The 57,671-nt window shown below is 60.1% G+C and carries 50 protein-coding genes, 1 tRNA gene and 1 pseudogene (1 of these 52 cut by a window edge); 27 read left to right on the top strand and 25 right to left on the bottom strand.

From position 1 onward, the window contains the following. Nucleotides 1–118: 118 nt before the first annotated feature. From HU752_RS21280 to HU752_RS21250, 7 genes are all read right to left on the bottom strand, one after another. Nucleotides 119–1,036: a LysR family transcriptional regulator gene (locus tag HU752_RS21280; protein WP_186675653.1), complete on the bottom strand. Its 918-nt coding sequence runs from the start codon at nt 1,034–1,036 to the stop codon at nt 119–121. A 64-nt stretch (nt 1,037–1,100) separates the two neighbouring features. After that, nucleotides 1,101–1,883 carry an ATP-grasp domain-containing protein gene (locus HU752_RS21275; RefSeq protein WP_186675656.1) on the bottom strand — a complete coding sequence of 261 codons (783 nt, stop codon included), beginning with the start codon at nt 1,881–1,883 and terminating at the stop codon, nt 1,101–1,103. A gap of 280 nt (nt 1,884–2,163) precedes the next feature. Beyond that, on the bottom strand, nt 2,164–3,516 hold the full coding sequence (locus tag HU752_RS21270; RefSeq protein ID WP_225920049.1) for an OprD family outer membrane porin: 1,353 nt from the start codon (nt 3,514–3,516) through the stop codon (nt 2,164–2,166). Between the two features lie 203 nt (nt 3,517–3,719). Continuing rightward, nucleotides 3,720–5,093 (bottom strand): nucleobase:cation symporter-2 family protein, encoded by a 1,374-nt coding sequence (locus HU752_RS21265; RefSeq protein ID WP_186675670.1) that lies wholly within the window; start codon nt 5,091–5,093, stop codon nt 3,720–3,722. Between the two features lie 324 nt (nt 5,094–5,417). Next, nucleotides 5,418–6,518 carry a DNA alkylation repair protein gene (locus HU752_RS21260; protein WP_186675672.1) on the bottom strand — a complete coding sequence of 367 codons (1,101 nt, stop codon included), beginning with the start codon at nt 6,516–6,518 and terminating at the stop codon, nt 5,418–5,420. Nucleotides 6,519–6,530: 12 nt separating this feature from the next. Continuing rightward, nucleotides 6,531–7,127 (bottom strand): cupin domain-containing protein, encoded by a 597-nt coding sequence (locus HU752_RS21255; protein WP_186675674.1) that lies wholly within the window; start codon nt 7,125–7,127, stop codon nt 6,531–6,533. A 449-nt stretch (nt 7,128–7,576) separates the two neighbouring features. Further along, the gene (locus HU752_RS21250) at nt 7,577–9,538 is read right to left on the bottom strand and encodes an oxidoreductase (RefSeq protein WP_186675676.1); all 1,962 of its coding nucleotides are present in this window, start codon (nt 9,536–9,538) and stop codon (nt 7,577–7,579) included. 207 nt (nt 9,539–9,745) lie between these two features. On the opposite strand from HU752_RS21250, the gene HU752_RS21245 reads away from it, so the two are divergent. Next, nucleotides 9,746–10,801, top strand: a complete 1,056-nt coding sequence (locus HU752_RS21245; RefSeq protein WP_186675679.1) for an ABC transporter substrate-binding protein — start codon at nt 9,746–9,748, stop codon at nt 10,799–10,801. 89 nt (nt 10,802–10,890) lie between these two features. After that, the gene (locus HU752_RS21240) at nt 10,891–11,676 is read left to right on the top strand and encodes a class II aldolase/adducin family protein (protein WP_186675682.1); all 786 of its coding nucleotides are present in this window, start codon (nt 10,891–10,893) and stop codon (nt 11,674–11,676) included. Between the two features lie 141 nt (nt 11,677–11,817). Here HU752_RS21240 and lpdA read toward each other — a convergent pair whose 3' ends face one another. The 4 genes from lpdA to HU752_RS21220 are packed head-to-tail and all read right to left on the bottom strand — an operon-like array spanning nt 11,818 to nt 16,787. Continuing rightward, entirely contained in the window at nt 11,818–13,206 is a 1,389-nt protein-coding gene (gene lpdA, locus HU752_RS21235) for a dihydrolipoyl dehydrogenase (protein WP_186675685.1), read from the bottom strand. A 2-nt stretch (nt 13,207–13,208) separates the two neighbouring features. Next, nucleotides 13,209–14,492 (bottom strand): dihydrolipoamide acetyltransferase family protein, encoded by a 1,284-nt coding sequence (locus HU752_RS21230; protein ID WP_186675688.1) that lies wholly within the window; start codon nt 14,490–14,492, stop codon nt 13,209–13,211. After that, nucleotides 14,493–15,548, bottom strand: coding sequence for an alpha-ketoacid dehydrogenase subunit beta (locus HU752_RS21225; protein ID WP_017904065.1), 1,056 nt, complete (start codon nt 15,546–15,548; stop codon nt 14,493–14,495). Nucleotides 15,549–15,551: 3 nt separating this feature from the next. Further along, nucleotides 15,552–16,787: a 3-methyl-2-oxobutanoate dehydrogenase (2-methylpropanoyl-transferring) subunit alpha gene (locus HU752_RS21220; RefSeq protein WP_186675691.1), complete on the bottom strand. Its 1,236-nt coding sequence runs from the start codon at nt 16,785–16,787 to the stop codon at nt 15,552–15,554. A 195-nt stretch (nt 16,788–16,982) separates the two neighbouring features. Here HU752_RS21220 and bkdR point away from each other — a divergent pair, with 195 nt between their 5' ends. After that, nucleotides 16,983–17,471 carry a Bkd operon transcriptional regulator BkdR gene (gene bkdR, locus HU752_RS21215; protein ID WP_010443703.1) on the top strand — a complete coding sequence of 163 codons (489 nt, stop codon included), beginning with the start codon at nt 16,983–16,985 and terminating at the stop codon, nt 17,469–17,471. A 70-nt stretch (nt 17,472–17,541) separates the two neighbouring features. Here bkdR and csrA read toward each other — a convergent pair whose 3' ends face one another. Further along, nucleotides 17,542–17,736, bottom strand: a complete 195-nt coding sequence (csrA, locus tag HU752_RS21210) for a carbon storage regulator CsrA (protein ID WP_186675693.1) — start codon at nt 17,734–17,736, stop codon at nt 17,542–17,544. A gap of 255 nt (nt 17,737–17,991) precedes the next feature. Between csrA and HU752_RS21205 the strand changes: the two genes are divergently transcribed. After that, nucleotides 17,992–18,330 carry an SPOR domain-containing protein gene (locus HU752_RS21205; RefSeq protein WP_225920048.1) on the top strand — a complete coding sequence of 113 codons (339 nt, stop codon included), beginning with the start codon at nt 17,992–17,994 and terminating at the stop codon, nt 18,328–18,330. Between the two features lie 154 nt (nt 18,331–18,484). On the opposite strand, the gene HU752_RS21200 is transcribed toward HU752_RS21205, so the two are convergent. Then, entirely contained in the window at nt 18,485–19,174 is a 690-nt protein-coding gene (locus HU752_RS21200) for an endonuclease (RefSeq protein WP_186675703.1), read from the bottom strand. Between the two features lie 3 nt (nt 19,175–19,177). Beyond that, complete coding sequence (locus HU752_RS21195; protein WP_186676113.1) at nt 19,178–19,378, bottom strand: DUF1654 domain-containing protein; 201 nt, start codon at nt 19,376–19,378, stop codon at nt 19,178–19,180. Between the two features lie 373 nt (nt 19,379–19,751). Here HU752_RS21195 and HU752_RS21190 point away from each other — a divergent pair, with 373 nt between their 5' ends. The 10 genes from HU752_RS21190 to HU752_RS21145 all read left to right on the top strand — a co-directional run bounded on the left by HU752_RS21190 (nt 19,752) and on the right by HU752_RS21145 (nt 28,346). Next, on the top strand, nt 19,752–20,219 hold the full coding sequence (locus HU752_RS21190; RefSeq protein WP_225920047.1) for a hypothetical protein: 468 nt from the start codon (nt 19,752–19,754) through the stop codon (nt 20,217–20,219). Between the two features lie 243 nt (nt 20,220–20,462). Continuing rightward, complete coding sequence (locus tag HU752_RS21185) at nt 20,463–21,407, top strand: sugar ABC transporter substrate-binding protein (RefSeq protein WP_186675705.1); 945 nt, start codon at nt 20,463–20,465, stop codon at nt 21,405–21,407. 68 nt (nt 21,408–21,475) lie between these two features. Further along, nucleotides 21,476–23,029, top strand: a complete 1,554-nt coding sequence (locus tag HU752_RS21180; RefSeq protein ID WP_186675707.1) for a sugar ABC transporter ATP-binding protein — start codon at nt 21,476–21,478, stop codon at nt 23,027–23,029. Continuing rightward, on the top strand, nt 23,026–24,003 hold the full coding sequence (locus HU752_RS21175; protein WP_186675709.1) for an ABC transporter permease: 978 nt from the start codon (nt 23,026–23,028) through the stop codon (nt 24,001–24,003). Before HU752_RS21180 ends, HU752_RS21175 begins: the two co-directional genes overlap by 4 nt. 3 nt (nt 24,004–24,006) lie before the next feature. Beyond that, nucleotides 24,007–25,017, top strand: coding sequence for a LacI family DNA-binding transcriptional regulator (locus tag HU752_RS21170; protein WP_186675711.1), 1,011 nt, complete (start codon nt 24,007–24,009; stop codon nt 25,015–25,017). A 55-nt stretch (nt 25,018–25,072) separates the two neighbouring features. Continuing rightward, nucleotides 25,073–25,993 carry a ribokinase gene (gene rbsK, locus HU752_RS21165; RefSeq protein WP_186675713.1) on the top strand — a complete coding sequence of 307 codons (921 nt, stop codon included), beginning with the start codon at nt 25,073–25,075 and terminating at the stop codon, nt 25,991–25,993. Then, on the top strand, nt 25,990–26,394 hold the full coding sequence (gene rbsD, locus HU752_RS21160) for a D-ribose pyranase (RefSeq protein ID WP_186675725.1): 405 nt from the start codon (nt 25,990–25,992) through the stop codon (nt 26,392–26,394). Before rbsK ends, rbsD begins: the two co-directional genes overlap by 4 nt. Nucleotides 26,395–26,422: 28 nt before the next feature. After that, nucleotides 26,423–27,451 (top strand): nucleoside hydrolase, encoded by a 1,029-nt coding sequence (locus HU752_RS21155; RefSeq protein WP_186675727.1) that lies wholly within the window; start codon nt 26,423–26,425, stop codon nt 27,449–27,451. A 94-nt stretch (nt 27,452–27,545) separates the two neighbouring features. Further along, a complete protein-coding gene (locus HU752_RS21150) occupies nt 27,546–27,851 on the top strand; it encodes a hypothetical protein (RefSeq protein ID WP_186675729.1) in 306 nt (101 codons plus the stop codon). 171 nt (nt 27,852–28,022) lie between these two features. Then, entirely contained in the window at nt 28,023–28,346 is a 324-nt protein-coding gene (locus HU752_RS21145; RefSeq protein WP_186675731.1) for an I78 family peptidase inhibitor, read from the top strand. 87 nt (nt 28,347–28,433) lie between these two features. On the opposite strand, the gene HU752_RS21140 is transcribed toward HU752_RS21145, so the two are convergent. Next, nucleotides 28,434–28,646, bottom strand: a complete 213-nt coding sequence (locus HU752_RS21140; RefSeq protein ID WP_017904083.1) for a cold-shock protein — start codon at nt 28,644–28,646, stop codon at nt 28,434–28,436. Nucleotides 28,647–28,929: 283 nt separating this feature from the next. Then, the gene (locus tag HU752_RS21135) at nt 28,930–29,238 is read right to left on the bottom strand and encodes a hypothetical protein (protein ID WP_186675735.1); all 309 of its coding nucleotides are present in this window, start codon (nt 29,236–29,238) and stop codon (nt 28,930–28,932) included. 384 nt (nt 29,239–29,622) lie between these two features. On the opposite strand from HU752_RS21135, the gene thrS reads away from it, so the two are divergent. From thrS to HU752_RS21075, 12 genes are all read left to right on the top strand, one after another. Further along, nucleotides 29,623–31,545 (top strand): threonine--tRNA ligase, encoded by a 1,923-nt coding sequence (gene thrS / locus HU752_RS21130; protein WP_186675737.1) that lies wholly within the window; start codon nt 29,623–29,625, stop codon nt 31,543–31,545. Continuing rightward, nucleotides 31,545–32,096: a translation initiation factor IF-3 gene (infC, locus tag HU752_RS21125; RefSeq protein WP_186676118.1), complete on the top strand. Its 552-nt coding sequence runs from the start codon at nt 31,545–31,547 to the stop codon at nt 32,094–32,096. Before thrS ends, infC begins: the two co-directional genes overlap by 1 nt. Nucleotides 32,097–32,156: 60 nt before the next feature. Then, entirely contained in the window at nt 32,157–32,351 is a 195-nt protein-coding gene (rpmI, locus tag HU752_RS21120; protein WP_002553160.1) for a 50S ribosomal protein L35, read from the top strand. Nucleotides 32,352–32,379: 28 nt separating this feature from the next. Next, on the top strand, nt 32,380–32,736 hold the full coding sequence (rplT, locus tag HU752_RS21115; protein WP_010443727.1) for a 50S ribosomal protein L20: 357 nt from the start codon (nt 32,380–32,382) through the stop codon (nt 32,734–32,736). Between the two features lie 109 nt (nt 32,737–32,845). Next, complete coding sequence (gene pheS / locus HU752_RS21110) at nt 32,846–33,862, top strand: phenylalanine--tRNA ligase subunit alpha (protein ID WP_186675739.1); 1,017 nt, start codon at nt 32,846–32,848, stop codon at nt 33,860–33,862. A gap of 27 nt (nt 33,863–33,889) precedes the next feature. Beyond that, nucleotides 33,890–36,271, top strand: coding sequence for a phenylalanine--tRNA ligase subunit beta (pheT, locus tag HU752_RS21105; protein WP_186675741.1), 2,382 nt, complete (start codon nt 33,890–33,892; stop codon nt 36,269–36,271). Between the two features lie 3 nt (nt 36,272–36,274). Then, a complete protein-coding gene (gene ihfA / locus HU752_RS21100) occupies nt 36,275–36,577 on the top strand; it encodes an integration host factor subunit alpha (RefSeq protein ID WP_002553164.1) in 303 nt (100 codons plus the stop codon). Further along, nucleotides 36,558–36,914 carry a MerR family transcriptional regulator gene (locus tag HU752_RS21095; RefSeq protein WP_010443730.1) on the top strand — a complete coding sequence of 119 codons (357 nt, stop codon included), beginning with the start codon at nt 36,558–36,560 and terminating at the stop codon, nt 36,912–36,914. The genes ihfA and HU752_RS21095 overlap by 20 nt, the downstream gene beginning before the upstream one ends. Before the next feature lie 89 nt (nt 36,915–37,003). Beyond that, nucleotides 37,004–37,080 (top strand) — tRNA-Pro (locus HU752_RS21090). A gap of 139 nt (nt 37,081–37,219) precedes the next feature. Further along, nucleotides 37,220–38,389, top strand: coding sequence for an AAA family ATPase (locus HU752_RS21085; RefSeq protein WP_186675743.1), 1,170 nt, complete (start codon nt 37,220–37,222; stop codon nt 38,387–38,389). Next, nucleotides 38,386–39,027, top strand: a complete 642-nt coding sequence (locus HU752_RS21080) for a DUF4276 family protein (protein ID WP_186675745.1) — start codon at nt 38,386–38,388, stop codon at nt 39,025–39,027. The genes HU752_RS21085 and HU752_RS21080 overlap by 4 nt, the downstream gene beginning before the upstream one ends. A gap of 439 nt (nt 39,028–39,466) precedes the next feature. Beyond that, the gene (locus tag HU752_RS21075; protein ID WP_186675747.1) at nt 39,467–39,946 is read left to right on the top strand and encodes a hypothetical protein; all 480 of its coding nucleotides are present in this window, start codon (nt 39,467–39,469) and stop codon (nt 39,944–39,946) included. A gap of 256 nt (nt 39,947–40,202) precedes the next feature. On the opposite strand, the pseudogene HU752_RS21070 reads toward HU752_RS21075, so the two are convergent. The 9 genes and pseudogenes from HU752_RS21070 to traD form a co-directional block, all read right to left on the bottom strand. Continuing rightward, nucleotides 40,203–41,057: pseudogene (locus HU752_RS21070) on the bottom strand (IS5 family transposase). A gap of 292 nt (nt 41,058–41,349) precedes the next feature. Continuing rightward, on the bottom strand, nt 41,350–41,832 hold the full coding sequence (locus tag HU752_RS21065) for a hypothetical protein (RefSeq protein WP_186675749.1): 483 nt from the start codon (nt 41,830–41,832) through the stop codon (nt 41,350–41,352). Between the two features lie 144 nt (nt 41,833–41,976). After that, the gene (locus HU752_RS21060; RefSeq protein WP_186675751.1) at nt 41,977–42,408 is read right to left on the bottom strand and encodes a very short patch repair endonuclease; all 432 of its coding nucleotides are present in this window, start codon (nt 42,406–42,408) and stop codon (nt 41,977–41,979) included. Nucleotides 42,409–42,458: 50 nt separating this feature from the next. Then, the gene (locus HU752_RS21055) at nt 42,459–47,957 is read right to left on the bottom strand and encodes a putative type IV secretion/conjugal transfer ATPase (RefSeq protein WP_186675753.1); all 5,499 of its coding nucleotides are present in this window, start codon (nt 47,955–47,957) and stop codon (nt 42,459–42,461) included. Next, nucleotides 47,950–49,491 carry a hypothetical protein gene (locus tag HU752_RS21050; RefSeq protein WP_186675756.1) on the bottom strand — a complete coding sequence of 514 codons (1,542 nt, stop codon included), beginning with the start codon at nt 49,489–49,491 and terminating at the stop codon, nt 47,950–47,952. The genes HU752_RS21055 and HU752_RS21050 overlap by 8 nt, the downstream gene beginning before the upstream one ends. Continuing rightward, nucleotides 49,488–51,635, bottom strand: coding sequence for a hypothetical protein (locus tag HU752_RS21045; RefSeq protein ID WP_186675759.1), 2,148 nt, complete (start codon nt 51,633–51,635; stop codon nt 49,488–49,490). The genes HU752_RS21050 and HU752_RS21045 overlap by 4 nt, the downstream gene beginning before the upstream one ends. Before the next feature lie 29 nt (nt 51,636–51,664). After that, nucleotides 51,665–53,026: a DNA cytosine methyltransferase gene (locus HU752_RS21040; protein ID WP_186675762.1), complete on the bottom strand. Its 1,362-nt coding sequence runs from the start codon at nt 53,024–53,026 to the stop codon at nt 51,665–51,667. Between the two features lie 539 nt (nt 53,027–53,565). Next, on the bottom strand, nt 53,566–54,693 hold the full coding sequence (locus HU752_RS21035; protein ID WP_186675765.1) for an HNH endonuclease: 1,128 nt from the start codon (nt 54,691–54,693) through the stop codon (nt 53,566–53,568). 344 nt (nt 54,694–55,037) lie between these two features. Beyond that, on the bottom strand, nt 55,038–57,140 hold the full coding sequence (gene traD / locus HU752_RS21030) for a type IV conjugative transfer system coupling protein TraD (RefSeq protein ID WP_186675768.1): 2,103 nt from the start codon (nt 57,138–57,140) through the stop codon (nt 55,038–55,040). 303 nt (nt 57,141–57,443) lie between these two features. On the opposite strand from traD, the gene HU752_RS21025 reads away from it, so the two are divergent. Then, nucleotides 57,444–57,671: the 5' portion of a PFL_4669 family integrating conjugative element protein gene (locus HU752_RS21025; protein WP_186675771.1), read on the top strand. Its footprint extends 549 nt past the window's final position; only the first 228 of its 777 coding nucleotides appear in the window; the start codon lies at nt 57,444–57,446; its stop codon lies off the right edge, out of view.

Here is a 57,671-nt window from a genome sequence, read left to right as displayed (position 1 = left end):
CGCACCGGGCCTGGGTGCGCATTTTTAGCATCGGGCTGTGGGAATAAAAAATATCAGTTTGCGGGGTATCCATTCATTTCTGATATGGGTGGTTGGCCCCGCTTGTTCATGAGATCTGCTACGGGATCTCGGCCAGTTGGGCTTCGAGTGCCTGGCAGCATTCGCGCAGGGCCTCGACGAACTGGTCGACCAGCACGGAATGGGGGCGATGCAGCGGGCGCACCACGCGGATGGAATAGGGGATCGACAGGGCGAAGCGGCGAATGGTCAGCCCGAGGTTGACGTAGGAGAGTGCTGTCAGCGGGTTGATGGTGGACACGCCGACACCGTGGGCGACGGTGCTGCACACTGCGGCCGCGCTATGGGTTTCCACCTGCAGCCGGCGGTTGACGCCATGTTCCTGGAATAGTGCATCGATCTTCTTGCGGTAGGGGTCGTTGGCGGCCAGCGAAATGAACGGCTCGCCTTCGAAGTCCTCGGGCGCAAGCACCGATTTGGCCGTCAGGGGGTGGTCCGGCGGCAGGACGCAGACCATGTCCGAGGTGAACACGCAGTCGCTTTCGGTGCCGATCGGGATGTTGGCGTCTTCGATCAAGCCCAGGTCGTAGCGCTGGGAGGACAGCCATTCATTGAGCAGGGGCGGTTCCTGCGGGGTGATGCTGAGGGCGACCTCCGGAAACTGTTCCAGAAAGCGTTTGCAGACCATCGGCAGCACGGCCTGGGAGAACGCCGGCAAGGTCACCAGGGCGATCTGGCCGTTCTTGTGCTGACGGATGGCCTCGGCGGTGCGCTCGATCCGCTCCATGCCGAAATAGGCGCGCTCGACTTCCTCGAACAGCCGCAGTGCCTGCTCGGTGGGAATCAGCTTGGCATTGGCCCGCTTGAACAGCACCAGTTGGGTGATGGACTCCAGGCGGCTCAGTTCGCGGCTCACGGTGGGCTGCGAGGTGTGCAGCAGTTCGGCTGCGGCCGTGGCGCTGCCGGTGGTCATCACGGCCCAGAAGATTTCCATGTGCCTGAAGTTGAGTTTGGCCACGTTCCTTGAGTTCTCGATGTTGCGCGGGGCGCGGGTTATCTCGGGGCAGGGCAGGGCCTGTCCGTTAAGGTTGTGCCTTGAGCAGCTTGGCGAAGGTCATGGCAGGCCATGTCTTGCGGTCGGAAACCTGGCCGTCGCCGAGTTCGACGATACGCAGCACGCCGTCGGCCCTGAGCACGACATCCACTGAAAAGAACGGGCTCTGAATGAGTCGAGCACAATCCTCGACGATGCTGGGCACGGCGCCGTTCTCAGCGTGGGCCTTGCCCAGGAAGACGAAGTAACGCTGTTCCGTCTCCTCGCGATAGTCCTCGCGTTTGCGCACGCAGATACCGCCCTCGATCTGTCCACGGTACTGCTGCATCAGGTCGACGACGGCCTGGATCTGCTCCGGTGTTTCGACCAGCGATCCGCCGGCGGTATTCAGGGACTTCACGTAGTCCTTGATGAAGTAGCCGGGCCAGTCCAGGTCGCCAAGGGCGTCGACGAAGTCGGCATCCGGCTCCAGTACCCGGGTTTCGCTGGTGTGTTCGGTCAGCAGGGGATACCACTGGGGCAGATGGTGGCAGTGCCGATATTGCTCGACGCTGGTAAAGGCCTGCAGATCACGCTGCTGCCAGCAGTCGACCAGCCTGGCATAGTTTTCCGGGGTCAACATCCAGCCCCGGTAGAGCACGGTCGCGCCAGTTGGTATCGCAGGGCGGGCCTTGAAGGTGCCAGCCTCGAAATCGTCAAAGGAAAACAGGGATGCGCTCAGACCCTCGGCCAAGGCGGCGGTGTACTCGTCGCGATAGGTTTCGTCCGGCTGTTGCGGGTCGAAAGGATCACTGGGGTAGAGAAGGTGCATGGTCGGCGCTTCGCTGGGTTGACGATAGCGCGCAGGGTTGCAAAGTCCGAGGGGGTTGTCACGTCTTTGCGCCTGGATTGAAGGCCTATTCGCGGATAAATCCTGCTCCCACAGGTGGGGCCTGGCGCCGTTCCGATTGTCGGGCTTCTGATCGTTCCCACGCTCTGCGTGGGCATGCAGCCCGTGACGCTCTGCGTCACAACAACAGACGCCGAGCGTCCGGGGAGGCATTCCCACGCGGAGCGTGGGAACGATCGGAGAACCGGGAGCAGGGCGGGGATTACCAGAGCGGGATGACGTAGCTTACATAGAAGCGGTTTTCATCCTGAATGGTCTGGCCAGTGATTTCCGGGGCAGCGTGGGCGTTCTGCCATTTCACCCCGAGGCCCTTCAGTTGGCCGGTCTGTACTTCATAGGTCAGCGCCAGGTCGCGCTCCCATTCGCTGGCGTCGCTGTTGGCGGCGGTACGGACCTGATCACCGTGGGCGTAGGTGGCGGCGAACTTCAGGCCGTCGATACCCAACTGGGCGAAGTCATACTTGTACTGCGCCATCCAGGTACGCTCGCCAGCGTGCTGGAACTTGTTCAGTTGCAGGTTGGTCAGCGCCGGGGTGTCGGCACCCGAGCCCGGGCCCTGGCGGTTGTCGCCGCTGTTGAGGCCCGAGTCCAGGTACGGGAAGTCGCTGTCGCCACTGTTCTTCTGGATACCCAGGCCGACGGTGTGGCCAGCCAGGCTGTAGCTTTCCATCAGGCTGATGGTCGACTGGTTGATCCGGCCCTTGCTGATACCGTTGCCGTAGTAGCCGGCTGCCGCGTATTCGCTGTCACCGTCGCCGTTACCACCGATGCCGAGGCTGCGGTAGGCACGGAAGTCGGTGTCGAGGGCACCGACAGGCAGGGCGTCATGGCGCTTGGCGCCGAGGAAGGCCTGTTGGTAGTAGTCCTGCAGGCTCGAGTACCAGGCGCTCAGGGTGGTGCCCGGAATGCCCGCGTAGTCCGCACCGCCGTAGAGGAAGCGATCGCTCTTCTTGGTGCCGCCGGCGGTGATCATGCCGGTGTCGCCGGTTTCGTTGCGGATCTTGGTCTGGTTGATGTCGCCGACGGTGAAGGTGAAGTTGTCCAGGTCCTTGGACACCAGTTGCGCGCCGGTGTTGGTCTGGCGGTACAGGCGGCCGTCGGTGTTGGCCAGCATCGGGTTGTTCTGGTACAGGGTGCCGATGCGCAGTTCGTCCTTGAGGAAGCGCGCCTTGAAGGTCGGGCTGAGCACGCCGAACTGGTCGGCGGACTTGCCGTCATCCAGCGGGAACATGCTGCCGGGGTAGCGGCCCTGGTGGTTCTTGTCGTTGAGGTCGCCGCCCGAATCGAGCTTCAGGCCGTAGAAAGCCTGCAGGTCCAGGCCCAGGCCGATGGTGCCTTCGGTGTAGCCGGACTTGAAGTCGAACTGGAAACCCTGGCCCCAGTCACGAATGCTGTGGGCCTTGGCACTGCTGCCGCTGATGTCGCGCCCCTGCTGGTTCAGGTAGCGGTTGAGAAGGGTCACGTCGGCATGGCTGTCATCGATGAAATCCGCGTGGGCAGACATCATGACACTCGCCAGGGCGGCACCCATCATGGGACTAAACAGCTTGTTCATTGGTTCGGATCCTGGACACTAAATTGAAATAAGAGCTGAAAACTCTTGAAACAATTAAGCGGTGGCCATGTGACAGTTCCGAGTCAAAGGCGGGGGCGGGCGGATGAAATTAAATTTAGGAAATGAACTTTTGGTGGCGGGGTTTACTGGGGTTTCAGGCAGCCAGGGTGACGGCGCGGCGGGCCGTCACCCTGGTTAAATCCTCAGTTCTTTGGCGAAGGCGGCAGGAACCAGTTCAGCACCAGCGCGCAGATACCGCCGGTGGCCACGCCGGATTCGAGCACGTTGCGCAGCGCCGCCGGCATGTGCGCGAGGAACTCCGGCACCTGCGACACACCCAGGCCCAGGGCCAGCGAGACGGCGATGATCAGCAGCGCGCGGCGATCGAGGGTGATGCTCGCCAGGATGTTGATGCCCGAGGCCGCCACGGCGCCGAACATGACCATGGCCGCGCCGCCGAGTACCGGCTCCGGCACGGCCTGGATCGCGCCGGCCACCGCCGGGAACAGGCCCAGCAGGACCAGCATCAGGGCGATCCACTTGCCGATGTGGCGGCTGGCGATGCCGGTGAGCTGAATCACGCCGTTGTTCTGGGCGAAGATCGAGCTGGGGAAGGTGTTGAACACCCCGGCCAGCAGCGAGTTGGCGCCGTTGACCAGCACGCCGCCCTTGATCCGTTGCATCCACAGCGGGCCTTCGACCGGCTGGCGCGAGACCTTGCTGGTGGCGGTGACGTCACCGATGGCTTCCAGCGAGGTCACCAGGTAGATCACCAGCATCGGAATGAACAGCGACCAGGAGAAGCCCAGGCCGAAGTGCAGCGGGGTTGGCACCTGGAACAGCGGCGCTTCGTGCATGCCGGTGAAGTTCAGGCGGCCCAGGTAGCCGGCCAGGGCATAGCCGGCGGCCAGGGCGATGACGATGGCGCAACTGCGCATCCACACCAGCGGGATGCGGTTGAGCACCACGATGATCGCCAGCACCACGCCGGACAGCAGCAGGTTCTCGCCGTTGGCGAAGGTGCCGTTGCTCATCGCGCTGAAGCCGCCGCCCATGCTGATCAGGCCGACCTTGATCAGGGTCAGGCCGATCATCAGCACAACGATACCGGTCACCAGCGGGGTGATCATGCGCTTGACGAAGGGCAGGATGCGCGAGATGCCCATCTCGACGAACGAACCGGCGATGACCACGCCGAAGATCGCCGCCATCACCGCTTCCACCGGCGTGCCTTGCTTGACCATCAGCGCGCCGCCGGCGATCAGCGGGCCGACGAAGTTGAAGCTGGTGCCCTGGACGATCAACAGCCCCGCCCCGAACGGCCCGAAGCGACGGCACTGGACGAAGGTGGCGATCCCGGAGATCACCAGCGACATCGAGACGATCAGGTTGGTGTCGCGGGCCGACACGCCCAGCGCCTGGCAGATCAGCAGGCCGGGGGTGACGATCGGCACGATGATCGCCAGCAGGTGTTGCAGTGCGGCGAGCAGGCCGATCAGCAGGCGGGGCCGGTCCTCCAGGCCGAGGATCAGTTCGTTGGCCTGGGGCGCGGTGGGCGGGGTCTGGTGAGAGGTCATGGCGAGTGCCCTGGAAAAAAAGAGCGGCGATTCTACTGCAATGGCCTGGGGCGTGAAGCACTATCTGTAGGGTTTATGGTCCAAGCGCAGGCCCGGTGGTTTGGCCCGCCTCGGTGAAGACGAGCGCCGCTGGGTGTGGGAACCGGCTTGCTGGCGATAGCGGCGGGCCGTGCGCCGCTGATTTCATTGGCTGGCCGCCTCTGGCGGATCGCCAGCAAGCCGGCTCCCACAAGGGCCGCGAAACCCGTAGGAGCGCGGCTTGCCCGCGAATAGGCCCGTGAGCCTTGCCCAGTACCAGGGGACTTTCTACAGGTGCCAGGTGAGTCAGTCGAGAATGTCGAAGCCGCTGCTGCCCAGGCGCTCGCCGTTGATCAGCAGGTGCACGGCGTGGTGGCCGCTGTAGTGGCGACGGGTGGTGAGTTCGCGGATGTGCTGGCGGCGGCTCAGGGTTTCGTTGGCGTCAGGGGCCAGGTGCAGGGTCTTGAGCTTGAAGACCTTGGTCGAGGTGCCGCCCGAGGCTTTCACGTAGTCGATACCGTAGTCGATCACCAGCTTCTGGCTGCTCGGTGCGGTGGACACCAGGGTGAAGGACAGGGTGACGCTCTCGCCCAGGCGAATCTGCGCCGGCTCGACCCTGAAGTCGTGGACTTCGACCTGGGCCCTGGCTCCGGCGCCCATCAGCGCCAGCGCGCGCGGGTGGCCCTGCTTGATCAGGCTGCGCAGCGCATGGCGGACGATCCAGGCGGTACGCGGGTCGTCCAGCGACCAGCCCTCGAGCAGGTCCAGCACCCAGTCGGGATGTTCCTTGGTGATGTCGTTGAGGTGGTTGGCGACCGATTTGCGTACGTACAGGCTGTCGTCGCACTTGAGCTGGTCAAGAATCTCCGCCGCCAGGTTCGGGTCGGCCTGGATCCGCGCCAGCCGGAACGACCACGGCAGGCGCGGCCGCGAGCCTTCGCTGGCAAGCCGGCGGACGTGTTCGTTGGCGTCCCGCGACCAGGCCTTCATCACCGCCAGGGTCCGCTCGAAATCGCTGAGCAGGAAATGCCGCACGGCGAATTCGGAGGAGCCGAAGGCGGTGAAGTACTTCAGCGCCTCCATCGACAGCTCGAAATCATCAGCGCCGTAGCGGGCGACGTAGTGCGGCAGGCTGATACTGACGAAGCTGCTGTTCAGGCGCGGGGCGAGTTGGCGCAGCACCTCGATCGACTGCCGATAGTCCAGCGGCAGCACCGCGTGCAGGCTTTCACTGACCCTAGCCAGGCGCTGCATGATCGACAGTTCTGCCAGGCCGTCGTGGGTGAGACGTAGAAACTGGGCGCTGTCGAACGCGGGGTACACCGCCTGCATCTCGCTGGCGATGTGGTGCAGGCGTTCGCTGTTGAAGATTTCCTTCAGGGCGGGGGCGGCTTGTTCGGTGCTCATGGAGGGGGCTGCCTAGAAGGTGGGTGGGGTGATGACCCAGATGATCACCGCGTCGACGTCGCCGGGGTTGCCGTAGCGGTGCGGCTCCTGGCTGGAATAGCTGAAACTGTCGCCTTCGGACAACTGGAAATGGCGCTCGCCGACCCACAGCTCAAAGCGGCCGGAGAGCAGGTAGCCGGCTTCTTCACCGTCGTGGCTGTAGCTCTGCTGGCTGTAGGTGCCTGGTGGGAAGCGCGAGTGGAGGATTTCCAGCTGGCGGTTGGGCTGCGGGGTCAGCAACTGGTCGACGATGCCGTCCTCGTAGTGCACGCTCAGGCGGCTGTTCTTGCGCACCACGTAGCCGCTGTCTTCGGGGGCGGTGGTGGTCTCGCTGGCGAAGAACCACTGGATGGTCACGCCCAGGCTGCGGGCGATGTTGAACAGGGCCGGGATCGACGGGTAGGCGAGGTTGCGCTCCAGCTGGCTGATGTAGCCGGCGGTGAGCTCGGACTGGCTCGCCAGCTCGGTCAGGGTCATGCCACGGCGCTTGCGCAGGCCGCGAATGCGCGTACCGAGAAACTGCGGGCCGGCGGCGCTGCTGTCGCCGGCGGGCGTGGGGGCGTTGCTCATGGCCTGCTCCGGTCCTTGAAAGGGGCGCAGTATAAGGGAGTTGGTGGTGGTAGGGAGAGTCGGCCCGGCCAGGAGCTTGAGCCCGCCCCTGGACTTGTGGTGAGCGGGCTTGCCCGCGCTGGGGCGCGAAGCGGCCCTAAAACCGCCGGCCGCGATTCACCCGATAACAGGCGCCCGCGGGTTCTGCGACTGCTGCGTCGCCGAGAGCGGCGATCCGACGAGCGCTTTCGCCACATCGGGTCTCAACCCGCACGCGGTGCCCGTTCATGGCCGCTGCCCACTGCTGCCTAGTGTCCTGTACGGTTAATTCGAATATTCAAATTCGGGCCCGGGGGTTTGCCAGGCAAGGCGCCATGACGAGTCGTAGCAGGGCTACGGCGAGGAATGGCAACGCAGCCTGGCGAAGCCACGGGCCCGGAGTTGAGTATGCGAATTAGCCACACAGCACACTAGAGGTTCCAGGCGACCTTCAACCCCTCGTAGATCGCTTCCTCGACCGTACGTGGCGCCAGGCAGTCGCCGATGCGCTGGAAGTCGACCAGGCCCTGCAACTGTTCGCCCAGGGTATCGACCGGCTGGTGCCCCTGACACAGCACCAGGGTGTCGACCTCCTCGAACAGCATCGGCTCGCCGCTGGCGGTGTGTTGCAGGTACACGGTGTTGTCGTCGCAGCCGTAGAGGCGGGCATAGGGGGTGATCGGGATACCCAGCTTGTGCAACTCGCCGGCCAGTTGGTCACGCACATAGAACGGCAGGTTCTCGCCGCAGTGAGTGCCGTTGACCGCCAGTTGCACCGAGTGCCCGGCGCGCACCAGTCGCTCGGCAATCCCCGGGCCGATCCAGTCGCAGCGCCAGTCGACCACCACCACCGAGCGGCCGATCGGCACTTCATCGCGCAGCACCTGCCAGGCGTCCACCACCTGCAGCTCGCCACCGCGCTCGAAGGCCGGCCAGTAGGGTTCGGCACCGGTGGCGACGATCACCTTGTCCGGGCGCTCGCGTTCCACCAGCGCCCGGTCGACCCGGGTGTTGCGCACCACGCGCACCCCGGCCAGCTCCAATTCGCGCTGCAGGTTGGTGCTGGCCCCGCCGAACTCGCTGCGGCGTGGCAGCAACTGCGCCAGCAGCACCTGGCCGCCCAGTTGCGAACCGGCCTCAAAGAGCGTCACCTCATGCCCTCGTTGCGCGGCGACCGCTGCCGCCTTCATCCCGGCGGGGCCGCCGCCGACCACCATGATCCGTTTGCGCGCGGTCGTCGCCAGCAACTGCCCGTAGTGCAGTTCGCGGCCGGTTTCCGGGTGCTGGATGCAGCTGATCGGCAGGCCCCGGTGGAAGTGGCCGATGCAGGCCTGGTTGCAGGCGATGCAGGCACGCACGTCCTCGGCGTGGCCGTTGACGGTCTTGTTCGGCATCTGCGGGTCACAGATCAGGGCGCGGGTCATGCCGCACACGTCCGCCTGGCCGCGGGCGATGATCAGTTCGGCTTCCTGGGGCTGGTTGATCCGCCCGGTGACGAACAGCGGAATCGACAGCCGAGCCTTGAAGGTAGTGGCTTCCTTCGCCAGGTAGGCCGGCTCGATCGCCATCGGCGGCACGATGTGCACCGCGCCGCCGAGGGAGGCCGAGGTCCCGGCGACGATGTGCACATAGTCCAGCTCGCCCTGCAGTCGTTCCACGGCGGCCAGCGACTCGTCCTCGGTCAGGCCTTCGGCGTCGCGCTCATCGGCGGAAATGCGCAGGCCGATGATGAAGTCCGCACCGGTCGCCGCGCGAATGGCGGCGATCACTTCGTGGAGAAAACGCAGGCGCTGGTCCAGGTCGCCGTTGTAGGCGTCGGTGCGCCGGTTGACCCGTGGATTGAGAAATTGCGCGGGCAGGTAGCCATGGCTGGCAACCACTTCCACGCCGTCGATACCGGCCTGGTGCAGGCGGCGGGAGGCCGAGGCGTAACCGGCGATGATTTCGTCGATCATCGCCTGGTCCAGGGCCCGGGGCATCACCCGAAAGCGTTCGTTGGGCACGCACGAGGCCGAGTAGGCGACGGCCAGTAGCCCATCGCTGGACTCCATGATTTCCCGCCCCGGATGAAACACCTGCGACAGCACCAGCGTGTCCTGGGCATGGCAGACCTCGGCCAGCCGCCGGTAGCCGTCGATGCAGGCGTCGTCGGTGGCCATCAGCACATGCGAGGTGTAGCGCGCACTGTCGTGCACCCCCGCCACCTGCAGCACGATCAGCCCGACACCGCCTTCGGCCCGTGCCTGGTGGTAGGCGACCAGCTGGTCGTTGACCCGATTGTCGGTGGGCATGGAGGTGTCGTGCCCGGTGGACATGATGCGGTTCTTCAGGCGCTTGCCACGCAACTGCAAGGGCTCGAACAGGTGGGTGAAGGCGGTCGGGGACGACGACATGGCGACTCTCCAGGCGACCCGGAATCACGGCCGGGTGGTTGTTATTATGTGGCTATAAAAATTTACCTTCAGTAAAAAATCAACTTGTTTTTTTACTGTCCCTTGCGTAGCTTCAAATCACGCCTGTTCATCGGGCGTACCTCATAAAACAAGAAAATGGATCGTCGCGGGCGGCCTGCCCGGGCGATACCGCACGAGGATTCATCGATGAAATCGAATGCCTGCAAGTACGGTTCTTATCCCTTGTTTTCGGTCCTGGCCCTGGGCCTTGCGCTGGGCAGCGCCCAGGCGGCCCAGGAGATGGTGGTTGTCGGCTACGGTGGCGCCGGGCAGAAGGCCCAGGACACGGCGTTCTTCAAGCCTTTCAGTGCCAGGGACGGCAGCCAGCTGATGCAGAGCGAGTACAACGGTGAAATGGCCCGGATCAAGGTCATGGTCGACACCGGCAGCGTGGACTGGGATGTGGTGCAGATCGAGGGACCGGACCTGGCCCGTGGTTGCGACGAGGGCATGTACGAACGCCTGGACTGGAAACAGCTCGGCCATGCCGACCAACTGATTCCCGATGCCGCGCAGGAATGCGGTTCGGCGGCGCTGGTGTGGAGCGTGGCGCTGGCCTACGACACCGACAAACTGGCGCGGGCACCGACCTCCTGGGCGGACTTCTGGGATGTGAAGACCTTCCCCGGCAAGCGCGGCCTGCGCAAGCGTGCGGTGTACAACCTGGAATTTGCCCTGCTGGCCGACGGGGTGAAGGTCGAGGATGTCTATTCGGTGCTGAGCACGCCGCAGGGCGTGGACCGTGCCTTTGCCAAGCTCGACCAGCTCAAGCCGTACATCCAGTGGTGGGAGGCCGGGGCCCAGCCGCCGCAATGGCTGATGGCCGGCGACGTGGTGATGACCTCGACCTACAGCGGCCGGGTGGCTTCCGCCGCGCAGCAGGGCAGCCACCTGGGCCTGGTCTGGCCGGGCAGCCTGTACGGCATGGACTACTGGGCGATCATCAAGGGTTCGAAACACGTCGACCAGGCCAAGCGCTTCATCGCCTTCGCCAACCAGCCCGATGCCCAGGTCGATTACGTCAAGCAGATTCCCTACGGCCCGACCAATACCCTGGCCGCCGCCCGGCTCGACCCGGCATTGGCGAAATGGGTACCGACCGCACCGCAGAATCTCAAGGGCGCCTTGTCCATGAACGTCGCTTTCTGGGTCGATCACGGCGAAGAGCTCGAAGAGCGTTTCAATGCGTGGGCAAGCAAGTAAAGTAGTGGGTGGCTTGTGTCGCCAACCCGTGCCGGGCGCTGCCGTGGCGCCCGGCCCATTCCAATTCCCTGCCTGTAGGAGTGATCCGCTTGAATGACCTTCTGCACACCGCCGCCGCCCCGGCTGCCATCGAGCGCCAACTGCGCGAACAACTGGCGGCCTGTTATCGGCTGATTGCGCATTTTCGCATGACCGACCTGATCTTCACCCACATCTCCCTGCGCCTGCCCGGGCCGGAGCACCATTTCCTGATCAACCCCTATGGACTGATGTTCGATGAGATCACCGCCTCGAGCCTGGTGAAGATCGGCCTGGATGGACGGGCGGTCGAGGCATCACCGTATGCGGTGAACCCGGCCGGCTTCGTGATCCACAGTGCGATCCACGGGGCCCGCGAGGATGCGCAGTGCGTGCTGCACACCCACACCAAGGCCGGTTGCGCCGTGGCCGCGCTCAAGTGCGGGCTGTTGCCGGTAAACCAGATTTCCATGGAGTTCTATGGCCGCACCGCCTATCACGACTATGAAGGCGTGGCGCTGGACATGGATGAGCAGGCCCGGCTGGTGCAGGACCTGGGCGACAAGTCGGTGATGATCCTGCGTAACCATGGCCTGTTGAGCGTGGGCAAGACGGTGGCCGAGGCGTTTCTGCGCATGTACTACCTGGAGAAGGCGTGCGAGATCCAGGTCACGGCGCAGGCCTGTGGCGAGCTGGTGTTGCCGTCCCATGAGGTGTGCGTGCACACCGAGCGACAGTTCAATGATCCGGGGCGGCCGGTGGAGGAGGGGCAGTTGACCGACCCGGATGCCATGGAGCTGGCGTGGTCGGCGATGTTGCGGTTGCTGGAGCGGGTGGCGCCGGGTTACCGCGACTGATGAGTTTGAGCTCTCGGGCCCTGTTCGCGGATGAATCCTGCTCCCACAGTTTTGCGGCGCTCACAATGTTTGTGGTTACCGCGACGCCTTGTGGGAGCAGGATTTATCCGCGAAAGTGCCCTTGAGTCCTACCTGTATCTGTCAGATATGCAGCGCATGCCCCAGCGCCTTGAGCGCCGCTTCCTGCACCGCTTCACCCAGGGTCGGGTGGGCATGGATGGTGCCGGCAATGTCTTCCAGCCGGGCGCCCATCTCCAGCGACTGCCCGAAGGCCGCCGCCAGTTCCGAAACGCCCACTCCCACTGCCTGCCAACCGACGATCAGGTGATTGTCGCGCCGCGCCACCACCCGCACGAAGCCGCTCCTGGACTCCAGGGTCATGGCCCGCCCGTTGGCGGCGAACGGGAAGCTCGCCACCAGGCAGTCCAGTCCGGCGGTCTTGGCTTCGTCCGGCGTCTTGCCGACCACCACCAGCTCCGGATCGGTAAAGCACACCGCGGCAATGGCGGTCGGGTTGAACTCACGGTGCTTGCCGGCGATCAGCTCGGCGACCATCTCGCCCTGGGCCATGGCACGGTGGGCCAGCATCGGCTCGCCGGTCAGGTCGCCGATCGCCCAGACGTTGCGCATGCTGGTCTGGCAATGGCTGTCGACGCGGATCGCCGCCCCGTTCATGGCCAGCGCCAGGGTCTCCAGGTTCCAGCCCTGGGTGCGTGGCTTGCGACCCACCGCCACCAGCACCTGCTCGGTGGCCAGCGACAGGCTTTGACCCTGCGGATCGCGCACCTTGAGGCTGTTGCTCGCCGCGTCGAAACCTTCGACGCTGTGCCCCAGCAGCACGTTGATGCCCAGTGCCTTGACCGACTCGGCCACCGGCTGGGTCAGCTCGCGGTCGTAGGTCGGCAGGATGCGGTCACGGGCCTCGACCACCGTCACCTCGGCGCCGAGCTTGCGGTAGGCGATGCCCAGTTCCAGGCCGATGTAGCCGGCCCCGACCACCACCAGGCGCTTGGGAATCGAGGTCGGCGCCAGCGCTTCGGTGGAGGAGATGATCGGGCCGCCGAACGGCAGCATCGGCAATTCCACGGTCTGCGAGCCGTTGGCCAGCAGCAGGTGTTCGCACTGCACGCGGACACCATCGACGTCGACGTTCTTGCCGTCGATGATCTTGGCCCAGCCGCGCAGGACTTCGACGCCGTTCTTCTTCAGCAGGCCGGCGACGCCGGTGGTCAGGCGGTCGACGATGCCGTCCTTCCATTCCACGCTCTTGGCGATGTCCAGGGTTGCCTGCGCCACCTGGATGCCCAGCGGCGAGCGGCCGCCGCTGTAGGCCTGGGTGGCATGGAACTGCTCGGCGACGTGGATCAGCGCCTTGGACGGAATGCAGCCGACGTTCAGGCAGGTGCCACCCAGTTCCTGGCCTTCCACCAGGACGGTCGGGATGCCCAGTTGCCCGGCGCGAATGGCCGCGACATAGCCGCCGGGGCCGCCGCCGATGATCAGCAGGGTGGTGCTTTGAGTCTGTTGCATGCTCACTCCACAAACAGGCAGGCGGGTTGTTCGAGCAGGCCGCGAATGGCCTGGATGAATTGCGCCGCGTCCATGCCGTCGACCACGCGGTGATCGAACGAGCTGGACAGGTTCATCATCTTGCGCACGACGATCTGGCCCTTGATCACCACGGGCCGCTCGACGATGCGGTTGACGCCGACGATCGCCACTTCCGGCAGGTTCAGCACCGGCGTGCTGACGATGCCGCCCAGGGCACCGAGGCTGGTCAGGGTGATGGTCGAGCCGGACATTTCCTCGCGGGTCGCCTTGCCGCTGCGGGCGGCCTTGGCCAGCCGGTTGATCTCGTCGGCCGTGCTCCACAGGTCCAGGGTCTCGGCATGGCGCACCACCGGCACCATCAGGCCGCCGTCGGTCTGGGCGGCGACGCCGACGTGCACCGCGCCGTGGCGGGTGATGACCTGGGCTTCGTCGTCATAGCGCACGTTCATCTGCGGGAACTCGCGCAGGGCCACGACCATCGCCCGCACCAGGAACGGCAGCAGGGTCAGCTTGCCACGGCTGTCGCCGTGCTTGTGGTTCAGGTGCACGCGCAGCTCTTCGAGCGCGGTGACATCGACCTCTTCGACGTAGCTGAAGTGCGCGGCACGGCGCTTGGCGTCCTGCATGCGCTGGGCGATCTTGCGGCGCAGGCCGATCACCGGGATCTGCTCCTCGTCGGTACGCCGGGCGTAGCGGCTGCCGCTGCTCTGGGCCGGCTGCTCGGCCTGGGCCAGGTAGGCGTCGAGGTCTTCGTGCAGGATGCGCCCGGCCGGGCCGCTGCCGTGGACGAAGCGCAGCTCGATGCCGGCATCCCAGGCGCGCTTGCGTACCGCCGGCGAAGCCAATGGGCGTTCGTCGGGCTGGCGGGCCACCGGAGCTGTACGGGCGGGCGCAGGGGCGACTGCCGCTACTGCCGGCTTGGCGACAGGCTCGACGGCTTCGACCTCGACCGGCTTCTGCGGCACCGGTGCAGGCGCCGCCTTGGGGGCGGGGGCTTCGCTGCCTTCGCGCACGTTGCCGGCGCCCTCGACCTCGATGCTGATCAGGATACTGCCCACCGCCATGACTTCACCCGGCTGGCCGCCGAGTGCGATCACCTTGCCGTGTACCGGCGAGGGAATGTCGACCATGGCCTTGTCGGTCATGACATCGGCCAGCACCTGGTCCTCGACCACCAGGTCGCCGACCTGCACGTGCCACTGGGACAGTTCGACTTCTGCGATGCCTTCGCCGATGTCCGGCATCTTGATGACGTGAGTACCCATTCAGACCTCCATGACCCGTTTCAATGCCGCCCCGACCCGAACCGGGCCCGGGAAGTACGCCCACTCCTGCGCATGCGGGTAGGGCGTGTCCCACCCGGTGACGCGCTCGATGGGCGCCTCCAGGTAGTGGAAGCAGTGCTCCTGCACCAGCGCGATCAGCTCGGCGCCGAAACCGCAGGTGCGGGTGGCTTCGTGCACGACCACGCAGCGACGGGTTTTCTTCACGGAGTTGACGATGGTGTCCAGGTCCAGCGGCCACAGGCTGCGCAGGTCGATGACTTCGGCGTCGACGCCGGTTTCCTCGGCGGCGGCCTGGGCCACGTAGACGGTGGTGCCGTAGGTGAGAATGGTCACTTCGCTACCGGGGCGGGTGATTGCCGCGCTGTCCAGCGGCACGGTGTAGTAGCCATCCGGTACGGCGCTGGCCGGGTGTTTCGACCAGGGGGTGACAGGCTTTTCGTGGTGGCCGTCGAACGGGCCGTTGTACAGGCGCTTGGGCTCGAGGAAGATCACCGGGTCATCGTTCTCGATGGCGGCGATCAGCAGGCCCTTGGCGTCGTAGGGGTTCGATGGCATCACGGTGCGCAGGCCGCAGACCTGGGTGAACATCGCTTCCGGGCTCTGGCTGTGGGTCTGGCCGCCGTAGATGCCGCCGCCGCAAGGCATGCGCAGGGTCATCGGCGCGACGAATTCACCGGCCGAGCGATAGCGCAGGCGCGCCGCTTCCGAGACGATCTGGTCGGAGGCCGGGTAGAAGTAGTCGGCGAACTGGATTTCCGCCACCGGGCGCAGGCCGTAGGCGCCCATGCCCACCGCCACGCCGACGATGCCGCTTTCCGAGATCGGTGCGTCGAACACCCGCGAGGTGCCGTACTTGGCCTGCAGGCCCTCGGTGCAGCGGAACACGCCGCCGAAGTAACCGACGTCCTGGCCGAACACCACCACGTTGCTGTCGCGCTCGAGCATCACATCCATGGCCGAGCGCAGGGCCTGGATCATGGTCATGGTGCTGGTGGCCACGGCGTTCTCCGTTTGCAGTTTGCTGTGATCGTTCATGGCTTATAACCCCAGTTCCTGGCGCTGCCGACGCAGGTGGTCGGGCATTTCCTTGTAGACGTCCTCGAAGATGGTCGCGGCGCTGGGCATCTGCCCACCGGCCAGGGTGCCGTACTGTTCGGCTTCCTTCTGCGCGGCGATGACCTCGGCTTCAAGCTCGGCACTGACGGCGGCGTGTTCCTCTTCGGACCACTGGCCGATGGCGATCAGGTGCTGCTTGAGGCGGGCGATCGGGTCACCCAGGGGGAAGTGGCTCCAGTCGTCGGCGGGACGGTACTTGGATGGATCGTCGGAGGTGGAGTGTGGGCCGGCGCGGTAGGTGACCCACTCGATCAGGGTCGGGCCGAGGTTGCGTCGGGCGCGTTCGGCGGCCCAGCGCGAGGCGGCGTAGACGGCGATGAAGTCGTTTCCGTCGACCCGCAGCGAGGCGATGCCGCAGCCAACGCCGCGGCCGGCGAAGGTGGTGGCTTCACCGCCGGCGATGGCCTGGAAGGTGGAGATCGCCCACTGGTTGTTGACCACGTTGAGAATCACCGGGGCGCGGTAGACATGGGCGAAGGTCAGGGCGGTGTGGAAGTCCGACTCGGCGGTGGCGCCGTCGCCGATCCAGCCCGAGGCGATCTTGGTATCGCCCTTGATCGCCGAGGCCATGCCCCAGCCGACCGATTGCACGAACTGGGTGGCGAGGTTGCCGGAGATGGTGAAGAAACCATGGTCGCGCACCGAGTACATGATCGGCAGCTGGCGGCCCTTGAGCGGATCGCGCTCGTTGGACAGCAGCTGGCAGATCATGTCCACCAGCGGCACTTCGCGGGCCATCAGGATGCTCTGCTGGCGATAGGTCGGAAAGCACATGTCATCGATGTTCAGCGCCAGGGCCTGGGCGCTGCCGATGGCTTCCTCGCCGAGACTCTGCATGTAGAACGACATCTTCTTCTGGCGCTGGGCGACCACCATGCGACTGTCGAAGATGCGTGTCTTGAGCATGGCGCGCATGCCCTTGCGCAGGATCTCCAGCGGCACGTCCTCGGCCCATGGGCCAAGGGCCTGGCCCTGGTCGTCGAGCACGCGGATCAGGCTGCGGGCCAGGTCGGCGGTTTCGGCCGGTTCGATATCGATGGGGGGCTTGCGGACCTGGCCGGCATCGGTCAGGCGCAGGTAACTGAAATCGGTCTTGCAGCCTGGCCGGCCCGAGGGTTCGGGTACGTGCAGGCGCAGCGGTGGGTACGCTGTGGTCATGGCTTTCTACGCTCTATCTTGTGAATTTCTTGTAGTGGGCGCGCGAGCTGGCAAGCATTCCCTGGGTAAGGGAAATTTTGTCCTACAACAATCATAGGCCGGTCGTAGGAGAATATTTCTCTCTGTTGAGTTGCGTCTGAGATTATTTGCAGATAAAAAATCTGCATAAGCATAAAAAACAGGTGATTTTCTCTCATGCGCAAACTGGATCGCACCGACATCGGCATTCTCAACAGCCTTCAGGAGAACGCCCGCATCACCAATGCGGACCTGGCCCGTTCGGTCAACCTGTCGCCGACCCCCTGTTTCAACCGGGTGCGGGCAATGGAGGAGCTGGGACTGATCCGCGAGCAGGTGACCCTGCTCGATGCCGACCTGCTCGGCCTGCACGTCAACGTGTTCATCCACGTCAGCCTGGAAAAACAGGTGGAAGAGGCGCTGCAGCACTTCGAGGCGGCGATCGCCGACCGGCCGGAGGTGATGGAGTGCTACCTGATGGCGGGGGATCCGGACTATCTGATTCGCGTGCTGGTGCCGACCATCCAGGCGCTGGAGCGCTTCATGATGGACTTTCTGACCAAGGTGCCGGGCGTGGCGAACATCCGCTCCAGCTTTGCGCTCAAGCAGGTGCGCTACAAGACGGCGCTGCCGTTGCCGGCTGGCGGCCTGACGCTGGCGATGTAGGGAAAAGCGAGGAAGAGGGGGGACTTTCGTCAGCCGCGACCCCGGATGTCAGGGCTGACGAGTTCGCGTCTTACAGGTGGTCTTTCTTTTCTCCGGCAGACAGGCCGGCCTGGATCCGTTGGTAAATCTCTTCACGATGCACGGCAACGTCCTTTGGGGCGTTGATGCCGACGCGCACTTGCTGGCCGCTGACGCCCAGAATGGTGATCGTGATGTCGTCACCGATGTTGATGCTTTCACCGACTTTGCGGGTGAGTATCAGCATGTCTTTACTCCTTGAGTGTTACTACTGAGGTGCCTTTCTCAGGCAGTCCTGGCTTAGGTCTTACATACAGAATACCGCCAAGTTGATCCGAGCGGGTGGTTCATTACAGACGTCATTGCATTCTATTTAATTCCCCAACACCGGAAAATCGTCGGAAATTCAGCCTGATAAGACACTGCAAGGCAGATCTGTTTCGGTTGAGACAGGCCGTAAGGTGATAAAATCACATTAACTGACGATTACGGGAGACGCTCTGTGCGCAGAATAGCAGTGATGATGGCATTCGTGGTGCTGGCCGGTTGCGGCGATGGCTCGGGCAACAAGGTCGAGCCGGCCAAGGCGGCCGTGGCACCGGTGGCCGCGGCCGCGCCGGTGGGCGGCTGGGACCTGCTGATCAAGGACGACAAGTCCAAGGCGCTGACCGACTGGACCGCATGGCTGATCGAGCATGGCTTCCCGTTCAAGATCCTCGACGATGGCCAGGTCATCGCCGGTCCGTTCGCGACCAAGGAAATTGCCGAGCAGAAAAAGGCCCAGTTGGCCGACAAGCAGAACATGCAATCGGAAGTGGTGGAGCACAAGGCGCAGCCTTGAGGCTCAGGTCTGAGTCTCTGTACTGAAGCTCGGCACTGTGGGAGCCGGATTCATCCGCGAAGCTTTTAGCGGCCTCAAGGGCCTCTTCGCGGATGAATCCGGCTCCCACAGGTGAGTGTTGCTCTCACATGAGGCTACAGGTCCAGCAGGTTTTTTAGCCGCAGGCCTTGAGGTCCACCGCGCCGACGAACTCGTTGCCGCGCCCCATGACGCACGCCACGTGCTGGTTGCGCTGGCGTTCCCAGGCCTGCACCGGGTAGGTCTTGTCCCAGGCTTCGTACAACTGGCGATCCTGTTTCGACAGGCGCAGCCCGTACTGCTTGCTCATGTAGAAATAGGTGCGGGCGATCATGCCGCGGATCGAGGGGCGTGGCATGACCTTCTTGGCCTTGAAGTCGACCTGGGTCAGGCAGGAACCGTACTGACCCTTCTGCTCCGGCAACCAGCCGAAACTGAAATTGCTGCGGTCGCCGTTCACCTCGCCGATGCTCGGCACCAGGTTGTGCAGGTCGGCTTCGGCGCGCTGGTAGGTCGGGTCGTTGCGGGTGCAGTTCTTGCGTCCGCCCTGTTGCCAGCACTGGCGCTGGTGGCCGATCTGCCAGGCCGGCACGATGTGTTCCCACTCGATGCGCGCCGCGCGGTTGGCATTCTTGCGCGGTACGTAGCCGCACGCCTTGAGGTCGACCCGGTTGCCGGTGTACTTGCAGCCGCAATAGAACTCCGTGGACTGGCGCTCGTAGAGCTTCCAGGCGACTTTCTTGGCCTCACTGAAGGTGCGGGGCGCTTCGGCGTGGGCCGGCAGCACCCAGCACAGGCCGAGCAGGGCGACGACGGGCAAACGCATGGCTCAGTCTTCCTTGGGCACGGTCCAGAAAATCTGCACGCCGCCGTCATCGCGGTAGGCGAGGGTGACGTTGTCGTTCTCGTCGATTTCCTCGAGCAGTTGTTCCCACTCCTCGACAGGATCGTCCGGCATGCGGAAGATCAGCGCGGCCTTGGCCTGCTGGGCGGATTGGGAGTTGATGATTTTCTGTACGCGCAGGCCCATGCGCTCGTAGGAGCTGAGGGCGGCGGAGGCTGAAGTTGGGTTTGCCACGAAACAATCCTTAATTAAGCTGTACGTGCATACAGTATTTAACTGTAGGCAGTTTCGCAACTGTCAGAGTGGTTTGGAGCGTTTCTGACAGCGCTTTTTAGGATTTGGCGTCAGCTGTAGGAAAAATTATAAGGATTTGCCGTGGGCTGAATGTCGGCACAGGGGCGCTTGGCGTTGGGGATTGTTCGCCGTATCGGGTGGGAAGGGTCGAATATGAATGGCAGGGCGTTTGTATCGGCACTGAATGCACTGTCGTACAACGCGGCTAAAGTTCGCCACGTGGCCGCCGATAGCCCGGTACAGAAATTTTCCCGAGGTTCTTACCATGTCAGTAGGTTTTCCTTCTCCCGGCGGCCTGATGATCAACGGCCACGCCGCCGGTTCGACGGAGTCCAAAACCATCGCCATGACGGACGAAATCGACAAGGCGGTGAAGGACACCAGCGAGGCCGATAACAAGGATGGCAAGGTCCGCGCTGGTGGCGGCGGTGCAGAAGCCACCGGTGGTGCCGAAGAGAGTTCGGGCAATAGCCACAATGCGGCGGTCAAGGCGCTGCAGAAGCGCATGAAGGAGTTGCAGCAGCAACTGCAAGAACTCCAGCAGCAGTTGGAGGCCGCGCAGAAGGCTTCCTACCCTTCGGATGATGCCCGCACCACCGTATTGATGGGCATCCAGGGGCAGATCAGTACCGTCAATGGGGCCCTGATGACCACCGCGGCGGCCCTGCTGGCGGCGCTGACCAAGGAAGCCAAGTCCGGCAGTTCCGGTTCGCTGGTCAGCACTACCGCGTAACCCCTCTTCGTCGCGTTTTCTCGCAACGTTCTTCCAGCACCGGGCCTCGCGCCCGGTGGTCGTTTCCTGGCTATTCTCTGAAACAAACGCAGCGGATCCCGTTGACAAATGTCGGTGGGGTTCGCATAGTTCGTTTCACGCAAACGTTTGCGCGGTCTGTTTTCCGGGATTTCCACCGTGGTGGACACGTCCCGTCGCGCGGCTGACGTTGCTCACAATAATCATAAGATCCGGAGTGAACCCATGAAGTTGCCATTCGCTGGTCGTCTGCTCGCTGTCGCCGTACTCGCCGCCACCCTGCCGCTGTCGTCGGCCTTCGCTGACGCGGCCAAGCCCAAGGTCGGGCTGGTCATGAAATCCCTCGCCAACGAATTCTTCGTCACCATGCAGGATGGCGCCAAGGATTACCAGAAAGCCCATTCCGCCGATTTCGACATGATCACCAACGGGATCAAGAACGAAACCGACACCGCTGCCCAGATCGATATCGTCAACCAGATGATCCTGTCCAAGGTCGATGCCCTGGTGATCGCCCCGGCCGACTCCAAGGCCCTGGTGACAGTCCTCAAGAAAGCCTCCGACGCCGGCATCAAGGTGGTCAACATCGACAACCGCCTCGACCCGCAGGTGCTCAAGAGCAAGAACCTCGACATTCCCTTCGTCGGCCCGGACAACCGCAAGGGTGCGCGCCTGGTCGGCGACTACCTGGCCAAGACCCTGGCCTCCGGCGACAAGGTTGGCATCATCGAGGGCGTACCGACCACCACCAACGCCCAGCAGCGCACTGCCGGCTTCAAGGACGCGATGGATGCCGCCGGCATGAAGATCGTCTCCACCCAGTCCGGCAACTGGGAAATCGACCAGGGCAACAAGGTCGCTTCCGCCATGCTGAGCGAATACCCGGACCTCAAGGCCCTGCTGGCCGGTAACGACAACATGGCCCTGGGCGCCGTCTCCGCGGTACGTGCCGCCGGCAAGGCGGGCAAGGTTCAGGTGGTCGGCTACGACAACATCGAGGCGATCAAGCCGATGCTGCAGGACGGCCGCGTACTGGCGACCGCCGACCAGGCCGCGGCCCAGCAGGCCGTGTTCGGTATCCAGAATGCCCTCAAGCTGGTCAAGGGCGAGAAGGTCGATGCCGTCGACGGCGTGATCGAGACGCCGGTCGAACTGGTCCTCAAGAAATAACCCCCCAAGAAGCAACCCTGGCTGCAACCGCGCCCGCTCGTCCTGAGCGGGCGCCCGGAGACTTTCCTATGTCATCTTCCGCACCGAACGCTGTCCTGTCGGTCAGCGGTATCGGCAAGACCTATGCGCAACCTGTCCTGAGCAACATCGACCTGACGCTGATGCGGGGCGAAGTGTTGGCGCTGACCGGTGAGAACGGCGCGGGCAAAAGTACGCTGTCGAAGATCATCGGCGGGCTGGTCACCCCGACCACCGGCCAGATGCACTTCAACGGCCGGCCTTATGCCCCCGGCAGTCGCACCCAGGCTGAAGAGCTGGGCGTGCGCATGGTCATGCAGGAACTCAATCTGTTGCCGACCCTGTCGGTGGCGGAAAACCTGTTTCTCGACAACCTGCCCAGCCACGGCGGCTGGATCAGTCGCAAGCAACTGCGCCAGGCCGCCATCGAGGCCATGGCCCAGGTCGGCCTGGACGCGATCGATCCCGACACGTTGGTCGGCGAACTGGGCATCGGTCACCAGCAGATGGTGGAAATCGCCCGCAACCTGATCGGCGATTGCCATGTGCTGATTCTCGACGAGCCGACCGCGATGCTCACCGCCCGCGAAGTCGAAATGCTCTTCGAGCAGATCACCCGCCTGCAGGCACGTGGCGTGGCGATCATCTACATCTCTCACCGGCTCGAGGAACTGGCGCGGGTGGCGCAGCGCATTGCGGTCCTGCGCGACGGCAACCTGGTCTGCGTCGAGCCGATGGCCAACTACAACAGCGAACAGCTGGTCAACCTGATGGTTGGCCGCGAGCTGGGCGAACACATCGACCTGGGCGAGCGCAAGATCGGCGGGCCGGCCCTGACGGTCAAGGGCCTGAGCCGGGCGGACAAGGTCTTCGATGTCTCCTTCGAAGTGCGCGCCGGCGAAATCTACGGCATCTCCGGCCTGATCGGCGCCGGGCGTACCGAGCTGCTGCGGCTGATCTACGGCGCCGATGTCGCCGACAGCGGCACCGTGGCCCTAGGGCACCCGGCCACGGTCGTCGACATACGTTCACCGGTCGACGCCGTGCGCCATGGCATCGCCCTGATCACCGAGGACCGCAAGGGCGAAGGCCTGCTGCTCACCCAGTCGATCAGCGCCAACATCGCCCTGGGCAACCTGCCGGCGATTTCCAGTGGCGGGGTGGTCAACGGTCGCGACGAAACCGCGCTGGCACGGCGGCAGATCGAAGCCATGCGCATCCGCAGTTCCAGCCCGGACCAGCTGGTTTCCGAGTTGTCCGGCGGCAACCAGCAGAAGGTGGTGATTGGCCGCTGGCTGGAGCGCGACTGCTCGGTGCTGCTGTTCGACGAACCGACGCGCGGGATCGACGTCGGTGCCAAATTCGATATCTACGCGCTGCTCGGCGAACTGACCCGCCAGGGCAAGGCGCTGGTGGTGGTCTCCAGCGACCTGCGCGAGCTGATGCTGATCTGCGACCGCATCGGCGTGCTTTCGGCCGGGCGGCTGATCGAGACCTTCGAGCGTGACAGCTGGACCCAGGATGACTTGCTTGCCGCCGCATTTGCCGGCTACCAGAAACGTGATGCGCTGCTCAACGACGCGGCGCCTAGGGATACCCAATGAAAACTGCACCTTCGGCCGGTAAAGCCGGTCGCAACTTCTATGGCCTCGGAACCTACCTGGGCTTGGCCGGCGCGCTGCTGGGGATGATCATCCTGTTCTCCAGCCTGAGCAGCCACTTCCTGTCCTACGACACCTTCAGCACCCTGGCCAACCAGATTCCCGACCTGATGGTGCTGGCGGTCGGCATGACCTTCGTGCTGATCATCGGCGGCATCGACCTGTCGGTGGGCTCGGTGCTGGCCCTGGCGGCCTCCGCCGTCAGTGTCGCGGTACTGGGCTGGGGCTGGGGCGTGCTGCCCTCGGCGTTGCTGGGCATGGCCTGCGCCGCGCTGGCGGGGACCATCACCGGTTCGATCACTGTGGCCTGGCGGATTCCGTCGTTCATCGTGTCGCTGGGCGTGCTGGAAATGGCCCGTGGCCTGGCCTACCAGATGACCGGCTCGCGTACCGCCTACATCGGTGACGCGTTCGCCTGGCTGTCGAACCCGATCGCCTTCGGTATCTCGCCGTCGTTCATCATCGCGCTGCTGGTGATCATCGCCGCGCAGTTGGTGCTGACCCGCACCGTGTTCGGTCGCTACCTGATCGGCATCGGTACCAACGAGGAGGCCGTGCGCCTGGCAGGGATCAATCCCAAGCCGTACAAGATCCTGGTGTTCAGCCTGATGGGCCTGCTCGCCGGCATCGCCGCGCTGTTTCAGATCTCGCGCCTGGAGGCGGCTGACCCGAACGCCGGTTCCGGCCTGGAGCTGCAGGTGATCGCCGCCGTGGTGATCGGTGGCACCAGCCTGATGGGCGGGCGTGGTTCGGTGATCAGCACCTTCTTTGGCGTGCTGATCATTTCCGTGTTGGCCGCGGGCCTGGCGCAGATCGGCGCGACCGAGCCGACCAAGCGGATCATCACCGGTGCGGTGATCGTCATCGCCGTGGTGCTCGACACCTACCGCAGCCAACGCGCCCGTCGGCGAGGCTGAGTCATGGCCACGATCAAGGACGTCGCCGCCCTGGCCGGTATCTCCTACACCACGGTGTCCCACGTGGTGAACAAGACCCGGCCGGTCAGCGAAAAGGTGCGGCTCAAGGTCGAGGCGGCGATCGCCGAGCTCGACTACGTGCCCAGCGCCGTGGCGCGCTCGCTCAAGGCCAAGACCACCGCGACCATCGGCCTGCTGGTGCCCAACAGCCTCAACCCGTATTTCGCCGAGTTGGCGCGGGGCATCGAGGATTACTGCGAGCGCAACAACTACTGCGTGATCCTCTGCAACTCCGATGACGACCCGGACAAGCAGCGCAATTACCTGCGGGTGCTGCTGGAGAAACGCGTCGACGGCCTGATCGTCGCCTCCACCGGCGGTGACGACAGCTTCGCCACTGGCCTGTCGGCGGTGCGTACGCCGCTGGTGATGGTCGACCGCGATATCGCCGGGGTCGAGACCGACCTTGTGCGCATCGACCATGAGGAAGGCGCCTACCTGGCAACCCGGCACCTGCTGGAACTGGGGCACCGGGCGATCGCGCACATTGGCGGGCCCAAGGACACCAGCGTCGCGCAGTTGCGCCTGGCCGGTTACCGCCGGGCGCTGCAGCAGGCCAAGGTCAAGGTGCCGGCCAAGTGGATCGTGGCCAGTGATTTCACCAGCACCGGGGGCTACCTGGCCGCGGCGAAGCTGATGGAGGGCGAGCGGCCCAGCGCAATCTTCGCCGGCAACGACATGCTCGGCATCGGTGCGCTGCGGGCGGCGGCGGAGCGGGGCATCAAGGTGCCCGGTGAGCTGTCGGTCGTGGGTTTCGACGACATTCGCATGAGCCGCTACGTCTATCCCGCGCTGACCACGGTCGGGCAGTCGATCCTGGAGTTGGGCGAGACCGCCGCCGAGTTGCTGTTGCGGCGCATCGCAACCCCGGAACTGGCGCTCGACCAGCGTATCGTGGTGCCGAGCATCGTCATGCGTGAGTCGACGGCAGCGGTAGCGGACGGTTTAGCCTGAAACGTCGGGCCAGCGAGGCTGGCGCCGACCGAACTGAATTCAAGAGTACAGAGGCATGCAAGCAAAAGTAGTGGTCATCGGCAGTCTCAACATGGACCTGGTCACCCGGGCCGAGCGGTTGCCACGGGCAGGGGAGACCCTGATCGGCCGGTCGTTCGGCACCGTGCCTGGCGGCAAGGGCGCCAACCAGGCGGTCGCGGCGGCGCGCCTGGGGGCGCAGGTGTCGATGGTCGGCTGTGTCGGTGACGACGCCTATGGGCAGCAGTTGCGTGATGCGCTGCTGGCCGAAGGCATCGATTGCCAGGCGGTCACCGCGGTGGACGGCGTGTCCAGCGGCGTGGCGCTGATCGTGGTCGATGACAGCAGCCAGAACGCGATCGTTATCGTCGCCGGCGGCAACGGCTGCCTGACCACCGAGGTGGTCAAGGGCTTCGATGCGGTGCTGCAGGCGGCGGACGTGATCATCTGCCAGCTCGAAGTGCCGCTGGAAACCGTCGGCTATGCGCTCAAGCGCGGCCGCGAACTGGGCAAGACCGTGATTCTCAACCCGGCGCCGGCCAGTGCGCCGTTGCCGGCCGACTGGTACGCCTCGATCGACTACCTGATCCCCAACGAAAGCGAGGCCTCGGCCCTCAGTGGCCTGCCAGTGGACTCACAGGCCTCGGCCGAGGCCGCTGCGAGCCAGCTGATGGCGGCCGGGGCAGGGAAGGTGATCATCACCCTCGGCGCCCAGGGTTCGTTGTTCGCCGATGGCCAGGGCTTTACCCATTTCCCGGCGCCCAAGGTTCAGGCGCTGGACACCACGGCAGCCGGTGACACCTTCGTCGGCGGCTTCGCGGCGGCGTTGGCGGCCGGCCAGGCCGAGGCCGAGGCCATTCGCTTCGGCCAGGTCGCAGCGGCCCTGTCGGTCACCCGGGCCGGCGCGCAGCCGTCCATTCCGCAATTGTCCGAAGTGCAGGGGTTCAAACTGTCATGAAAAAAGCACCGTTGCTCAATATTGCGCTGTCACGCTTGATCGCCTCGCTGGGGCACGGCGAGATGCTGGTGATCGGCGATGCCGGCCTGCCGGTACCGCCAGGCGTCGAACTGATCGACCTGGCCCTGACCCAGGGCGTCCCCGATTTCGTCAGCACCCTGCGCGTGGTGCTCAGCGAGATGCAGGTGGAAAGCCACGTGCTGGCCGAGGAGATCCTGCAAAAGCGTCCGCCGGCGCTGGAGCATCTGGAAGCGTTGACTATCCAGGGCGACCTGGGGCAGCGGCGCCTGCTCAGTCACGAAGCGTTCAAGGCACTCAGCCGCCAGGCCAAGGCCGTGGTGCGCACCGGCGAGTGCCAGCCGTACAGCAACGTCATTCTGGTCGCGGGTGTGACGTTCTGATTTATCCATCGCGCACAAGGAGTGCACCATGCAACGCTACGCTCAGAATCTGTCACGCTGGCTCAGGAGTCTGCTGATCGTGTCCCTGTTCACTGCTACCGGCGCCCAGGCGGCGGAAAAGATCGACCTGATCATCGACACCGACCCGGGGGCCGACGATGTGGTGGCCCTGTTGTTCGCCCTGGCTTCGCCGCAAGAGCTGAACATCCGCGCGCTGACCACCGTCGCCGGCAACGTGCGCCTGGACAAGACCTCGCGCAATGCCCGCCTGGCCCGCGAGTGGGCAGGGCGCGAGGAAGTGCCGGTGTACGCCGGTGCGCCACGGCCACTGCTGCGCACGCCGATCTACGCCGAGAACATCCACGGCAAGGAGGGCATTTCCGGGGTCACCGTGCATGAACCCAAGGCGCCGCTGGCCAAGGGCAATGCGGTCAACTACCTGATCGACACGCTGCGCGCGGCCAAGCCGCACAGCATAACCATCGCCATGCTCGGGCCGCAGACCAACCTGGCCCTGGCGCTGATCCAGGACCCGGAAATCACCCAGGGCATCAAGGAAGTGGTGGTCATGGGCGGTGCGCACTTCAACGGTGGCAACATCACTCCAGTGGCCGAGTTCAACCTGTTCGCCGACCCGCAGGCAGCCGAAGTGGTGCTCAAGAGCGGCGTGAAGCTGACCTACCTGCCGCTGGACGTGACCCACAAGATCCTCACCAGCGACGAGCGCCTGAAGAAGATCGCGGCGTTGAACAACAACGCGAGCAAGGTGGTCGGCGACATCCTCAACGACTACGTCAAGGGCGACATGGAGCACTACGGCATTCCCGGTGGTCCGGTGCACGACGCCACGGTCATCGCCTACCTGCTCAAGCCTTCGCTGTTCAGTGGTCGCGAGGTCAACATGGTGGTCGACAGCCGCGAAGGCCCGACCTTCGGCCAGACCATCGTCGACTGGTACGACGGCCTGAAGCAGAACAAGAACGTGTTCTGGGTCGAGAACGGCGATGCGCAGGGCTTCTTCGACCTGCTGACCGAGCGCCTGGGTCGCCTCAAGTAAAGCGTACGGCCCGCGGGCGCTCGTCTGCGGGCTGGCTGGGCACGAGGCCCGGCAACGTGCCACACTGCGGTTTTGCCTCATCTGGAAAACCGCCGTGCAGATCGACCTGAACAACCCCGCCAACCTCACCCTCGACGCCGTGCGCCAGCTGCTCGCCTCGGCCAGCGATGACGTGCACACCCAGTTGCGGGTGACGCGTTCGGGCATCGCCTACCTGTCCAGCGGCGTGGTGGGCGGGCGGGATATCGAGGGGCTGCTGTTTCGCCTGGAGACCTGGGCGGCCGGCTCTGGCTACGTCGGCAAGGTGGCGGCTGCCGATGAGGTGTGGGTCCAGCAGGTGTACAACGCGTTGAAGGACAACTGGCCCAACCCGCCGTTCGACTACATCGACATCTACTGAATTCACAAACCGTTCATATTCAGTCACGATTGATTGTGCCAGCAGGTCGATGGCTCAGGCAGACTTGTCCGGTGTTGCTGTCAGAATCAGTTCGTCCGCCTGGCGATATGCAACCAATCGTGCAAACGGCGGTCGCACGCACTCTACCTATTTTTTTCACAAGGAGGCTTCATGCCTTGGAAGCTTGCATCTTTGGGGGCGATTTTCGCCGTGTCGCTGCTGGCCGGTTGCTCGACGAACACCGGTTCCGCGCCGGCCAGTAGCAGCGAGCCTGTCAGCCAGAACGACAGCGGTCGCTGCGAGGCCAAAGGCGCCGAGTTTGCGATCGGCAAGCAGGCCTCGGTCGAGTTGCTGGAGCAGGCCCGTAGCCGCAGCGGTGCACAGGCCGCGCGCGTGGTGGGCCCGGATGACATGATCACCCTGGAATACCGTTCCGATCGCCTGAACCTCAATGCCGACCGTACCGGCAAGATCGAGCGGGTCAACTGCGGCTGATCGCAGAGCCTTTCCCGCGGGCCTTTTCTTGCGCCCATAAAAAACCCCGCCACAAGAAGGCGGGGTTTTTTTCAGTTCGCGGAAAACTTACTCCGGACGAACCTGTGCAGCTTGCATACCCTTTTGGCCTTTCTCAGCCACGAAGGATACGGTTTGGCCTTCTTTCAGGCTTTTGAAACCGTCAGCTTCGATAGCTTTGAAGTGTACGAACAGGTCGTCACCGCCACCTTGAGGAGTGATGAAGCCGAAGCCTTTTTCATCGTTGAACCATTTTACGGTGCCGGTTTGGCGATTAGACATGGTGTATCTCCAAGAAACATATATTTTCAGTAGTGCTGTGCTGCTCAGGCCAACTGGGCACACGGGGCTATCATAGTCGAAATGTACGGCTTGGGAGCCCCCCGCAGCCGCTGATTGCCAATCAGTCGCGCTTTCTTTACCGCCTTGATCGGCTGAAAGCCCCGGTTTCAAAGGCTTTCAGCGAAAAACGGCAGCGATAAAAAAAGCCGTAAAAACTACATAAAATGTGTGAAAAAACTGCTTTTGCGCTCGGAAGCCCGGCAAAACCCGGAGAGTCGGCGGATTATTTCGCGACGCGGCAGGCCGCCACGACGTTCAGTGCCTTGGTTTGCAGTTCCTTGCTCGGGCCCTTGGCCGGGTCTTTGGGGTGCATCAGTTCGGACAGTTCGGCGGTGGTGAATTTGTCGTTGAGCTGGTCGGCGCTGCAGGCGCAGTGCTGCTGGGCGGTCTTGAGGTCGACGCTGCGGCTGGCGGCGGCGGTGCAATCCTTCATGTAGGCGTCGCGTTGGCCGGCCGGCCAGGCAGCCTGTGCGCTCAGCGGCAGCAGCAGGGCGATCGGCGCGGCGAGGGCGAAGAGGTGAGTCAGGCGCATGGGAATACTCCTTTGGATAGAACGCGAACTTACGTCGCTTGCAGGGGGTTTGAGGGCGTCAGTGCCACTCAAGTTCACCGGTGAAACATGAAACCTGTGGAACTTTAGCAGTTTGCGTTCGCGGCGAGGCGATGACCGTTCATCTGTGCTAGCATGCCCGACTTGGCTGTATTGGGCGTCGTAGCGGGGTTCCCTGCGCGAGGCCACGCCATCAACCTTACTTTCTTGAACTCCAGTCACTCTGGTTCGTTTCCGGTTGGCCTTGCGGCTCCTGCCACTGTGCGGCAGGCGTTCTTCACTGAACGGCTGGACGGATCGCGTACTGGCTGCTCATCCCAACCCACGTGACCTTTGGTAGGGGTCACCACTAGGAGAGGAGGCGCCATGCCCATCATTACTCTTCCCGACGGCAGTCAACGTCCGTTCGATCACCCGGTTTCCGTCGCTGAAGTCGCCGCTTCCATCGGCGCCGGCCTGGCCAAGGCCACCGTGGCCGGCAAGGTCGACGGCAAGCTGGTCGATGCCTGCGACCTGATCGAAGCCGATGCCAAACTGCAAATCATCACGCCCAAGGATGAAGAGGGGCTGGAGATCATTCGTCACTCTTGCGCCCACCTGGTTGGCCACGCGGTCAAGCAGCTGTATCCGACCGCCAAGATGGTGATCGGTCCGGTCATCGACGAAGGTTTCTACTACGACATCGCCTACGAGCGTCCTTTCACCCCGGACGACCTGGCGGCGATCGAAGAGCGCATGCACCAGCTGATCGACAAGGACTACGACGTGATCAAGAAGGTCACGCCGCGCGCCGAGGTCATCGAAGTGTTCACCCAGCGCGGTGAGGACTACAAGCTGCGCCTGGTCGAGGACATGCCGAACGAAACGGCAATGGGCCTGTACTACCACGAAGAATACGTCGACATGTGCCGCGGTCCGCACGTGCCGAACACCCGTTTCCTCAAGTCGTTCAAGCTGACCAAGCTGTCCGGCGCCTACTGGCGCGGCGATGCGAAGAACGAGCAGCTGCAGCGCGTCTACGGCACTGCCTGGGCGGACAAGAAGCAGCTGGCGGCCTACATCCAGCGCATCGAGGAAGCGGAAAAGCGCGACCACCGCAAGATCGGCAAGCGCCTGGGCCTGTTCCACACCCAGGAAGAAGCGCCGGGCATGGTGTTCTGGCACCCGAACGGCTGGACCCTGTACCAGGTGCTCGAGCAGTACATGCGCAAGGTGCAGCGTGACAACGGCTACCTGGAGATCAAGACCCCGCAAGTGGTCGATCGCTCCCTGTGGGAGAAATCCGGGCACTGGGCCAACTACGCCGAAAACATGTTCACCACCGAGTCGGAAAGCCGCGACTACGCCATCAAGCCGATGAACTGCCCCTGCCACGTGCAGGTGTTCAACCAGGGCCTGAAGAGCTACCGCGAGCTGCCGATGCGCCTGGCCGAGTTCGGTGCCTGCCACCGTAACGAGCCATCGGGTGCGCTGCACGGCATCATGCGCGTGCGTGGCTTCACCCAGGACGACGCGCACATCTTCTGCACCGAAGACCAGATGCAGACCGAGTCCGCCGCCTTCATCAAGCTGACCATGGACGTCTACGCCGACTTCGGCTTCAAGGACATCCAGATGAAGCTGTCCACCCGCCCTGAGAAGCGCGTGGGTTCCGACGAGCTGTGGGACCGTGCCGAAAGCGCACTGGCCGCCGCACTCGACAGCGCCGGCCTGCCGTACGACCTGCAGCCGGGCGAGGGCGCCTTCTATGGGCCGAAGATCGAATTCTCGCTCAAGGACTGCCTGGGCCGTGTCTGGCAGTGCGGTACCCTGCAGCTGGACTTCAACCTGCCGATCCGTCTCGGTGCCGAGTACGTGTCGGAAGACAACAGCCGCAAGCATCCGGTGATGCTGCACCGCGCGATCCTCGGATCCTTCGAGCGTTTCGTCGGAATTCTGATCGAGCACTACGAAGGTGCATTCCCGGCCTGGCTGGCGCCAACCCAGGCGGTGATCATGAATATCACCGACAAGCAGGCCGATTTTGCCCTCGAAGTGGAAAAATCTCTGGCCGAAAGCGGATTCCGTGCCAAGTCCGACTTGAGAAATGAGAAAATCGGCTTTAAAATCCGCGAGCATACCTTGCTCAAGGTTCCCTATCTTTTGGTTATCGGAGATCGGGAAGTCGAAACGCAAACTGTCGCTGTGCGTACCCGTGAAGGTGCTGACCTGGGCTCCATGCCCGTCGCCCAGTTCACGGAGCTTCTCGCGCAAGCGGTTTCCCGGCGTGGTCGCCAAGATTCGGAGTAATTATTATTAAGCGTGATATGAGACAAGATAAACGAGCTGCACCGAAAGCGCCGATCAACGAGAATATCTCGGCACGCGAGGTTCGGTTAATTGGCGCTGATGGCGAGCAGATTGGCATCGTCTCGATTGATGAAGCGCTTCGAATTGCCGAAGAAGCCAAACTGGACCTGGTGGAAATTTCCGCTGACGCCCAGCCACCCGTCTGCCGGGTGATGGACTACGGCAAGTCGATCTTCGAAAAGAAGAAGCAAATTGCTGCTGCGAAGAAAAACCAGAAGCAAGTGCAGGTTAAAGAAATCAAGTTTCGTCCAGGGACGGAGGAAGGGGATTACCAGGTAAAACTACGCAACCTGGTACGTTTCCTGAGTGACGGGGACAGGGCCAAGGTATCCTTGCGATTCCGCGGCCGTGAGATGGCCCACCAGGAGCTGGGGATGGATCTGCTCAAGCGGGTTGAAGCTGACCTGCAAGAATACGGATCGGTCGAACAGCATCCTAAGATGGAAGGACGCCAGCTGATCATGGTCATCGCCCCGAAAAAGAAGAAGTAATCAACAGGGCACGGCAGGCCTTCTGATTATGTTTATCAACTGAATGCGGAGTATCCGAACATGCCAAAGATGAAAACCAAAAGTGGTGCTGCCAAGCGGTTTCTGAAAACTGCTAACGGCATCAAGCACAAGCACGCTTTCAAGAGCCACATCCTGACCAAAATGTCGACCAAGCGTAAGCGTCAACTGCGCGGTAGCAGCTTGCTGCATCCGTCTGACGTGGCAAAAGTCGAGCGCATGCTGCGCCTTCGTTAATTTTAGTCAAGAATAGAGGAAGTAACTCATGGCTCGTGTAAAGCGTGGCGTCATTGCCCGTAAGCGTCACAAGAAAATTCTGAAACTTGCTAAAGGCTACTACGGCGCACGCTCGCGCGTATTCCGTGTTGCCAAGCAAGCGGTAATCAAGGCAGGCCAATACGCCTACCGTGACCGTCGTCAGAAAAAACGTCAGTTCCGCGCTCTGTGGATCGCTCGTATCAACGCTGGTGCGCGTATCAACGGCCTGTCCTACAGCCGTTTCATCGCTGGCCTGAAAAAAGCGTCGATCGAAATCGACCGTAAGGTTCTGGCTGATCTGGCAGTGAACGAAAAAGCGGCGTTTGCTGCGATTGTCGAGAAAGCTAAAGCCGTTCTGGCCTAAGTCCCCCGACAATCACCGGGGCTCGCCTTCGCGGGCCCTGGTGTTAAACGTCAGTAAATAGGGGAAGAGCCTTCAGGCTCTTCCCCTATTTCGTATCTGGAGTCTGTACATGGAAAACCTGGACGCACTGGTCTCTCAAGCACTTGAGGCTGTGCAAAGCGCTGAAGACATCAATGCCCTGGAGCAAATCCGGGTTCACTACCTTGGCAAGAAGGGCGAGCTGACTCAGGTGATGAAGACCCTGGGGAGCCTGCCGGCAGAGGAGCGTCCGCAAGTCGGCGCCCTGATCAACGTCGCCAAGGAGCGTGTCACCGAGGTTCTCAATGCGCGCAAGGCGTCGTTCGAGGAGGCGGAACTGACCGCCAAGCTCGCCGCCGAGTCCATTGACGTGACCCTGCCTGGCCGCGGTCAGACCTCCGGTGGTCTGCATCCGGTCACCCGGACTCTGGAACGCATCGAGCAATTCTTTACCCACATCGGCTACGGCATCGCCGAAGGTCCCGAAGTGGAAGACGATTACCACAACTTCGAGGCGCTCAACATCCCAGGCCACCACCCGGCCCGGTCGATGCACGACACCTTCTATTTCAATGCGAACATGCTGCTGCGCACCCACACCTCGCCGGTCCAGGTCCGCACCATGGAATCGCAGAAGCCGCCGATCCGCATCGTCTGCCCAGGCCGTGTGTATCGCAGCGACTCCGATATCACCCACTCGCCGATGTTCCACCAGGTCGAAGGCCTGCTGGTCGATCGCGACATCAACTTCGCCGACCTCAAGGGCACCATCGAGGAATTCCTCCGTGTGTTCTTCGAGAAGGAACTGGCGGTGCGTTTCCGTCCGTCCTACTTCCCCTTCACCGAGCCCTCGGCTGAAGTCGACATGGAATGCGTGATGTGCAGCGGCAAAGGCTGCCGCGTGTGCAAGCAGACCGGCTGGCTGGAAGTGATGGGCTGCGGCATGGTGCACCCGAACGTGCTGCGCATGTCCGGCATCGACCCGGAAGAGTTCCAGGGCTTTGCCTTCGGCATGGGCGTTGAGCGTCTGGCCATGCTGCGTTATGGCGTGAACGACTTGCGTCTGTTCTTCGACAACGACTTGCGGTTCCTCGCGCAATTTCGCTAGTCGTCACGAATCTATTGGGAGAACAGGATGAAATTCAGTGAACAATGGCTGCGTGGCTGGGTAAGCCCGCAGGTGAGCCGCGACGAGCTGGTTGCTCGTCTGTCGATGGCGGGTCTGGAGGTCGACAGCGTGACCCCGGCCGCCGGCGAATTCAGCGGCGTGGTGGTCGGTGAAGTACTGAGCACCGAGCAGCACCCGGACGCCGACAAGTTGCGCGTCTGCCAGGTCAGCAACGGCGCGGAAACCTTCCAGGTCGTCTGCGGTGCGCCGAACGTGCGCCCGGGCCTGAAGGTGCCGTTCGCCATGATTGGCGCCCAGCTGCCAGGCGACTTCAAGATCAAGAAGGCCAAGCTGCGCGGCGTTGAATCCAACGGCATGCTCTGCTCGCAGGCCGAATTGCAGATCGGTGAAGGCAACGACGGCCTGTTCGAACTGGCCGCCGATGCGCCAGTGGGCGACGACATCCGTGCCTACCTGAGCCTGGACGACGCCAGCATCGAGGTCGACCTGACCCCGAACCGCGGCGACTGCCTGTCCCTGGCGGGTCTTGCCCGTGAAGTCGGCGCGCTGTACGCCGCTGACGTCGCGCGTCCAACCGTGCCTGCCGTCGCTGCCGTGCACGACGAGGTGCGTCCGGTTGAAGTCCTGGCGCCGGCCGCGTGCCCACGTTACCTGGGCCGGGTGATCCGCAATGTCGACCTGTCCAAGCCGACCCCACTGTGGATGGTCGAGCGCCTGCGTCGTTCCGACGTACGCAGCATCGACGCTGCCGTCGACATCACCAACTACGTGATGATCGAACTGGGCCAGCCACTGCACGCCTTCGACCTCGCCGAAATCAACGGCGGCATCCGTGTGCGCATGGCTGAAGAAGGCGAGAAGCTGGTACTGCTCGACGGTCAGGAAGTCACCCTGCGTAGCGATACCCTGGTGATTGCCGACCACAACCGCGCCCTGGCGATCGCCGGCGTGATGGGTGGCGAGCACAGCGGTGTGAACACCGCGACCACGCGCGACATCTTCCTGGAAAGTGCGTTCTTCGATCAGATCGCCGTCGCGGGCAAGGCCCGTTCCTACGGTCTGCACACCGACGCTTCGCACCGCTACGAGCGTGGCGTGGACTGGAAACTGGCCCGTGAAGCCATGGAGCGCGCCACTGGCCTGCTGCTGGAAATCACCGGCGGTGAAGCCGGCCCGATCATCGAAACCGTCAGCGAAGCGCACCTGCCTTCCGTGGCGCCGGTCACCCTGCGTGCCGAGCGCATCACCCAGATGCTGGGCATGGAAATGGCCTCGGCCGAAGTCGAGCGCCTGCTGACCGGCCTGGGCCTGGGCGTCACCGCCAATGGGGCAGGGCAGTGGACGGTAGAAGTACCAAGCCATCGCTTCGATATCAGCCTGGAAGTCGACCTGATCGAAGAACTGGCGCGCCTGTACGGCTACAACCGCCTGCCGGTTCGTTACCCGCAAGCCCGTCTGGCGCCAAAGGCCAAGGCTGAAGCCCGTAGTGGCCTGCCTGAGCTGCGTCGCCTGCTGGTCGCGCGTGGCTACCAGGAAGCGATCACCTACAGCTTCATCGATCCGAAGCAGTTCGAGCTGTTCAGCCCAGGCGTCGAGCCGCTGCTGCTGGCCAACCCGATCTCCAACGACATGGCGGCCATGCGCTCGTCCCTGTGGCCGGGCCTGGTCAAGGTGCTGCAGCACAACCTGAACCGTCAGCAGGACCGCGTGCGCCTGTTCGAAAGCGGCCTGCGTTTTGTCGGCCAGCTGGAAGGCCTGAAGCAAGAGCCGATGCTGGCCGGTGTGGTCTGCGGCAGCCGTCTGCCGGAAGGCTGGGCACACGGTCGCGACTCGGTCGACTTCTTCGACGTCAAGGCGGACGTGGAAGCGATCCTGGGCGCTGCCGGCGCACTGGATGCGTTCACCTTCGTGCCGGGCAAACACCCTGCGCTGCATCCGGGCCAGACCGCCCAGATCGAGCGCGACGGGAAACTGGTCGGCTTCATTGGTGCGATCCACCCTGAGCTGTCCAAGACCTTGGGTCTGGATCGTCCGGTGTTCGTCTTCGAGCTGGTCCTGGCTGAAGTGGCGGCGGGCAAGATGCCGAAATTCAGCGAGCTGTCGCGCTTCCCGGAAGTGCGTCGTGACCTGGCCCTGCTGGCGGACAAAGGCGTGGCATCCAGCGCGGTCCTGGAGGTTATTCGTGAAAATGCAGGCGAATGGCTGACGGACCTCAGGCTTTTTGACGTTTATGAGGGTAAAGGCATTGATCCTCATAGAAAAAGCCTGGCCGTTGGCTTGACCTGGCAGCATCCATCGCGCACTCTTAATGACGATGAGGTGAACTCCGCAACGCAAAATATCCTCACCTCGCTTGAAACCAGGTTGAACGCCACGTTAAGGAAGTGACGTATGGGGGCTCTGACGAAAGCTGAAATGGCGGAACGTCTCTACGAGGAGTTGGGTCTTAACAAACGCGAGGCCAAGGAATTGGTCGAGCTGTTCTTTGAAGAGATCCGCCACGCACTCGAGGACAACGAGCAGGTCAAATTGTCGGGTTTCGGCAACTTTGATTTGCGCGACAAACGCCAGCGGCCTGGCCGCAATCCAAAAACGGGAGAGGAAATCCCGATCACGGCGCGCCGTGTGGTCACCTTTCGTCCAGGGCAGAAACTGAAAGCCCGAGTTGAGGCCTATGCTGGAACCAAGTCATAACGACGAGCTCCCGCCGATCCCAGGCAAACGCTACTTCACCATTGGTGAAGTCAGCGAGCTGTGTGCGGTAAAGCCGCACGTGCTGCGCTACTGGGAGCAGGAATTCCCTCAACTCAACCCCTCCAAGCGGGGCGGCAACCGCCGGTATTACCAGCGCCACGATGTGCTGATGATCCGCCAGATCCGCGCCTTGCTGTACGACCAGGGCTTCACCATCGGCGGGGCGCGCCAGCGCCTCTCCAGTGACGACGCCAAGGAAGAGAACATCCAGTACAAGCAACTGATCCACCAGATGATTGCGGAGCTGGAGGATGTGCTGGTGGTGCTCAAGAAGTAAATTTTTTGGAAATAATACTTCCAAAATTCAAAAGGTTAGGTTAAATTCCTAATCGCTTTCAGAGGTTTGAAAGCACAGCTACTCAGTGTCGGGGCGTAGCGCAGCCCGGTAGCGCACTTGCATGGGGTGCAAGGGGTCGAGTGTTCGAATCACTCCGTCCCGACCAATATTTGATGACAGAGCCACCTTCGGGTGGCTTTGTTGTTTTTGGAATAATTGACTTTCCGAGTGGCGCCATCTGTTCCATTATCCTGGGCGGGGCTGCGATTCGGCAGGTTAATGACGCACATCAGGGAGCAGACGCAATGCTGATCCACTCCATTCGACTGGCGAACTTTCTCAGCTTTGGTACTTCGTCCACCCCCGTACCCTTGAGTTCGCTGAATGTCATTATCGGGCCGAACGGGTCTGGCAAGTCCAACCTATTGGAGTCCATCGAGTTGCTGCGCAGTGCGCCGGAGCAACTGTCGAAACCTATCCGTGAAGGCGGTGGTGTCCGTGACTGGCTTTGGAAAGGGGCGAAGGGAACGCCAACTGCTGCCCTGGACTTTGTGATAGCCCACCCCAGGGGGGCGCAGAACCTGCGTTATCAGCTGGCATTCACGGAAGTCGGGCAGCGTTTCGAGATCGCGGATGAGCGCGTCGAGAACGAAAAGCCGGACGGGGCGCGTCATGCCCAGCCGTATTTCTTCTATCACTTCAACGGCGGCCGGCCGGTGCTGAACCTGAAAGGTGGGGGCAGCCGTTCCCTGCAACAGGAAGATGTCGACCTGGAGAAGTCAATCCTATCTCAGCGTCGCGACCCGGATCAGTACCCGGAAGTAACTTACCTGGGGCAGACGCTGGGCAAGATCCGGCTTTACAGGGAATGGAGTTTTGGCCGCTACACCACGCCTCGGCTGCCGCAAAAGGCAGATTTGCCCAACGATGTGTTGGAACCGGATTGCAGCAATCTCGGCCTGGTGCTTAACCGGCTACGCCGCGACCCGGCGGTCAAGCGGCGTCTGTTGACGGCCCTGCAGTCGCTTTACAGCGGTATCGACGACTACGATGTGCAGATCGAGGGCGGTACGGTTCAGGTATTTTTCCACGAAGGAAACATGACGGTGCCGGCGACTCGCCTGTCAGACGGTACCTTGCGCTACTTGTGCCTGCTGGCGGTCCTGTGCCATCCCAATCCGCCTCCGCTGATCTGTATCGAAGAGCCTGAGCTTGGGCTGCACCCGGATATTTTGCCGACGTTGGCGGATCTGCTCAAAGAAGCGTCGACGCGCACGCAACTGATTGTGACCACGCATTCCGATGTGCTGGTAGATGCCATGAGTGATCAGCCGGAGTCGGTCCTGGTGGCAGAGAAGTCGGAGTCCGGTACGACGCTGACACGCCTGAATGCCGAGAAGCTCAAGCCTTGGCTGGAGAAATACCGGCTGGGCCAGCTATGGACGCGAGGTGAAATCGGAGGGACGCGCTGGTGAAGCTCTATGTCGAAGGGGGAGGGAGCGCTGCTTCATTGCGAACGGCCTGTCGTGAGGGGTTTTCGAAGCTTCTGGACAAGGCCGGCTTCAAGGGGCGCATGCCCAGAATCGTGGCGTGTGGCAGCCGTAATGACGCGTACGATTCTTTCTACACCGCGATACGCAATGGCGAGAAGGCCATGTTGCTGATAGATAGCGAGGCGCCGGTGATCGCGGCGGCGCAACCGGGTGATGCGCGCGAGGCCGACGACCGCGCCAACTGGTTGCCATGGCAACATCTGCTCCAGCGACAAGGGGATGGTTGGAAAAAGCCTGAGGGCTCTGAGGATTGGCAGTGTCAGTTGATGGTGCAATGCATGGAAAGCTGGTTGCTGGCGGATCGGCAGGTGCTCAAGGAGTTTTTCGGGCAGGGTTATCAGGAAAATAAACTGCCGGCTCTGGGCAATTCTCTTGAGCGTGTAGCTAAGGAGCGTGTCTACGATGCGTTCGCCGACGCGACCCGCAATTGCAAATCCAAGGATCAGTACGGCAAGGGCGAGCATTCCTTCAAATTGCTGGGGCTGATCGACCCGGCCAAAGTGAGCGAGGCTTCGCCTTGGGCCAAGCGGTTTTTTGAGATGCTTGAAAAGCGCATGTGATTTATCGGAACGTTGCATCTCTAGCGTGATTCGATGGCAGAGCCACCTTCGGGTGGTTCTGTTGTTTCTGGCTTTCGCGCGAAAAAATCGTACTGGCCCTAGGCGTGATGAGTATGGCCGAAGGGCTTTATTCGGAGATAGTTTCTAGACATCCGGTGCCGGTCTTTGTTTTGACGTGGGCGGTGTATGAGCTAGTGCGTGTTGGCTCGGAAGGATTGACGCATTCCCAGGATGCTCGGATGCAAGGCGCCGTCGGGGTGGAGGTGTTCGGCTCGTTGAGTGCTTCAGATCGGGTGGAAGAGATTCTCTACCCGGTAGTGAGCTTGCCCTGTCGATAACGGGTCGGTGTCTAGCTTGATATAATTTAATAAAGCACTGTTCATCCATCCAGTTTTTTGGTTTACTCTCTATAAACAGTAATTAAAAGGTTGGACTGTTCGTGGACGTAATCACTTTTCGCCGTTCATCGCTGCTTTGTTTTCTCGTCATGCCTTTGCTTATAGTCACAGTAATCGGAACCCATCAGTTGGGGTATATATCTGGTAGTACTGAAGTCCCAAGCGTAATTTCTTCGATTATCAATTGGCGAACTTCTTCGAAAGTATTTTCTTATAATCTTTTGGGGGGAATAGTGGTGTGTGCGCTTATCACCGGCTATGCGGCATTTCGGCGTGACGAATTTATTAGGGATGGGTGGTTGGAGAGACTATTTGATTTTGTTGGAAAACTAGTAGTCAATAATTTTTATTTCTGGTCTGGAAATTTTTTAGCTTACACTCTGGCTTCTAGAATGTTGGATTTTGTCGAACCTATAGATAGCCAAGGTATTATGGTTCTTCTGACTGCACTTCTGGCTCTAGTCTTCGAGTTTTTCCTTTCCATCTTGAAGGTTTTGTTTTTCCGCCCTCGGTTTCAATAGTTGTTAAAGTGTATTCGATCAAATTAATTGGTTTATCGGGGGCTAGTGATTTTTTCGATGTTGAATATTCTCGGATAATCTTAAGTCATGCCTAGATCTTTATGTATGGGTCGGATATGGTTTGTTGCTTTTGGTTCGTTGAGAGATGTGGTGGAAAAACGAATAATTATTTATGTGGTGCGGTTGATTAAATTCTGCAAGGCGGTTGGTTGCTATTTAAATAGCAGTGCTTTCGTTACTTTTTGTCGGTAGATTGCTAGGCTCTGTCTGAAAAAAGCCGTCGCACACACCGCAAGACACAAGCCAGCGAGACCATCGCGGCACAACTTTTTGCAAGCTTGTCGAAGCGCGTGACGATTCGGCGGCTCTCTTTCAGCCAGCCAAACATGCGTTCGATGATGTTGCGCTGTCGGTATTTGGGCCGGTCGAACAGTCTGGGTAAGCCAGGCTTGGGCTTGCGCTTCATCGAGCGCAGTGGGATGACGGGTTGCATTCGATATTGGTCGCAGTAGCGGCGTAGCGCTTAGGCGTCGTAGCCCTTATCGGCAAGCAGCCATTTTCAGCGCTTGCGCGGGCGGCCACGTTGGCTCGATGGAATGCTGACTTCGTCCAACAGTGGTTGTGCGTAGCTGATGTCACTGGCTTGACCGCCAGAGAGGAGAAAGCGCAGCGGTATCCCGTTGGCGTCGCAGAGCATGTAGATTTTGGTTGTCAGGCCGCCACGACTGCGGCCTAGAGCGTGATCGGCAGGCTCGTCAGGCCCCCTTTTTCCGCGCTCCAGATAAAGCACGGGTTGCTCTACCAGCGGTCGAATCGATCATTCAGGTGCGGGGGCGATCAAGCCTTTGTCATTAAGTCTGAGGTGCAATCGTCTGAGCATCTGATCGAATGTTTCGCAGTTTCGCCAGGCTCGGAAGCGGTGATAGACCGTCGCCCAAGACCCGAAACGCTCGGGCATATCTCGCCAGGTTGCTCCTGAACAAAGTACCCAGAGCACAGCATCGAGCATCAAGCGATCACTGCTGCGGGGCCGGCCCCTGGCGTGAGCTGCCGTAAAGAGATTGGTGACCACTGCCCACGCTTCATCCGAGAGCTCATAACGCTTTGCCATCACAGAATTCCTTTCTGTAGATGGTCGGCGACTGTACAGAGCCCAGGCTGTTCCGGGGCCACATTTCAGTTTCTTGGGATTTCAGACAGAGCCTAGGCTAATTTTTGGCAAGGAACCGTCGACGCAGCAGTGTCCGGCTCGTTGATTACGTCAGCTCGTTGTGTAGGAGGTTCTGATGTCCGGTAGTGCACTTGCGTGATCGCAAGGAGGCGATCAGCAAGTAACACTGGCCTTGGCGTAGAGGAAGACGCCAGCGCTGAATTGGCGTTACGTGGCATTAGGCTGCCTGGCATCACCGGTGGACGAAGTGTTGCTGCATATAGTCGTGATCTTCTTCGACCTGTCGGGGGTATCTGCTCTCGTCAAGCATCTCGCGAAGCCGCCTGGAATAGCTTACCTGCTCAAATGCCACTTGACGGGTGGCACTGTCAAAGAATGACCTCAGATGGGCGAGTACCTGATCAAATGCGGGGCTTTCAATGCGTAACGATAGGGCTGTCAAATCTTGTTGATCGGTGAGTTCTCGATACAAGTCGATCGCGAGAATACTGCCTCCGTTATTTTGAGCATGATAGACGTGTACGTCGCCGTAGCCGTTATAAAGGTGGGCGAAATACGATTCATAGAGCTCCATGATGTTGACGGGAATTTCAAGGGCGGCAAATACAGCCTGTAAGTCGACATTGGGAGTCTTGTCGTCGCCTTCCCAGGTGACTAGATCTGACATCGAAACGCAGATGTCGAACTCTTTGGCAGATATGATTTTTCTAGACATTCTTAATTCGTAGCTGAATTTTGGGTGGCTGATCTTATCATCTGGTTCACTTCTTCTTGCAGGTGGTCAAGTCACTGAACCTATAGTCAGGCTTTAATTGGGCGTTTTCTTCTCAAGTACTGGTGTTTATCCGGCTGATACATGTCAGGATTTTTCGTCATCGCGAATCCACCCGTTAAGTCGCTCTGCAGTAGCTTGCGCTTTTTTTGTGGAGGCGAGCTCACACTCCCAAACCACGAATACCCTCCATCCGAGATTTTCCAGCTGTGACCTGACTCGTATGTCCCGCTCAACATTTTTCTCAAACTTCTCAAGCCAAAAGGGTGTATTGCTCTTGGGGGTTGTAGCGATGTTGCATTCCGCATGGCGGTGCCAAAAGCATCCATGCACGAACACTACTACGTTGTAGCGAGGAAATATCAGGTCCGGTTTTCCGGGAAGCCTGATGCTGTGCAGTCGATATCTAAGCCCAAGTCCATGAAGGATTTTGCGTAGGACAAGCTCTGGACGGGTGTCCTTGCTTCTGATGCGTGACATCCTCTTCGAACGTTCTGCTGGGGAAAGGATGTCAGTCAATGGTAGTCTCCTTGTCCGGCCCTAGCGGCTAGGGCCGGACTGAGCCTGGGTTAACTCTGGCTGGTGAGCTCGAAGAAGGGGAGGCCACGTATGACTTCACCTGTAGCATCGAACGATTTGTAGAGGCAATGATGGTTCGGAAGCGTCTTCACGCGTTCGGATAGCTCGGCTAGGTCCGATGTGAACCCCAGGGCGCCAAGTTCGTTTGGCGTGGCATTGGGTACCTTGTGAATAAACCAAGTTAGCAGAGGGTCGCGATAATCGGTCGCTCCAGCCTTGAAGTGCCGGAGGTACTGAGATGCAAGAATCACACCCGCTCCGAACTCCCGCCCTTGCAAAAGTAGCTTCCGCAGGACGTCGAATTCATATCGCATGATGTTGTCTGCCTCGTCCACCAATAGGTACGAGTCTATGGCTCGGAGCTGTGGTGAATCACCTATGAAGGGACGTTTTGGGGTCCGAAGCATGTTCTCGTAGAACATATTTAGCATGACGGCAACGAGCATGTTCTTGCTTCTGTCGTCCTGTCCCATGGCGTCCAGGGATATAACCACGACCCCGTCTAGGAACTCGTCGAACGGTTTGATATCTCCGTCGCGAGCGAAGACTTCCATGTCTACCAGATCATCAATGATTGCCATTGGTGAGTCCGACTTGCCGGCGAGTAGCTGGCTGTATTCTTCGTGTATGTCGTAGATCGTTGGCTGCCTATTTTCTGCGTTGGCTGTGTCATAGGCATTACGGACAGCCTTTTTGAGCTTGTCTCGTTGAACAGGCCCTATGCCTGTGTACACCTTGTCCAGAACGTCTGAGAAGAACCGGAACCTGTCTAGCCAGGGGGCAGAAGACTCGCCCATGCCTGTTGTGTCGAATAGGTTCAGGGGAAGGCGATAGGGCTTCACGACCTTGGCACCTGTCGCCTTAACAAAATCGTCGCTGCTGTAGTCGCGCTTGTAGTCGAAGATGAGGAATCTAGGTGTTATCCCTCGGTTTTCATCGCGAGACCTAGAGATCTGCAGAATTAGGGATTTCAGGAACTGGGTCTTCCCTGTCCCGAGGTCACCGACGACGCCAATGTTCAGCTGGTTGAGCTGGGTGTTGGATATGTTGAGAGTGAGTGGGCGAGGCTCGAAACCATCGACGGTCTTGCCTACAGACAGGACAATTCCGCTGCTGACTGGAGTAGCTGGTGCGGCCATGGGTGAACTCGTTGTGGTAGATGATTGCTCTATCAATTCAAGGGAGGAGCCGTTTGCTTTCTCTCCTGGTTCCGATGCAGGCGTACCCGTTTGCTCTTCGCTCAAGACAGGGGCTTCAACTATCGATGTCGATTTCGATGTTGGAGAGGACGGCTCGTTTGTGCTCGCAGGCAGTAGCCCCCAATCATTGACTTTGCTACGAACAGAGTCGTAGAAAGATTGGGCGTCGTTTCCGACAATCATCCGGCCCGCATCTTTGCTGGATATGACGATTGTCTCTGCATAGCCATCTCCATCACGGTCATGCGAGTCGCTGTCGGGGGAGCCATCAACTACGATTAGGCGTCCTTTTTCGTCGATGCTAATCGTTGGAGTAGGGTTAAGTATCGCTGCGGCAATACGCTCGTGGTAGCTGGCCCAGCGTCCGGCTTGCCCATCCACGGCTTGATGTTGGCTATACACCCTTAGGCCAAAGCCTATCATCGACAACAATAGGTGCTGGAAGGCTAGCCGCCAGGCGAGCGATGTGGTCGCGCGTTCCTCGATGGCACGCAGCAGTGTCGAAAGCGCCTTTGCCTGATTCAGCGCCTCGGTCGAGTCACCAGAACTGAACACACTGTTTTGCCTGCATTTGACCTCGATGGGAGTAAGGTGCAATTGAATTCTGTCATTGCATGCTCTTACACCCACCGCAAGCAGGTCTGGACGTGACAGGGACATTTCCTTGCGTTCCTTGCCCAGGGAGCGAGCGAGGTCGGAAAGGTATCCTCGGAAGGGGTCGACCGGAATGATAATAGCTATGGTCGAGTCTTCTGGGGTACCTGCAAGAACTGGCAGTAGGCTGTTCAGGTTACCTTCCTGGCGGAATTGGTCCTGCAGCAGGCGAACGGCAAGAAAGAGACCGAGATCTCCAGTAGCGCCTGTGTCGTCTCCAGATAGGCCTCGCACAGTAGGGATCCCACGTCTGGCGACTTCAAGAAGTATCTGCTCGATCTGGTTGTCGTCTAGGTTTCCGCAATCCGGCAGGGGCTTCAGCACTCTTCGAAGCGCGTCCCGATCTGCTTCCTTGACCTGTGACAAGAGATAGTAGCCGCTGGTATCACCTGCGCGGTGGGAGTATGCAGGCAGGTCGTAGTCCCATAGGTAGGTACCTTCGATCCAACCTCCGAGGAAACACGCAGGATCAATAGCTGAGGATGAGACAGCGACAAACCCTGCGCTATTGCCCTCAAGCATGCCGGAAATTGCATGGGTGTTTGGGGAAAATTGCAGTCCGACCTTACCATCCCGGATTTTCTCCAGCATGAGCATGCAAGTGGATACTTTGTCGGCAAATGGATCGCCTGACAGGGGCATTTGCAGGCCTTGTCTGGATTCGCTTAGGAACGAGGCTTTTAGTTGACGCCTAACTCGGTGCCTGATCAGTCCCCCTACACTCAGTGGGGATAGTATTCCCACTTCCTTGGACTCGGGATCGGCTGAGTTTAGCTGGGCAATTATTCCAAGATCGGGTTTGGAGTTGACAGGTTGCTTATCGTACCAACGGACATGATTGTCGGTATCTTCAGAGAGATTGGCTATCGTCGCCTGATCGGGTACTCCGGTTTTCCTTGTGTCGAACACCTCCAGAATTCTTGCTCCAACACTTTGACGTGTCTTGTCCTGATCTCCGTTGCCAAAGCGCTTTGTGCACCAATTTGCTAGACCTTCGTTACAGGCATCCGTAGTGCCGCCTGCACTGGATACAACCAAGCTGACGATAGGTTTTGCTGATAACAGGTCCGTCACGTCGTCGAGTGCACGAGAAACTTGGGCTGGGCTGAATCCGCTAGATATACCGCCCACTGTGAGTCCGAGACTACTGTCGAAAGGGGCCCGGCTGGTACGTTCAGGAATTTGGTTTAGCCGGGAGCCATTCCAGAGCACTGACCAGTAGTCAGAGCTACATTCTACTGATAGGAAGTCCACGCTATCTTCGCCACTCGGTGACTGCAGGCAAAGGGTCAATAGATCAGGAATGCAATCTGGATCTAGGATGCTGGCTGCCGGACATGGGCATGCTGAGTCCCCCTCGACTTCGTCCCTCAGCACCTTCTGGGCGAGGCAATGCCATGCAAGACGCAATGGATGAAGAGGGGATAGGATAATTGCGTCTGGGATCCTATCCAGAGTGCGGCCATCTGCTTGCAGCGAGCAGACGATAACGGTATCCACCCAGCAAGCAACTGACGGATTGGTGCTGACCCATGACATGAATGAGTCGAGGTAGCTTTCGACTAGAGACCTAAAATCCGGGTCATTTGACAGCCAAGCTCCCAGAGGGGCGGACTCAAGCAGCCCCGACTGGTCTTCCCCTCGGATGTACTTTGCCAGCTCTTGACGGGCCTCGATGAAACCTTTCGGTGGCTGGAAGTGTTCTGCCTGTGGGCGTGGGTCGTGCAGGAACTGGCCTCGAGAGAGTATCGGGCCATCAATTGCATTCCAATCAGGTGGTGCCCATTGTGAGGCATAGTCGTTTGAAATAACCAATGGCCTGAATGAAATTGCTGCATTCTGCTCTTCGAGCATCCAGGACTGAAGACTGGAGGCACGAGAGTTTCGTTCTAGGTGTACGACGGCCTTGGTATCGAATTTTTCGAGATGCCTGCGATTGAGCTTGATGAGGCGTTCGAATTCACTACGACAACCTTCCTCCTTCGTCTCTTCGCAAGCCAGATAGGCTCTACAAATCGATGGCGCTTTTTCACCCGGCAGGGTGAACGCAATATCAAGCTGGTACTTACCGTCGGCTTCTATCTCAATGAGGTACTCGTCCTCACCAACTTGCTTTGTCTCGATATCCTGCTTGCCAGCCTCTATCTCAGTAGTGTCGTCGGATAGGCCTTCAACCGTTCCTAGGGACACTCCAGGCGACAGGTGGATCCGCAGTTCATAACGCCCTGATCCTGGGAGCGAAAGAGCTGTTTCCCAATGCAATTTCGCCGACTTCTTTCTGGGTTTCTTGGGTGGTGTCGATTTAGTTGCTAGTCTGCAACTAACGACAATGCCGGGTTGCCAGGTCTCCAGGGATATGACTCGGATACTTGCAGGTTTAGAGCCGCCAGCAATGACCTTGTAGCTCATCGGAGTCTTATGGGCAGGGGGGCTTGAGTCTGAATAGCGGGTTGGTCCATTTAGAGCGACAGGCAATGATATGAAAGCTTTACCCTGCGACCCACCCGTCAGTTGGACCTCCTGAGGCTGATAGCCCTCACTGGTAGAGACGGCGAGTTCGACCTGACCTCTGACCAGGGCTGGCATTCCCTTGTTAATCGGGATAATGCCGTTAGTGCATTGGATGGCAACTTCACCAATGGCCTGGTTCTCTTCGTTCGAGAGCAGTTCTGTCCATTGCTCGATAGTCAGGGTTGTCCACCAAGACGGAGGAGCCGTTAGTTCTAGTCCCGCATTGGGTAGGTAGAAGGCCGCGGTCGCACGCTCGAAGGCCGTAGGTATGTCACAGTTTGACTGTAAATGGGCGAGCAATTCGCGAAGTGCTTTATCTGTTTCTGGTGTTGCATTTGCTGTCAGGCGTTCGATCCCTGTCTTGAAACCATCGGCAAGCTCTTCGGATATTTTGTCTAGTGTGGACTGTTGGATTTTTGGCGAAATCTTGCCATCCTCCATTGGAGGAAATCCACAGGCTAGGGCAAGTGCCTGTCCAGCAGGTAGTCCTTGGTTTGTACTTGCTATTGAGTAGATGCGAGACAGTAAGTGCCAGGCAAGTCGATGGCTACTTTTGTCTGGATCAATTTCATCGACTGCTCCGGTAGCTTTCTCGATTAGGGCCTTCGCATCATCTTTTTGCTGCGGATCTACGCCGGCAACGGTCAACGCTTGTTCAACTGCTTGCTGGACGAACTCGTCTCTCCACCAGATATCGAAGGAAGTGCTTCCGGTGCTGGTATCTGATCCCAACCCGAATTCGTCCGTTGTGGACTCGATAGACAGGTTGTTATGCAGTCCGGGAGGGACTAATGCTACGAAGCTAGGATTGGTTGGGTCGTTGCGAACATTTAATAAATGATCGTTGTCGCACTTGCCAGATTGTCCAATCAGCGGCTTGGGCCCTTGCAACTGATTGCCCGGGTACTGGAGTAACACTGGTAGTGTCGCCTTGCTTCCATCTTGACGCCCTTGAACCTGGATTCCACCGTTTTGGGTCAGGTCGCTATAGGTCTGTTCGAGGATTTCTAATGGCGGGCCGCGGAAGATTAGTCGGTACTCGGGATTAATGCTGCTGTAACCCTGTGTTGCACCTTGTACTTTCCCAAGGACTTCTTTGGCGAGCCAGATTGCAAGCTTATTCATGTTCAGGGCTCAGTTGAGAGTGGCTAACGGGGAATGGAGGTAGCAACAGCATGCCGCTCTCTGCGTCGGGGCTGTCGAGTACAAGGCCGAGCATTCTCAGCTGGTGACCTAGGTCGTTCCTTGCTATGTCGTGCTTGTCTACAGCTACACCGTAGGCCTCGAGATGCTGGCCCAATCGGTGGACGGAGCGGGGGCCACCCATTCCAGCAAGAGCACAGTGCACTAGGGCGAGCACGGCAACTGGACCTAGGGATACTATCCACGGGCTGGAGGAGCTACTTCCATTTTTCCTAAGGATGTATCCTTGGTCATAGCCTCTTAGCAGTGGAGCTGCTGTCTGGCGCTGCCCGAGGACATGTCGTGTGAACTCCATTAGGTTGGAGCCGATCCCCTTCTTGCACAACAGTGCTCGTGATTCTTGCTCGCGCAGATCGATGATTGTTTCCGCTGTATTTAGGCTATTGAGCTTGGCCTGATAGATGCGGATATGTTGGCAGAGCCCGGCAAGCCCTGCGCTCGTGGCGAGGCTGCCAGTATAGGGCGCCTCAATCTGATCTAGTGACCAAAGCAGGGCGTTGATTCCCAGTCGGGCATTGAGGTAAGTGGAGATCTTGTCCTTAATACCTTGGAGGGCCTTGCCGCCATACGCCATGTATTGAGGCGCCTGCGGGAATATGGCGTGCCTTGCTTCCTCTTCGCTGGATGGGGAGGTGCTACCACCGAGTGCTGCTGATAGGCAGCTCCAGGTCCGGGCATGGACATCACATAACCATATGACGTGGGACGCTGCACCCAAGCGTAGTATTGCTTCCAGCAGGCTGGTCCATTGCCTGCGGGTCATGGATCCTTTCGCTTGGATAATGGAGTCCAGATCCTTGGCGAATCTTCGTGCTGGAAGGAATGCCAATCCATGAATATCTGGTGTTTCCGGTACCATTTCATCTTCGGTAATTGGGGAGAAGTCCCAGCTATCTGGTCCTAAGTTCCAAGACGATGTTTCTTGGTCGAGCCAGCGAGCGAAAACATCGTCATTTTCATTGACGCTCAACGCAATGAAGAGTTTTTTCCATAGTTTTTGTGCGGACTCTAGGCTAGGAGAGCCCAGGCAAACCATGCGGCGTATCAAGCTGCCTGCCACCCATGAGTTGCCACTTAGCCGGGCGGACCCGGAAAACAATGCCATTCCTGGCACTATTGGCGTGACCTGCAGGAAGCGTTTGGAGGATTGGTTTGGAAGCTTTGGGCTTTCCAGCACCCCATGGAGAACAGTGTTCCATGCTTCAACGTCCACAACCGCACCCTCGGGAGCAGCTTGTCTCTTTTCGCGGCGTTTCTGGATATCTTTATCCAGGTCACGTCCCGCTTGTGGGATCGCGCCCTCACTCAAGGAGCCAAAACCGATGGCACGGTACAGCGAAGCAAGCAGTACCTCTGAGCTTGCGTACTCCGGCGCTGGGCTGATTGAAAGAGCTGACTCCTGATACTTTTTATGAGAGCGCCCCCAAGGCGCTTGTTTGAAGTCTGCAAGACTCATAGCCCATTCTCCTTGGCTGCAACAAAGCCATTCCACGAAAGACCTACTACAGTGCCATCTGCGCCAATACGCATCTTGGCATCTTCAAGTAAGTCCTTATCCCGGACGATTGGGCCAGATAGGCGAGCCTTGGCAGTATCTAGCAATGCCACGACAGTCCTTGGGAGAGCTGCCGGAGAAAGACCTCTTTCCAGCTCCTTGACGGCCTTGAATAGGTCGTAGGTCAGTGGGACGGGTTGGGCCGAGTTACCTTTACCTACCTTTAAGTAGCAGATGGGCGGCCGTGGGCGGCCTGCCGTGTCTTGAGGGAATGTCCTGACCGGGCTCTGTTGCACGACCAATGTTGCTTGGCGTTGGCGAGGAGGAAGGGGCTGTCCGAACGTGGTCGTCAACGAAACCTCGAACTCCTGGCCGGTGTTGAGCAGATCCTTCACCTGTCTGACCACCTCGTAGAGGTGCCTATGCTTGTCGTCATCCTCCACGACTTGTTGGAAGGCCTGCAGGATTGGTGCGTCTGCTACAGCAGCAGTTCGGGTGCATATGCTCCTTCGGACCAGACGGCAGGCGAAGTCGCGCAGGATATGCTGGACTCGGCTGGCTGCCGCAGGCTTTTTGCGTCGAACTATTGGGTCTGAAAGCCGAGTATCTGCGAGAGAAAGGCGCTTGAGCACTTCCAGTTCGTTCGGCGAGAGTACCTGGTACTTCCTGATGAACTCGATGCCTCCCGAGAGGGAGCGACTGAAGCGCATATCTAGATCGCCCAATAGGATCGTGCTGCGGGCACTTACGGCAACTTCACTGTCTGGACTGGCAAATGCAGGGTCCAAGGTCTCGACGATTCCCTCCAGCAAGGGGGCGATGGTTGCGGGAAGGTAGTGGCCATTACGCTCCGAAAGAAAATGCTTGAGGCCCAGTAGTGTTCTGGACTCTTCTAAACCGAGGTCCTTATCGAGTCCTAGCTCTTTGAGGTCGGTGCCTAGTGAGCTAGCTACGCCTTTGTCCCATTGATGGAACAAGGCGTGCTGGTACCCTGACGTCGCCAGATAAAAGGGTGCAGTGAGGTACTGCTTGCCAGGCTTCGTGATTGAGCTAGCTTTTTGCTCCAGTAAAACAAGGTTTGCAGCCCATTCGCATGGAGTAGCTTGGCGGAGAGATCCAGTTGAAGTGCTGACAGCTGGATGATGGCCAGCAAGTAGGTAAGAGGTTAGGGAGAACAGGTCTCGGAAGCTCCATCGCTTGCCACTGGCCAGCTCGTACCAGCGCAGTGTGCGCAGAAGGGCTGCCTTGTGCTCTGGGCGTGAAAGAATCGCTTGGCTAGCACAGAAAGGGCAACGATCTCCCGCTGGGCAGGAACCTTTCGCAGGCCACAGTTCGGTCGTGGTGGCCTGGCCGATGAGGATATCCGCAGGTGCATCGGAGCCGTCGTCTGGCTCTACCAGCAGCGACTCTGCGTCCATGGGCCAGACAGCAACGGATGGAAATCCTTTGAGCGGCCAGCATGATGGGGCGTCGTGCGCCAAGCTAACTGCCTGGGTTATGCCCTCCAGAAGAGTTCTCGCTTCATTGAGATTGTTGTCTATGGCATGGATCAGCGCGTCATCAAGGACTCCTCGGTTGACGCAACAAAGGTAGGCGCTAGAGTGAGACTTGCCTATGAGGCTGCTGAGCTCTTTTATAAGAAGGAGCGATGCGCTATCGCCTTCATGTCCTGCCGTGGCAGAAGCATCCTGAACGATTTCTAAGCTCAGGCTGCTATCACTGCTTGCTAGTTTTCCAGCATCAACAGTCACCCTGCGAGGAACAGCTAAGCCACTTGAGGGGTGGAATGATTGGGACAGTTTGTCGACGAGCTTCCCATCACAACCGAGGCTTTTATCTAGCCACAGGATTGTGGACTCGATAGCTTCAGTCTTGCCGTTTCCTGGGCCTCCAACCAACAAAACTACCCGCGGGACGGTTGATGCGCCCGAGGGTAGTTGATTAGCCCAGTCTTCAAGGCGCGATAGAAGGTTTGTCCGCAGAAGTTGTTTATTTGGCTGGCCGCTATTCTTATCGAGTAGTCGCTTCACTCCCCCCGAGTGATGACCAGCCCAGTCGACCAGCGCGCTTGGGTAGTGCGCGCCGCCGTAGTGGGAGCTCTCCATTTCCCTAGACTCCTATGTCTTTTTTGCTTCTAAGCGATGGCTATCGTTTTTTCCTGCTCAAGCTCTGCTGGCTTTTGGGCTAGTGCAACAGTTTCCTCCAGCATCGCTTGAATTGCCATCCCAATGGCGCGTGCTAGATAAGGTGGTACAGCATTACCTACTTGGGTGTAGCGCGGGCACTCTTTTGTTCTTTGGGCACCACCGGTGGTGAACTTGCCCTTGAACTGATACCAATCAGGGAACGACTGGAGGCGTGCAGACTCTCTGACAGTCAGTATCCTAGGTTCTTTATAATGAAGAACATCATCCGGCAACGTGGTGATCGTAGGGGCAGGGGCACCTGCTTGCATTGGGTATATGCGGTGCTTCTTTAGCTCGTATTTTTCACGAACCTTGGCACTCATCCGCACACCCTTGGTGCATTCATCATCGTTGATGATTTCTTGGAATCGAGCCTTAACCGCGGGCCTATGCCTCGCTAGGCGCAAGCTGTCGGGGGTACCGCTACAGCCTTCGTGCATCAACCTCTGAAATGGTGTAAGAGGGCCTTTATAGACAATCTCCTGAAAACCCTTTGGTGATTCAGGGTCTTCGCAGGCAGTGGTACCCTTGTCACTCAGCTCTAAATCCGAAATAGCATCCACGGCATAAACTTCATTTGGAAGATTCAAGTCCTGAAGTTGCTTCAGTCGAGATGCTTCCAGTAGGTCAAACGCTCTCTCCATGCCACCTACGAGATGACAAGCCAAATCTTTTCGAAGACCAATCACGATCAAGCGCGGACGTTTTTGAGGAACGCCAAAGCGAGAGGAGTCGACAATTTTTCCAAGGACGCTATAGCCGATGCTATCCAGGCTTTCTACTAATTTTTCATAGTAAGACCGTGGCTTCACCAGTAGTCCAAGCTCTTTCCATTTCTTCGCAGAATGGGCTACTTTCATCCCTGGCACATTCTCCAGGACAATTGCAGCAGGCTGGATAGCACTGACCATCTCAACGTATTTTTCAAACAGCTTATTACGAGGGTCGGACTCTACTCGACGACCTGCGAAACTAAATCCTTGGCAAGGAGGTCCTCCTGCCAGTACCTGTATCTGTCCTCGCAGGGATGCCAGGTCGGAGCCATGCTTGTCCAGAATGTCGTCGATTCCCCAGGCTTGCCTCTCTAGCCATTTAGGCCAGGCGAATCGCTCCACTGGAACATCTTCCCGCTCGATCAGGTTTGTCGACAATGTCGAAAATGCCATTTTGTCGCGTTCTACTGCGAAAACGCCATTGAGTCCAGCTAGGGAAAGCCCAAGGGACAGCCCTCCGCACCCTGCAAACAGGTCTGCAAACTGTAGGGGCTGGTCGAAGGATGGAAAAGGGGGGAAATTCTCGTTTTGCTTCATGGGCTCCTGCCCAAATGGATCTAGGTATGAGGGAAGGAGCGTGAGCTGTAGCCCTGGACTATTGCTTGTACAGCCTTTAAAACTTGGGACCTTCGTCTCCATAGAGGCATGCTCCGCGCCAATTGGCCTACATTGGCCTGCTTCTCAAGATGGAGGAGTAGTAGGCTGGTTTGTCGACGGCTCCCGTGAGGGTAGATGATGGATGCCCACACAGGCAAACGCAATGTTTTCTTGATGCGATTTTATGCCTTTGGATTAGCGGCGATCATCTGTAAACCATTGCTGTGCAAGCATTATTGGTACAGCACAGGGCTGCGTTGTCCGACCGGAAGGTCCATCTGCGTAGGTTTGACTATACCGGCGAGAATGCGGACCTTCTGCGTCGTGTTCGGTTGCTCTCCTGCTCGTGCTTTGTTGGACTGGTAGGGACCCATGTCGGCAGGTAGGGGCATCTAGTTCACTGGGCCGCAGCCGGCCCATTATCTGGCCTCCGCCGTCTCTCTGGCATGACGCGGTGGGGCGTGACCATGGGCTCTCGCTCATTCGCACCAGCCACATTGGCTCCAGTGCCAATCCAAGGCCTCAGGGCTCACTTGGTGGGTTATTTGTTTCGGGGGGCGAAGCGGGGATCCCTCCAGCTTTCCGTACTCGGTATCTTTCAGTTTGGGAGCCACCCGCACGACCATCGTCTCGGATTCGATGGCGATCAGTCCGAGATCGAACAGGGTGTGAATGTCTGCGCGCAGCAGCAACCCGTTGGGTACGACGTTTGTGTGGTCGCCCTTGTAGGGGTGGATATGCGCGGCTTCAAGGACATCGGGCAGGTTGCAGCCGGTAATGGCGCAAGCGCCGCTGTAAGCCTCTAATAGTGCTTTTCGGAAAGCGGGTTGTCCTCGGCGGCGCACGATGTTGGCGGTGATGCGCTTTCTTGCGTCGGCTACGTCTGCGGGATCGAATCCCGTGGTGTGTTCGGCATCTTCTTCTGCGTGCGCTAGCGCTTCTTCGATTGGGCTCGTCACCCGGCGAACAGAGACGCCAAATCGGCTGCCCGATGAAGCATCGGGGTAGATTTCCCATACGCCATGTTGAGCCGGATCGTAAATGCCAAAGGTGCCTTTGCCGACTTTGAACAGCCTGTCGTAGCGGTTGCCCTGGTCAGTTCTTCGGGGCTTTTTGTTTTGCGGGTAGCCCGTTCGTGCCCGGGCGTTAACGGACATCATGTAGAGGTCTGACAGGCTGTTGGCGTTGTATCCGGGCTCACGAGCGCGGATCCACTCTTCGACCTGACTCCGACTGGCGATGCCCCCCAATTGGATGACAGCAGCAAGGGCTTTCTCCCAATTGGTACTGTCTTCAACGTTGCCTGCTTGCAGGCCTTCTTCAGGTGTGATGCCTTGAATGAGTTGGACCAACCGAATCTTCATGTCAGAGCCCACATTCACCGCAGGCTTCAGGCCTAGTATCCACGGCAACCCCAGCTCATCGAACACGGCTGAAATGTTCTGCATGCGGTATTCGAATGCCTTTGCGGTGCGATCAAATCGAGCGGCCAGCTCTTCATACACCTGCTTCTTGGAGTAGCTAATTCCGGCTTCTTGCTTCTGTGCCATCACGCGGTAAGCCTCTAGCGATGCGAGAAGCTCTTCGTTGCTCCAGCCCTTTGCCATGAGTTTTCGTTCCTTGAGTACCAGGTCTGGTGTTTGGTGAAACGCTGTTGAGTGCGCTGGCACAGGTCGTGCCTGTCACCGTCTATGAGGGAGATTTCTGAATAAGGCCGAATCTTGGTCGGCAGTATCAGGCAAATTACGTTTTTTGTAATGGCTATTTGCTTTTAGTGGCTTTTTGGTTAGCTCGGTTTTGACCTGCGTAGAGATGGCAGTTCGTTGCTCTCAAGCGATCGCGGTTCCTGACAGTTGGTCGCCATTGCCACTGCTGACCAACACTTTTCTGTGGTTTTTTGCGTCGCTTATCAGGGATTAGATCCAGTCGCTGGTTGGTCCGTTGTAGGGCGCTAGTCCAACTCGCGGGTACCTCCGCCAGCCCACCATTCACCGCCACCGTCGACATAGCGCTTGCGCATGTTGGCGGCCAGGGTCTGCAGATCTTTGGGCATGCAGTCATCGGGATCGGGGGCGGGCAGGGGCATCCTGATCTTCCAGAGGTTGGCGCCTTCGATCAGGGCGAAAGCCTGGCCTTTGGGCAGACTGACGACGTGGGCGGGTTCAATCAGGGGGACGCTGGTGGAGCTGACTCGGTCCTGGGTGTTGCTGGTGAAGTCGGTATTGCCTTCGATATCGGAGCTGTCGGTGGCGCCGCTGACCAGGGTGGTGGAGTAGACGTCGACCTTGGGCAGTTGTTTGGTCAGCAGCTCGGCCGTGGCGGTCTCGCGTACACGCAGCATGAAGAGGTTGTTGAAGTTGCCCACCACTTGGCCGGCCTTGGCGCGGTTGCCAATCTTGGCCTCAATGTCGCTGATGGTTTGGGTATAGGCGGTGACCTGAATGCCGGCGCCGCCGCCCTTGTTGATCATCGGAATGAACTCATTGCCCATCAGCTCGTTGAACTCATCGGCGTGCAGGTTGATGGGAATCTTCTGCTCCTGGGCCGCGTTGTGCAGCCCGCCGTCCAGGCCAAACTTGTAGATGTGGCCGGCCACTGACACCAGGTCGGCGAACATCGAATTGCCCACGGCCGCGGCGACCTCGGGGTCGGAGAGGGCGTCCAGGCCGACGTACACGACACCGCGTTTACGGATGATCTGCATCCAGTCGAAGATCGGGCGGGTGTCGTCCAGGGCGCTGTAGTTGGGTGAGATCAGTTCGGCCATGCGCCCGGTTGTCAGCTTCTCCAGCAGGGGGAGGAGTGAGGCAACGATCTTGTCGAAGTAGGTCTTGTCGTAGCGCACGGCAGAGCGCAGGCCGTCCATGACGGGATCGGAGAGGCGGGTGCGTGAGAGGTACTGGTCGATCGCGGTGACCCGGGGGAGGCGTCCGCGCATGTTGAAGGGGGTGTTCTTCTCGTTGAGGTTGCCTTCGATGGTCGCGATGGCATCCCAGGCGCCCGGGTCATGACGGGCGAAGTAGTCGCTGCTGTAGTCGATGAACAGGGCGTCGATGTTGATCACGTGCTGCTGAATCTGGATGTAGTCAGGGCGGTTGCCGAGCTCCACCAGGGCCCGGGCGATGATGTTGACGAAGCGCCAGGCGAACTCCCGAAAGGCGGCGCTGTTGCCTTCGCCGGAGAGTTGGCCGGAGATGCGGCTGGCGACTTCGGAGATGCGTCCAAAGCGGCCCACGGCGTTGTAGCGGGCGGAGAAGTCAGGCCAACCCAGGTGAAAGACGTAGAACTCTTTTTCCCGACCGGCGCGGCGGGCTTCGACGTACATGCGCTTGAGTAAGTCGGCGTCGCCCTTGGGATCAAAAACAATGACTGGCTCGAATTCCGAAACACCGTTGACGCGTTTCTCGCGACGAATGTCCTGGGTGATGAAGAGTTCAGCCAGGCGGGTTTTACCGACTCGAGTCGTGCCCAGCACCAGGCTGTGGCCGACGCGTTCGCCCAGGGGAAGTGAGACCGGAACTTCGTTGGGTTCGACACCATGTAGGCGAGGAGAGCCGCCCACCGCTGGAAGTGGGCGCACGGGATTGAGTGGATGGTCCCAGGTGGTGAACCGCGGAATCAGGCTCAGGGGAAAAGAGGCTTTTTCCAGACGCTGTTCCAACTGTCGTGCCGTTTGAAAGAGGGCTGTGGGTTCGACATACCGGCGGAACTCCGGACGGTAGGTCTGCATCAGGCGCTGGGTGTGGCGCTGTTCCCATTTAAATCCAATACCGACAAACAACCGTTGGTTGCTCACGGGGATGCGTTGGCTGGTGATGACGTATCGGGGCAGGCGGCGGATGTTGCGTCGGTAGCGCAACACCATCAATCCCTGGCGAAGACGAACCCACCCCAGTGCCAGGTAAATGACTGCAGTCATGAGACCAAATAAGGGTGTCAGGCCGAACATCCAGGGGGCGAATAAGCACACCCCACTACAGAGTGCGCACACCGCAACGGTGTAAAGCTCGACGGCGGGCCGCAGGAGTACTTCGACGGTATGTTGCTGGGTCATGGTTTCGGTCTCCAGGCGCAATGGCTGGAGCAGTAGAGGCAGTTGGGCATGTGGGTGTCCTCGGGTGTTTAGAGGGCACAGTTACAGAACCAGCAGGCGTGTCGCCGCCATCAAACAGGAATGGCGTGAGCGAGTTTCAAGGGGTGGTGCTCTGGGTACAGTGGTCAGTCTTCTGCGGTTGATCGACGGCGGTTCAGCGTCGGTGGCGAGTTAAAACCCGATGGATCAGATTCTGTTTTCTGGCTGATGGGCATGGAGTTCCTGATGACACTGACGGCTCGATACTTCAGCCAGGAGCCATCAATGTCTGACGCCATTCAGAGCCCAATTGGGCCACTGCGCAGTGCCATGCAACTGACGTTGCATACCCGCCAAGCTTTACGTATCTGGCAAGGAAGACCGGCCAGTGAAAGCAAGACCGCAATCATGGGCTTTCTCGGTTTTGCCGGTTTGATCGGCCGCATTTGTCACGATGCCGAAAGGGATGATCCCTATGCCGACTACTGGTTGATTCGTATCGAGGAGAAGCTG

Origin of the sequence: Pseudomonas vanderleydeniana (assembly GCF_014268755.2) — a bacterium.
In the GTDB taxonomy this organism is placed as follows: domain Bacteria; phylum Pseudomonadota; class Gammaproteobacteria; order Pseudomonadales; family Pseudomonadaceae; genus Aquipseudomonas; species Aquipseudomonas vanderleydeniana.
Note: the sequence above shows the minus strand (reverse complement) of the source record. Positions and strands in the feature narration are given on the sequence as shown.

Coding starts and splice junctions, on each gene's coding strand:
- HU752_RS21040 (WP_186675762.1), bottom strand. CDS start 53,026: ATGAAGCAAAACGAGAATTTCCCCCCTTTTCCATCCTTCGACCAGCCC.
- HU752_RS21145 (WP_186675731.1), top strand. CDS start 28,023: ATGCCTTGGAAGCTTGCATCTTTGGGGGCGATTTTCGCCGTGTCGCTG.
- HU752_RS21270 (WP_225920049.1), bottom strand. CDS start 3,516: ATGAACAAGCTGTTTAGTCCCATGATGGGTGCCGCCCTGGCGAGTGTC.
- rbsD (WP_186675725.1), top strand. CDS start 25,990: ATGAAAAAAGCACCGTTGCTCAATATTGCGCTGTCACGCTTGATCGCC.
- HU752_RS21045 (WP_186675759.1), bottom strand. CDS start 51,635: ATGGAGAGCTCCCACTACGGCGGCGCGCACTACCCAAGCGCGCTGGTC.
- traD (WP_186675768.1), bottom strand. CDS start 57,140: ATGACCCAGCAACATACCGTCGAAGTACTCCTGCGGCCCGCCGTCGAG.
- rplT (WP_010443727.1), top strand. CDS start 32,380: ATGGCTCGTGTAAAGCGTGGCGTCATTGCCCGTAAGCGTCACAAGAAA.
- HU752_RS21065 (WP_186675749.1), bottom strand. CDS start 41,832: ATGTCTAGAAAAATCATATCTGCCAAAGAGTTCGACATCTGCGTTTCG.
- rpmI (WP_002553160.1), top strand. CDS start 32,157: ATGCCAAAGATGAAAACCAAAAGTGGTGCTGCCAAGCGGTTTCTGAAA.
- HU752_RS21230 (WP_186675688.1), bottom strand. CDS start 14,492: ATGGGTACTCACGTCATCAAGATGCCGGACATCGGCGAAGGCATCGCA.
- rbsK (WP_186675713.1), top strand. CDS start 25,073: ATGCAAGCAAAAGTAGTGGTCATCGGCAGTCTCAACATGGACCTGGTC.
- csrA (WP_186675693.1), bottom strand. CDS start 17,736: ATGCTGATACTCACCCGCAAAGTCGGTGAAAGCATCAACATCGGTGAC.
- HU752_RS21190 (WP_225920047.1), top strand. CDS start 19,752: ATGTCAGTAGGTTTTCCTTCTCCCGGCGGCCTGATGATCAACGGCCAC.
- thrS (WP_186675737.1), top strand. CDS start 29,623: ATGCCCATCATTACTCTTCCCGACGGCAGTCAACGTCCGTTCGATCAC.
- HU752_RS21200 (WP_186675703.1), bottom strand. CDS start 19,174: ATGCGTTTGCCCGTCGTCGCCCTGCTCGGCCTGTGCTGGGTGCTGCCG.
- HU752_RS21185 (WP_186675705.1), top strand. CDS start 20,463: ATGAAGTTGCCATTCGCTGGTCGTCTGCTCGCTGTCGCCGTACTCGCC.
- HU752_RS21170 (WP_186675711.1), top strand. CDS start 24,007: ATGGCCACGATCAAGGACGTCGCCGCCCTGGCCGGTATCTCCTACACC.
- lpdA (WP_186675685.1), bottom strand. CDS start 13,206: ATGCAACAGACTCAAAGCACCACCCTGCTGATCATCGGCGGCGGCCCC.
- HU752_RS21220 (WP_186675691.1), bottom strand. CDS start 16,787: ATGACCACAGCGTACCCACCGCTGCGCCTGCACGTACCCGAACCCTCG.
- HU752_RS21265 (WP_186675670.1), bottom strand. CDS start 5,093: ATGACCTCTCACCAGACCCCGCCCACCGCGCCCCAGGCCAACGAACTG.
- HU752_RS21035 (WP_186675765.1), bottom strand. CDS start 54,693: ATGGCAAAGGGCTGGAGCAACGAAGAGCTTCTCGCATCGCTAGAGGCT.
- HU752_RS21095 (WP_010443730.1), top strand. CDS start 36,558: ATGCTGGAACCAAGTCATAACGACGAGCTCCCGCCGATCCCAGGCAAA.
- HU752_RS21135 (WP_186675735.1), bottom strand. CDS start 29,238: ATGCGCCTGACTCACCTCTTCGCCCTCGCCGCGCCGATCGCCCTGCTG.
- HU752_RS21140 (WP_017904083.1), bottom strand. CDS start 28,646: ATGTCTAATCGCCAAACCGGCACCGTAAAATGGTTCAACGATGAAAAA.
- HU752_RS21180 (WP_186675707.1), top strand. CDS start 21,476: ATGTCATCTTCCGCACCGAACGCTGTCCTGTCGGTCAGCGGTATCGGC.
- HU752_RS21175 (WP_186675709.1), top strand. CDS start 23,026: ATGAAAACTGCACCTTCGGCCGGTAAAGCCGGTCGCAACTTCTATGGC.
- bkdR (WP_010443703.1), top strand. CDS start 16,983: ATGCGCAAACTGGATCGCACCGACATCGGCATTCTCAACAGCCTTCAG.
- pheT (WP_186675741.1), top strand. CDS start 33,890: ATGAAATTCAGTGAACAATGGCTGCGTGGCTGGGTAAGCCCGCAGGTG.
- HU752_RS21255 (WP_186675674.1), bottom strand. CDS start 7,127: ATGAGCAACGCCCCCACGCCCGCCGGCGACAGCAGCGCCGCCGGCCCG.
- HU752_RS21085 (WP_186675743.1), top strand. CDS start 37,220: ATGCTGATCCACTCCATTCGACTGGCGAACTTTCTCAGCTTTGGTACT.
- HU752_RS21260 (WP_186675672.1), bottom strand. CDS start 6,518: ATGAGCACCGAACAAGCCGCCCCCGCCCTGAAGGAAATCTTCAACAGC.
- HU752_RS21155 (WP_186675727.1), top strand. CDS start 26,423: ATGCAACGCTACGCTCAGAATCTGTCACGCTGGCTCAGGAGTCTGCTG.
- ihfA (WP_002553164.1), top strand. CDS start 36,275: ATGGGGGCTCTGACGAAAGCTGAAATGGCGGAACGTCTCTACGAGGAG.
- HU752_RS21250 (WP_186675676.1), bottom strand. CDS start 9,538: ATGTCGTCGTCCCCGACCGCCTTCACCCACCTGTTCGAGCCCTTGCAG.
- HU752_RS21195 (WP_186676113.1), bottom strand. CDS start 19,378: ATGGGCCTGCGCGTACAGAAAATCATCAACTCCCAATCCGCCCAGCAG.
- HU752_RS21225 (WP_017904065.1), bottom strand. CDS start 15,548: ATGAACGATCACAGCAAACTGCAAACGGAGAACGCCGTGGCCACCAGC.
- HU752_RS21055 (WP_186675753.1), bottom strand. CDS start 47,957: ATGAATAAGCTTGCAATCTGGCTCGCCAAAGAAGTCCTTGGGAAAGTA.
- HU752_RS21275 (WP_186675656.1), bottom strand. CDS start 1,883: ATGCACCTTCTCTACCCCAGTGATCCTTTCGACCCGCAACAGCCGGAC.
- HU752_RS21245 (WP_186675679.1), top strand. CDS start 9,746: ATGAAATCGAATGCCTGCAAGTACGGTTCTTATCCCTTGTTTTCGGTC.
- HU752_RS21050 (WP_186675756.1), bottom strand. CDS start 49,491: ATGAGTCTTGCAGACTTCAAACAAGCGCCTTGGGGGCGCTCTCATAAA.
- pheS (WP_186675739.1), top strand. CDS start 32,846: ATGGAAAACCTGGACGCACTGGTCTCTCAAGCACTTGAGGCTGTGCAA.